Below are 40,547 nucleotides of genomic sequence, written 5' to 3'. Positions count from 1 at the left end.
TTCCGCATGGTCTTCATTCTGGCATTGATCAGCAACTGGGGTTACTTCAACGATTTTTTCTACAAGTGGCTGAACAATACTCCTGAAGATGTTGGTCGCGCTATCCTGACGGCCACCAAAACAGGAATTACCGAACCGACAAACGGTCTTTCCATGATTTGGCAAACCGCAAATCAGGCAGCTTCGGCCCTTGCTGAGCAGTCAGGCTATTTTACCATTTTGCCGTCGATGATCGGCTTTCTCATAATGGCCTGCGTGGCAATCTTTATCGCCGTTGCTCTCGCAATACTCGTTCTTGCGAAGGTGATGTTATGGGTACTGATCGGGACCGCACCTATCTTCATAGCCTGCATGTTGTTTGAACAATCGCGCAGTCTTGGGCAGGCGTGGTTCCAACAAGTTCTTCTATATGCACTGATTCCGTTATTCGTGTTTGTCGTCGCCGCCTTCCTTATCGCCGCAATGGATCCTGAACTGACGAAGGTATCCGCTGCCGCCACGGAGCGACGCCTTACCCTCAGTGATATTTCAGCCTTCCTCCTGCTTTGTTTCGCCGGGGCATTTGTCCTGTTGAACATCCAGGTCCTTGCTCAGGGCATTGCAGGAGGATTGGCCGTTGGTATCGGTGCCGCGGCTTCTCGGCTTGTTCGCGTGACCGGTGTCACCGCTCCAATGCAGATTGCGCGAGCTGGCTTCAAGGGGATCGGTGCGAGCTATCGCGGCGGAAGGTATCTTTACAATCGTTTCGGAGGCGGCGGTGGGGGTTCGATTTCCCCGACAAGTCAGGGCGCAAAAGAAGCAATGCAAAACCGAATAAGCAGCAACAGCCTGCCTCGCTAATGCTGCAGGTTAATAAGAGGTAAAGGGTTGGATCATGACCGATTCCAAAGAAGCTGCATTGAGAAGTTATTTTCAGGACGGTGATCGTTGGGAGAACGAAATCGTCCGGAAAGCAAAACGTTCAAAAGTCGTGGCATGGTTCGTAACCATCATTTTCGGGCTCGTCGCGCTTTTCGCGTTGCTGGCACTCGTTATGCTGGTTCCGTTAAAATCTTTCGAGCCTGTGATTGTCGTCGTAGACAAGGCTACGGGCTATATCGAAACCAAAAGCGGCCTCACAAAAGCACAAAATCTGACGGATTCACGCGCAATTACCCAAGCAAACGTCGTTCGGTATATCAGGACACGTGAAGGCTATGATCCTTACGCGATTGATGCAAACTTCGGCACGGCAGCACTGTTATCGACAGGTGATGCCGCTCGCGAATTACAGGAGCAATACAGCACTGCCAACCCGAAAAATCCGGCTAAGGTTTACGGCAAGAACAAGCGTGTACTTGTCGATGTGAAGTCTGTCACCTTCCCCAACAGTTCCACCGCTCTCGTCCGTTTTTCAACGACTGAAAAGTCCGATACCGATGCCATCACCAGACACTATATTGCTGTCGTTCGTTATCGCTATACGGACGAACCAGCCACCAATGAATGGCGGTTTGAAAACCCTCTCGGATTCCAGGTTTATAATTACAGGCGGGATCAGGAAACCGTCACGGAAGGGAGCAAGGGATGAAAAACCGCTTGCCTTTAGCGGCGGCGTTCTCGGCCGTCCTCCTTTCGCACGCGCACGCTGCCCAGACGCCTAGGGCTGGCTCGCTGGATTCACGTGTGACCAGTGTCGTCTATCAACCCAACAACGTCGTCAAAATCTCCGCGACGTATGGCATATCAACAATGATCATCTTCGATGAGGATGAAAAATTTGAGACCATTTCGCTTGGCGACACAGAGAGCTGGCAAGTTGCTCCAACCGAAAAAGGCAACATCCTCTTCGTGAAGCCGACGGCTAAAAATGTCGTCACGAACATGAACGTTGTCACGACCAAGCGCATCTATTTTCTGGAGCTGCACGACTACGCGCCCGATGCCGGCAAAAAGGTCTTTGGCGTGCGCTTCATCTATCCTGAAAAGGATCTGAATGCAGCGATGCGCAAAGAGGCCGAATATCGTGCTGCCAACCCGAATATCTCAAAAATCGATAAGGCTAACGTCAACATCGACTATTCCTTTACTGGAGATACGAAACTGAAGCCGTCGATGGTCTTCGATGACGGCAAGAAGACCTTCTTCAAATTCACTGGTCGGACACCTGCAATTTTCGCAGTAAACAGTGATTTCTCCGAGACGCTGCGAAACTTCCGCAAGGAAGGTGAATATCTGGTCGTGGATGGAACGGCAACACAATACACCCTCCGCGATGGTGATCAGTGGATCTGCATCTTCAACCTTAGAAAGCCGGATTTTGGCGCACCCGATCCTGACATCATGGGTCCCGCACCTGATCATCCGGCAACCAAGAGAAGAAGGAGCGGCAACTGATGAAACAGTCTCCCGAATTGGAAGCACTGGCGGCGGCTGATGACTCCGGTGTCAGCAATAAGAATGCAAAGCGGAATCAAACGGCTGCGATGGCCGTATTTCTGCTGGCCGGTGTAGCTATGGCTTATTTTGTTCTCAAACAGCCCTCGGAGAAGCCGCGCGATCTCGTGCGCGGTGACGAGGAGTTTAGCACGACGTCGTTCAGACCGCCGTCATTCGTGCGCGATCAGGATCAGCCCCCTGCCGCACCCGAGCCAAATATCATCAACATTCCACCGCCTCCACGGCCACCAGAGCCGGAGCAAGTCGACACCACGACATTTAATGTTCCTCCCCCTCCTCCCCCGACGGTCGCTGTGAACGAACCCGCTCAGGCATCCGCGCCGGAGATTGTTGAAGAATTTCCAGACCGGTTCAAATCGAAGCTGATTCAGATGGATCAAGCGCGATCTGGCGGAGCGAATGGCGGTCTTGGTGGCGATAGTGGCGAGGGAACACCGACTGTTGCTGGTGAAGACAGAAACAGCAAGTTTCTGGCGACGGCCTCGGCAATGGCGGACCGGAATGCCAAGGCTACGAAAATCAAGCGTATCGACGCGGTTGTGCCGGAAGGAACGATGATACCCGGTATTCTCGAAACCTCGATTGTAAGCGATCTGCCAGGCCAGGTTCGCGCCATCACGTCAGAGGACGTCTACAGTTTTGATGGTCGTCGCATTTTGATTCCGACCGGCACTCGACTCATAGGTGAATATCAAAGCGACGTAATGACAGGCCAGACCCGCGTTTTCGTTGTCTGGACCCGCTTACTGCGTGATGATGGTGTAAGCGTGCGCCTGAACTCCGTTGGAACTGACAGCTTGGGTCGTTCGGGTCTCACTGGCATCGTCGATAAAAAATGGCGTGAACGGTTCGGGGCTTCCATCATGTTGTCCGTGGTCGGCGCCGGCGCAAGCTATCTGACAGGTTTCGGCAGCGGTGAAGCCTTCGGTCGCAACAATGACGATGCAAAACGCGGAGAAGAACTAGCCCGCGAGACGATTGCCGACACTTTCTCTCAAATGGCAAATACCGCTCTGAGCGAGAACTTGCGCATCAAGCCGACTATTAGCGTCCATCAAGGCGAACGCATTTTCATATTTGTGCGTCAGGACCTCGATTTCTCAGTGATGTACGACGATCCCGTAACAGAGGCGATGAAGGAAATTCAACGTGAACGCAGGGGCAAATAGTGCGGCAACAACCACACAAAGCAGATATTACTTTCTTGATCGGGCACTTGAGCCTCTGCGGCCATTTCTCAACGATCCAAAGGTCGTTGAAATCTCGGTCAATAAACCAGGTCACGTCTATGTTGAGCGACTTGGTGCTGATCACATGGAATTCCACGAGGTTCATGCGCTTTCTGCAGCAGAGATTCAGAATATCGGTGAACGGGTCGCAGGCGCGACCGATCAGTTCGTCAGTAAATCCGCGCCCATCCTGAGCGCTGCGTTACCGACTGGCGAGCGGATTCAGGTCGTTCTTCCACCCGCTGCACCGGAGGGGGGATCGATATCGATCCGCAAGCAGGTCGTTAGCAATTTTAGCTTGGAGGAATACAGGGATAGCGGTTCACTGGACAAGGTTTCTGTTGCTGTAGGAGGACTGAGCGACATTGATCGTCAACTGATCGAGCATCTGAAGCAAAACAGAATTTTCGATTTCATCAACACAGCTATATCGCAACGTGTGTCCATCTTAATTAGCGGCGGGACGTCATCTGGAAAGACGACCTTTCTGAATGCTTGCCTGAAATCGGTTCATCCGAAGGAACGGATTATAACGCTGGAAGACACTCGCGAGCTTTTTCCCCCTCAGGAAAATCGCGTTCATCTGGTAGCTTCGAAAGGTGGGCAAGGCACGGCTGACATCACGATTCAGCACTTGCTTGAATCTTCATTGCGTATGCGTCCTGACCGATTGTTCGTTGGCGAGATCCGTGGTGCTGAAGCTTTTGCATTTCTTCGCGCCATCAACACCGGTCATCCAGGTTCTATGTCGACGGTTCATGCAGACACTCCGCAAGGAGCATACGAACAGCTCGCCATGATGATGCAACAAGCCGGGCTGTCGGGCGGATATTCGAAGCATGACCTCATGTCGTACATTCGTATGGTCATCCCCATCGTCATCCAATTGCGTCGAGACGGCGGAAAACGTGGCGTATCGGAGATATTTTTTGCACGAAATGAGGAGCCATGAGCAAGGGTTACAAAGCGGTCTATCTGATATTTTGTGCCGGCATAGCCTTCCTTGTCTGGACCTTGGCTTATGGGGTCGTACTCGGGGTAGTCTATAAAGACAGCCGAATTTTGAATATCACCATCACCGAAAATCCTTTTGCTCCGCTTCAGCAAGTCTGGGCCTACGCGTCCAACTCAACTCTGCAACGAGTTGCCATCGGTGCCTTGCTACCTGCCATCGCCGCCGCCATTTTTGCGGGCTATCTCGGTCTTAGACGCTACGAAAACCCCTTGGGGGATGCGGCTTTTCAGGACGTCATGGGCCTTCGTCGCGGCAAGTGGTTCCGTAAGACAGGGCACATATTCGGGCGGTTCGGCCGCAATGTGCTGCGAGCGGCAGACAGTCGCCATCATCTGATTATCGGTCCTACACGATCGGGTAAGGGAGCGGGCTATGTCATTCCAAACGCTCTCATGCATGAAGGTTCAATGATCGTATCCGACTTGAAGGGCGAAATTTTCAAGGCGACAGCCGGATATCGCAAGAAGAATGGCAGTCAGGTCTTCCTCTTCGCTCCCGGCTCGGAGAGGACAAATCGTTATAATCCTCTGGATTTTGTGCGACCCGAGCGCGGCAATCGCACAACGGATATTCAGAATATCGCCAGCATTCTGGTTCCCGAAAATGTTGGCTCTGAAAACTCAGTTTGGCAGGGCTTGGCTCAACAGGTCGTAGCCGGAATTATAAGCTATGTTCTGGAGAGCCCCTATTATCATGGACGGCGCAACCTCGGCGAAGTCGTTTCCTTCGTGAACAGTGGCGTTGATCTTCAGGCGCAGATCAAGTTCATCAAGGAAAAAGAGCCGAACCTTTCAAAATATACGGTCGAAAGCTTCAACGCGTTTCTGGCATTGTCTGAACGCGCCGCAGCATCCGCGCTCCTCGATATCCAAAACGCGCTCAGACCCTTTAGAAATGAACGTATCGTAGCCGCGACGGAAGTAACCGACATGGATATCGCCGCCATGAAACGGCGGCCTATCTCTATTTATCTGGCACCCAATATTACCGATATTACGATCTTGCGCCCACTTCTCACATTGTTCGTGCAACAGGTCATGAACATTCTGACACTGGAACACGATCCAAATTCGCTACCCGTCTATTTTTTGCTGGATGAATTTCGGCAGCTTAAAAAGATGGATGAGATTATGACGAAGCTTCCCTATGTGGCTGGTTATAATATTAAGCTTGCTATCATCATTCAGGATCTCAAGAATCTCGACGAGATTTATGGCGAGACTTCGCGTCACTCCCTTCTCGGCAACTGTGGTTATCAGCTGGTGCTAGGTGCCAACGACCAGGCGACAGCGGAATATGCATCCCGGGCACTCGGAAAAAGAACCATCCGCTACAAGTCGGAATCCCGTACCATCGAAATTCTCGGTTTACCTCGGCGCACAAAAGTTGAGCAAATCCGGGAACGCGATTTGATGATGCCGCAAGAAGTGCGGCAAATGCCAGAAAGCAAGATGATCTTGCTCGTCGAAGGTCAACGACCGATCTATGGCGACAAGCTGCGATTTTTCAACACCCAACCCTTCAAATCCGCTGAAGCTTATTCGCAATCGCGCGTTCCTGATGTGCCGACGATTGAATATTTGCCCCATAGGCCAGTACCAGCACTCACGAGCGAATACGCGCACGACGGGCAACGGGCCGCTGAGCAGACAATCAGCCCCCTGCCCTACAGTCCTCAGCCAGATGAGAAACCTCGGCCGAAAGCCAGCATAACCGCCTCCCCGTCGATTGCTGAATCTGGTGACGGGAACCAAGAAAATACCAGGACGGTAAATCTGAGCGTCAAATTGCCATCAACAGGCAAAGACAAGAAATCGGCAATCCCACCGGGTAATATCGATGATCGGATAGAAGAAGTCGAAGCGAAACTTAAACCGAGCGCAGAACGATTATTGAAGGCTGTCAATGAGAAAGTTGATGCTTCTGGAACATCCCCTCGAAAGCGGAAAAGTTATCTCGACATATTCAACGCTACAGTGCCAGACCCGGAAGATATTGGCCTGATGACCATTTCCAACTAGCCCGTGAACCCATAAACGCGAACGACTGAGATTAGGTGGGCAGCCGACTGGCGGCTTTGGGCAGCTTGTCTAAAAGCCGACCTCGCATATAGGGGGCATTGAAGCTTCTAACGGCCCGGCAAACGCGCTTGACTTGGTATCGCCCAACGAACATCATTACCAAATGGCCGAAAAGGACATCCACATTGTCACCCGCTTGGCCGGCATCTCATTGGCGGGATGCCGGGCATTGAGCGCGCGACCTAATTAAGCGACTTGCCAATACCGGCCTCGCCCTTTCGGACGAGGTGTTTTAGCATGGCTGGTGCCTCGTCCATTCATCTAACGGACAAAAAACATGGCACAGAACATTTACGACAATCCGACGTTTTTCGCTGGTTACAGCCAACTCCCTAGGCAGGTTCATGGCTTGGAAGGGGCGCCCGAGTGGGGCGCCATCCAGGCGATGTTGCCACCATTGAAGGGCAAGAGAGTGGCTGACCTCGGCTGCGGCTTTGGATGGGCCTCGCGCTGGATGCGCGAAAATGGCGCTGCCTCGGTAACAGGCTACGACCTGTCCGAGAACATGATCACCCGGGCCCGCGCGGACACATTCGACGACGCAATAGCCTATCGCATCGCCGACCTTGATACGCTCGAACTGCCAGCGGACAGTTTCGAGCTCATCTACAGCGCGCTCACCTTTCACTATGTCGAGGACTTCGACCGCCTCGTCAGCATGATGCATCGGGCACTGGTGCGGGGGGGGGCACTTGTGTTCACCATCGAACATCCCATTTTCATGGCTCCTTCGCAGTCTAACTGGATCGAAGACCAGCAGGGGCGGAAGACATGGCCGCTCAATCGCTATTTTATCGAGGGTGAGCGCCGAACCAACTGGTTCGCTGACGGCGTTCTCAAGTTCCACCGGACTGTCGGCACGACGCTAAACGCTCTCATTCGAGCAGGATTTCAGATCGATCGCGTCGAAGAGTTCGCTCCGACCAAGGATCAAATTGACGCGAATCCCGGCCTGGCGGAGGAATTGGAAAGACCCATGATGCTCCTAGTCGCGGCTCACAGGAACTAGTTTTGTGGCGGACCGCTGGGCGGTCCGCCACAACGTTCTGCTGACTGCCGTCATGCCAAGGCCGATGAGCAATAATGACTGGTTCGCCGCACAGCTGCGAGGCGATGTAGTGACCGCAACGGGGTCGTCTGTTGACTGACTGCTTTGATGCTTTCATATCGTGCCGGATTCTGATTCAGGGCTCAGCATGAGCCGATATGACCTGACAGACTTTGAATGCCGCGTAATCGAGCCGCTGCTACCCATCTGACGATCGCGCGGCGGGCTGACAACCAAGATACACGTCGTCGTTGACGCGCAAGGATTCCCGATCCGGATTGGTCTGCTCGCCGCCAACTTTCTCGCTATGGTGCAACGCGCCTCGCTCCTTGTTTATGAGTCTAATGGCCTAACTCTTACGAAAAAGCCGGGTCGCAAAAGCGCCCGGCTGATTTTTAATTCTCCTTGCCGTCAAAACGGCAAGAATCCTCCAAGGAAACTGATGGTATCAGTTATCCATGCGAAGGCGGGATTAAACCAACCTTGAATGACAGTAGCAACATACACGATTGCAACCAGTCCAAGCACGAGCCAAAACAAGATTGCAAAGAATTTTGCAAAAGCATCGTCGGCCTTCGGATCGGGAGGTGAATTATAGATGTAATCGTGTCGCATGGTCGTTTAACGCTCGTGTTCGTTGCGTTCCTTCTTTTGCTGCTGCTCTTGTTCTAGTTCCTGCAATCGCGGAACTTGTTGCTGAGGTGGATCGGTGCGCATGGTTTCTCCATCGCGACCAACGCCCTTCACTTCCATATTAACCTGATTGTCGAGCTGTTTGGAACCTTCAACTTTTCCATCTGTCCGATCCCGCTCTTCAAGCACGTTCGCTTCCCATGCCCGGCGATCGACCATTTGCTCGACACGCTGCTTCTGACCATCGACTTCCTGAATGACGGTTTTCAAAACGCGTTCCGTCCCAGTGGACCGCAAATGAATTTCATCGCCGATTTCAGCGCCGGCGCGATGCAACGCATCCGGTAATCCGACGCCCCATACCGTGCGATTGCCATTGGCCGTTTCAATAACGACAAATGGCGAAGGCTCATTTTTTTCATTATCCTGATAAGGCTTTTCGCCTTTCTCAACAAGGATGCCCTGCACACCCTCCTTATAGTCGACGGTCTTGGAGTGGGACGTTCCAGAATTATCTGCATTCTGTGGCTCTCTATCGACCTTGCTCGACTGATCCGATCCTGCAGATTGCTCCTGATCCCGGTGAGCCGCATCCAGCGCCCTGCCCTCGATCGGAACAATTTCATTGCGCAAGTAGGACTGCTCGCGACGCGCCAGATCTTGCCAATCCAGTTCCGTCGGCTGATAGCCCTTGACCGAAATACCGTGCGCCTGGCCCTCCAACCAAGTTTCACGGCGGAACTCCTTGCTCCCCGTTATTTCGATGCTCGTCCAGCCTCGATGCGCTGCTGTTTCGATCATCAACCGAACGCCCTGAGCATCGAAAGATTTAGCGCGCAGCTTCTCTCCATTGTCCTGGAATACTTCGCGCTCACCCTTTGAATCGGCAAAGACCCGCTGTGTCCCCCCCTGATCCTCACGAATATAATATCGGCTCGTGATTTCATCCGGGAATGAACGATCCATTTCGGCCTGATAGGATGCTGCAGCTGCTTTCTCCTCGTCATCCATGCTTGAACGAGGTTCGCTGGCATTATCTGCCGATGGCTGACCCTGCTCTGCTTCCACGACAACATGCGCTGGCTTGGCAATTTCGGAATCGGCATCGCGAGCGATCTGCATCGACGAGCTATCTTGCTCGCTTTCACGAGATGGGGTTTCAACGGTCAATCCACGCTGTTCAGTCAATTTCATATGCTCGCGCATTAGATTCACATGCTCGCGCGTATACTGCGCTACCTGATCCAGATCGGCTTTCTCTTCCGGTCCGAGATTGCGGCCAAGCCGGAACAATGCTGTTTCAACTTCTTTCTCATATGCCTCAAAATCGCTTCTCGACATTTCGCGCACTTTTTCACCCTCCAAAATGATGTTTTGCAACTTTACCAAATTGGTGCGGTAATGTGACCCGAAATCTGCATGAACGATGTTAGAAGTTTTGGCTTCCCATTGATGCAAACTTGTTGATACAACTACATCTCTTTGCTTCATGGCGTATGAGGCAATCTGATGATTGCCGCTTGCCATTGCGATTTTCTCCCAACTTTGTGTTACCTTTACGGTATATTCACGGCTTCGCACGCTCCGCGCCACGCTCCGCCGACCTGACCGCTTGGCATCATAACGCGACTGAGCCGCCGCACTCGTCCCCTCATGTTCCGTTCGTCCCTCGCGATTAACCGGCCGCACCTGATTGCGCGTGTAGGCAGGAGCATTTGCAAACTCGCGCCTGTCCGTCATTTCCATAGCGATTCCGTGCTGGCGCGCCTTTTCAGCCATAAGTTCGCGCCATTGGCGAAAAACCTGTGGCGAGGTTTCTACCCGATCACCGGCATCTGAACGCATAGCGATAATGGCATGGGCATGGATATGCGGTCGCTTTCCGCCCTGCCCCATCTCCTTCGGATCGCTGAACGGATCATGCATCGCAAATATGTAGCGGTGTCCTTCGAACTGAGCGGCCAGAAAATCCCGAATAGCGCCTACGAAAGCCTGAACATTGGTGCCAGCTTTGGCAGACATGATGACATGCATCACATCCCTGCCCTTGCGGCTATGCAACTCCCGACGCCACTGCTTTTGCACCAGATCGCCGGCGGAACGCGCATCGGAGATATCGCGCCCCTTATCATCGCGAACTTCTCCCTTATGATCCTCGACCAGATTTCGCAGCTTGGCAGCGCCATATTCCACGCCATTACCATACCCGGTAAAACGGAACCGCGCCCTCGCCAGCTCGGACACCGCGCTTTCGTTGTAACGTCTCTGAATAATGTCAGCCGCCTTCGGGTCGCCGGTCAACCGCTCCCCTTCCGCGCTACGCAACACTACAATTCCATCAACGTTTAGAGCCCCATGGAATGGCTGCGAGACAGCATATGCGAAGCTGCGATTACCAAAAGCGCTCGACAGACTGTTGCGCACGAGCTGGTGCAATGCATCTTCTGTTGCAAAACCTGAAGCCTCAATTGAAACTCGGAACGTACCTATATCCCTGCTCTCGGCTCGATTTTGAAACAATGGCTCCCATTCGCCACGCAATCGGGCAAGCTCCTCGCGACCATGAAGGCGCTCACCGTTTTCCTTTTCGACGCGTATTTCCCCGCTGCGTGATACGTAATTGACCATCGCGCCGAACCGCGCACCTCCACCGTACGACGCCATTTTTACCACGGACGGTTGACTGCCTGCTGCGACGGCGGCCAAACGCGCCTCCATCGGCCTCGCTGCCGCAATTGGCTTGCTTGCCGTGCTTCCAAAGAACTGGAAACTCTGTGCCCTTGAGGATCCCGTACGCATTTTGGGCACTGAAGCACCACCTGCTGCAGCGGCACCTCCTGCGATTTGCAGTTCGCGCAGCCTCCGTCGCATTTCTTCTTCCGCGCCGCTCGCAGCTCTCGAACCCAAAGAAAGCTCATGCAACAGCGCCGCGCGATGCTGCTCCCATTCACTCTCAAAGGCTCCGAGAAAAAACTCCATCGACTGCTATTCCTTGCTGCGATGCCTGTATCCGGATCGCTTCGTAACGCGCCGCAACTCGCTGAGGACGCCGACCTGCATCTTCTGCACATCCCCGACCACCATGCGGATTTCGCTATCAGATACCGATTTTCCACTATTCAGAGCTCGGGCTACCTGATTGAGATTGACACCAATCATACGCATGTCTTCTAGCATGAGAGACAAAAGCGCACGGTCTTCGTCATTAAAGACTGGCTTCACTCCTGCCGCTTGCAGGAATACAGCTTTAAAAAATGCACTCATCGTCATGTCAGCCGCCTTTGCGGCTACATCGATTGCATCATATTCGTCCGCCGAAACGCGGCTATGAATGGTTTGCGGCTTGGCTTTAACTGCCGCCCCACCATCGGTAATTCCGTCATCCATAAGCTTCAACAGCTCCAGCACAGAGTAGCAATAATCACTCGCGGACGTGTCTCGTGATCAACTGGATAAAATGTAGCACATTTTTCCGTATCCTGCCTAACCAAATTAATAGGAAATCATTAAAGATCGTCCAAATTGGTCTCGCTTCGCTCACCAGGGTTCACCTCCAGGCCGCTTTATTCGCCTTTGTGTACCCCTCGTACTCGCCGGCAAGGGACGCTACGCTCTTCGCCCTTGCCGGACTGCGCGCGAGCGGCACAGACGGCTCTTGCGCGGCTCCGGGGTTCATCATCAGCTAGAAAGGAACTAGGGAAATGAACCACACGACATGGTCGTGTGGTTCATTGGTGTGAACACACAGTGTGATCCATTGGTCATAGTGTGTTGTCACATCGTGTGAAAATAACGTAGTCTATTCCACACTCCATATGACTAACGATCACCACTCGATCCAAATGCGCGTTAGTCTGATATGGCCTGAACCGGACGTGGGTAAACGTTCATGCTCTCTTCGTTTGAAGGAGAATTCATGACAGCTCGATTTTCAGCAGTTAGTGGCAAAGGCGGCGCGGGGAAAACGACCACCGTCATTTTGACAGCAGGTGAATTCGCACTCCAAGGTCGACGAGTCCTTCTCATCGATGCAGATCCCCGCCAGAACCTGGCCGAGTGGTGGAAGCGCTGTGAAGCGAAGGGCAACTTACCTGAATCGATTTCTCTGACGACCGCACTTCGCCAGAGCTCAATCGAACAGGTTATGTCTTCACACGCGGAAAAGTACGACGCCGTGATTATCGATGCTCCCGGCGTCGATAGCGTGGTCATGGATACGATAATAGATCATTCTGATATCGTGATTACGCCCATTCAGCCTGCACAGGATGAAATAAAGGCAGCAGGCGAAGCCGCGGAAACCATTGCCACGCGAACAGATCACAACCAACGTGTAATTCCTCAGGCGGTTGTGCGAACACGCATCAACATCGTTAATCGCCACCTTGAAGAATATCGCATCATCCGTCCATTCGTAGAAAATTTAAGCCAACATGGTTACAATACGACGTTGCTCGAAACTGAGCTAATCGAGCGCAACTGTTACCGCGAGATCCGCAGCGGCTGGGGAACATTGCAAATGTTGGAATTAACGGATGCTATCTGTAAGGCCAGAACCGAAGTCAACGCGTTTGTTTCTGAGCTCGACTATTTAAGGGACCAGAATGTAATGGAGACGGTGAATGGCTAAAAGCAAGGTCACACTGTCAGACTTCCCTGTCGCATCCCGCAGACGCCCATCAGCAGAAGAGGAGAATGGCCCCAATGCTGCTGCGCTCCCAGCGGCGGAAAACGCACAAATGCAAACTACAGGGCCGTCAACGGAACTGGAAACGCGAAGAGCTCGTCCTAAATCACAATTCGTCACGCCAGAAGAAAGAAGGGCGAACGATACCCAACAGGCAAACCAGCGGGAAGATTCCCGAAATCGCTTACGTGAACTTCGTAGAAATCGTGAACGAGAAAGTAAGCATTTTGTAAATGTCTCACTTGATTACGACACCAAAAGGCGACTTGAAAAGGCAGCCCACGACAACGGACTTAAGATGTCGGTTATCCTTAGAGATGCCATCGACCAGTATCTAACAGAAAACGGATACTGACCGTGCTTGGTCGTAGCTTTCTTCTAGGCTTGGCCGTCGGGATCGGAGTCGGTCTATATTTAGCGCCTTATCTAGCTGCTAATGGCTTTGGCCACACGATTGAGCCAATCAACTCATTCGCTAACAGTCAAGTTAGCACGCCCGCCGTTTCAGTCGAATGGCCGACCAACCAGATTGCCAAAGAAGAACTCTTTCGCTTTTCCAACTGGAATTATGCCGCCTACGGCAAGGATTCCATCACTAATGTTATCCGCTGCATTCATATCAAACAGCAAACTATTGCTTGCGAACTGTCAGCTACACTCAGTTGGCTGAAGGACACAGCGTTGATCGAAGCAGTCTTTGAGGGAAAACCAGGGAACTGGCGAATGGCCGCGGCGAAAACACGTTAGTCAACATATTCTAGTTCATTTTTTTCCGTATGAGGTCGCCTTCTGCATCCGTGGGGCAGAAAAGTTTGGTGATGAATTCCGTTTCATCAATCTCTACAGTGCCAAACCAACGAGAATAATTCATAATATTCAATTAGGCGGCATGGAGTTTAAGGGGTTTTGACGGTGAATAATGAATCTGCTGATTTCGCAACAGAACATTCATTGGAGAAAACCAATGATCCGGAAATCGATAAGCCCATCTACAGACGTCGCGGCTTTGAGGGTATCAGCACGTTTGAAGAATTAGACCAACGACTTGCAAAATATCTAAGAGAAGCTCGTGAACGGGCTGGCCTTAAACAGGCAGATTTTGCGCCACTTATGGGGCTGTCTACACCGGTATATGGTCGTTACGAACGTGCATTCTCAAAACTGCACGTTACGCGCATGATACACATCTGCGAAGTATTGGGTTTCATGCCAATCGATATGCTCTTCGCAGCAGCACCTCATCTCTGGGGTGAAAACGAGCAAGAAGCCAAAGATCGTGTCGAACTAGCAAAACTTGTCAGCGATCTCCCACATAGTACGACACGCGATCTGCTGTCGTTGGTAAAAAAAATGGCGGAACTTCAGAATCAAGTTGACGCTAGCTCGAAGAGCTTGAACTTGGCTGAGAAATAGGTAGCCGCTCAAACGGCCTCAAGTGATCACCCGCTTGCAATCTCATGGAGATAATCGGCAACCGCCTGTGCTTTGGCAGCTGCGGTGATAATGGCGCGCTTGTCGGCCTTCAGAACGGCCAGCCAGTTTTCGATATAAGCGGCTGTGTTTTCGCGAGGATCATGGGCCACGCCTAGGTCAGCGCAAAGGAAAGCTGCGGACAGTTCGGCCACAAGTTCTTCGAGTGCGTAAGCGTTTGTGCCGAAGCGGCCAGCCAGATCGCGATCAAGACGATGCTTTGCGCCTGACCAATGACCAATTTCGTGCAGAAGCGACGAGTACAGGTGGACATCGCTTAAAAAACGCTCCCGGTCGGGCATGAGAATGTCGTCAGGTCCTGGACGATAGCAAGCCTTCGTGCCGCCGTAGTGAATGACGGCTCCGGTCTGGCGAACAAAGGTGTCGACGGTTTCATTGTGAGGCACGGGCGCCATCGGCATCGGTTCGGCTGGGCTGTAATAGTCGGTAGGCAGGTTCTCGATCTGCTCTACGTTGAATACCGTGTAGCCCTTGAGATAAGGGATAGAACGGTCGTCATCGGCGTCCTGATCCTTCGGGGTAAAGGTGCCGAATTTGACGACAAACGATCCACGTTCGCCCTTCCGGACTTGACCGCCGAGATCCTGCGCCTGACGATAGGTGATCCAGGTGGTTTGTTCGTAGCCGTTCATCTGCGACGCGATCCAGAGCATGAGAACATTGATGCCGCGATAGGCTTCGCCGCTGGATCGGCGGGGGATGATGGAGGTCCGGCGGGTATTTCCGTGCCACGGGCGCACCCAAGGCTTGGTGCCGGCTTCCAGCTGCTCGATGATGAGGTCGGTAATGCGCTGATAGGTGTCGATGACGTTGTTCATGGCCGTCTCCATTCGTTGGTTGACGGCAAAAAACGGAGATAGCCGAGACGAGCCCATGCACCTATTGGCCGCAACGGAAGTGGAGGACCGTGAAGCGGTTGCATTGGGGAGGGGCTATCGCAGCTTGTCCGTCAATAAGCCAACGGGTGAGGCGGCCAAAATGTCACCCACCGGAGCAAACGGACCAGATCTCTGCGCGGAAGATGTACCGCTTATCGTTCGCGGTCGTCGGAATCTCGCTCGGACTGCTTTTGGGACGACAGTTCTGTAAGCCGGGATGACGCGGTGCTTTTCTGCTCTGGTGACATTCGTTCGACGGCGGGACCATCCGCATTTCTGACCTGATCCGGACGCGACAGGCGGGAGAAGTCAGAACGAGCCGTGAATGTGATTTCGCTATTGTCATCGAGCAACCGCTCTGGAAGGTCGGCGCGATCGACTGCGACAATCCCGTGGTCGGTAACAACGCTGGCAACGCGGATATCGTGACCGAGAACCTGACCTGAAATCTGTTCGCCCGGCCTGGCGCTGCGCACGTTGTGCTCGAAAGCATTCTCACCGCGCATTTCCAGATCGACGAAAGCAGCTCTTATGGCTTCCTGCCGGTTTGAATCGATCGCGTCTTCAAAGACATGTTTCATAGCTGGACTGGAGGGGTCGTTGGTCGTCGCGATCGACGCTTCGATCATGCGCGGCTTGGTGATGACGGTGAAGTCAACATCATGACCATATTCGCGTCCGATGGATGTTAGCAGTGCCTCCTGCGCCCGTCCGTTTCCTTCTCGGAAGGGGTGCACATAATTCAACTCTGCCAAAACTTTACCGGCAATTTCGGCGAACTGCTCGACCGACGATCCACGCAATATTTCCGGATTCCTGATCGGTCTAAAGGCTTCGTCCAAGCCCATCTCGATGCGCGAGCCGTGAAGAAATGAGCTCCCACCTTTCGACAGATTGCCAATCGGCTCCACCCTCTGGCCATCGACAACAGGGCTTTCATTGCGCGTATGACCGGCCCATTCATAAACATCTTGGAAAATATGACCATGAATGGCCTTCAGATGTTGGGCGTCGAACGCGCCTTTCGGGCCGTCTCCTTCGGCAATTTCAGTCATCCGGAATGCTGTCACGCGATATTCTTCGACGCGCAGTTCCTTATGAGACCGGATTCCAAGTTTATTACGCAGCACGTCCCTGCGATCGGGATCGTCAGATGTGTTTGGATAGGTATAGGAGCCTTTGGGTTCCGTTTCAGCCATAGCGAAGACCAATAAAAAGCCGCCTACTCAAGGCAGGCGGCATCAAAGTAAAAGGATAAGCGTGAGCTATTGCGGTTTGCGGACAACACGCTCTCTGTATTCGTCGCGTGTGATATCGCCCGCGACGTAGGCCGCCGTCGCTGCTTCCAACAGTGGGTCGTGGACATAGCCCTGCCGCATGTTTGCAGCACGCGCCTGATCCGTAGCCTTTTTGCGCTTGGCAACAGCTTCTGGAGATCGATCCGGACGGGGGGCATGAAAGTTCATCTTCAAAACTCCTATTGTGACAACTCCTAGCACAAAATGCGCACAAAATCCAGAAAACAAAGGGATTTCCGCGACTTTCGGTATAGTGCGCCCGGCACTCAGCCGGGCGCTGTTGCGCTATCAATTACGCGGTTCCCATTCGAGAACGGCCTGAAGGCTTGGGTCGTCCTGCCCCCCGAAGCGACCCAGGTTGGCGTTGTAGTTCAGGCGGCGGATCGAGAGGTTCCGTTTGAAACCTTCGCCATCGGCCTTAGCCTTTCTCCAGATACCACCGACCTCAATATTGAAGCCACGCGGGGACTTGGCGAAAACGCGATGCGTAGGGGCGTCCGGATTGTCCGAATTGAAGGGCACGACCTCGATGTCGATGTCGTCAGTCAGGGTGGAGATGCGACCTTTGCCGGATGCGGTGTCGAGGTCTTCGCTATCGAACTGGATGAAGTTGGTGATTTCGTTGGCCATGGTATTCACTCCTCTATGTGGTTGCGATGATCGTTCCAAGGCACGGCGGTAAGCGGTGTTGCACCCTTGGGCCGGAGCGCAGCGAAGGAAGCCGAGGGCCGAAAAATTTGTCGCGCGAGGAGCCGCAGGCGGGGAAATTTTTCAGGCTTCCGGCTTTGCGGCAACCGCGTCGACGTGCGAACGAGCGTCAAAAGCAAACGAATTAGAGGTGTGCTCTATGCGCCAATATGGCAACTCGTCTCATGGGCACATGACCGTTGATACAATACCGATTGTGCAACGCATGATAGCCGGATACAGAGCATTTTCAACAGGTGTTGTGTAATCATGGACTATACGGATAGCCAAATTGGTTCTCCGCGCCGATTATTCGACCTCGCCAATTTAGCTATGCTGGAAGGCTTATCTGGAAGCATGGGTCCGTCGATATAGATGCGGGCTCTCTACGTCGGCCGCCCATATTCCAAGCAAACGTTCGCGCGCTTCGTTCTCGGAATACCCATATTTGGCAATGTCGATGCCGTGGTTTCGCGGCAAGTAGCGCAACATCGTCTCAGCCTGCCCCACGCGCACCATTGCAAGGCCGACATCCGTGTTCCCGAGAAAGCACTGACCGACGGAACGGTTATAGCGATCGACGTCAACGATCCGGCACGACACATGCTTGCCATCGATCATTTCGTGAAGATAGCTGCGCGCAACCAAACCGCACGGCCACGTCTTGCCGTTCAAAATGCCGCTCTGCTCCTTTTCGCAAGCGTCGATTGCGGCGATCCGCACGCGCTGTTGTCGTATGCTGATCGTATCGCCATCGATGACGCGGGCGGTTCCGGCAACGGAACCCGACCATTGTTCAGCGGCAGCTAGCCCGACAGTCAGCGGCAGGGCTATCGCGGCGGAGAAAATGCAACGAAAGATCACTGTATACCCTCCATTCCATGTCGGGCAGCAAGCCCGAAAACCGAGCGGGCAAGATGCAATTCGCCGGCAGCGGCGCGCTCTGTCATGGCCCGCAAATAGCCGCCCGGCGACTTCACTTGCCTCTCGTCGAACTTCTGCAGCGTGATTGCGATAGCAATCGCGGCGGCTTGTTCCCCCATCTGATCGACCGCACGGCGGCGTGCATCTTCGGAAATCCCGGCCATGCGGCAGATTTGCGGGGCGAGACGGGCCAAATCAGTCCAGGTGCGGGGGCGCGATATTCTATAGGTGTTCAGCGCCGGTATTGCCCGTAACAGATCCTGCAGGGCCACTAACGTTTGTGGCGGGTGGTGCGGTTGATTGACTAGGCTCGATTTGCCTCCCAGGCTTTTTTCGAAAGCCCTCTTACTGGCGAAGCCGGTCTTTAAGATACCGAGTTGTTCGGCATAAGCCGAACGCATTTCCTCTCTACTATCTTCAAGGGAATAGGGGTTTGTAATCTGTTTGTGCATGTCGTTTTCGGCATACGGGCATGTCGATTTTTCGTTTCTACCGGAAGACTGGTCACGGCGTGGCAACTGCATCACCCGCTCCACGATCCATTCAATCAAGCTTGTTGCGCGTCGCAGAACAGCGCTTGATGCCTTGCTCGCGATGCCTACTGCTTCGAGAACGCGCGCAAAACGCTTCTCGATAATGGCGCGCAGGCGCGCGGGCAGGTCCTCGACGGAGGCGAGTGCGAAACGCAAATTGCGAACGGCACCGCGATAGCGACGCAGGTTCGCATTGAGTGCGTTCTTTTCCGCCTTTGCCTGCCGGACCATGCCGTCAAGCTCCGCAAAGCGGGCAATCAGAACGCGCAGATCGATACCGCAAGCATCGGCAATACTGCCGTCCGCATTTCGGACCGGATAGCGCTTGTAGTTGCCGCTGTCCTGCATGGTGATGACACCGGCGTCAAACAGCCGAGACAACATTCGGCTGACGCGGCCCTCGGATCGGCCGACCTCGAAGGCAAGCGCTGCATTGGATTTGAACACGATCGGTCGTCCGCCCTTGTCATAGCTCTCGGCTGGAGCAGTATTGATCAGGGCCACAAGCAAGTGCGCTTCGATGCCATTGATGAGGCCAAGGCAAGGAAGAGACTGCGCAAGACCGTTGAGCTGGCCGCGTGTCACCGTTCCGATTTCCGCGGACTGAGCCAGCCGCCGAAACTCGGTTCGTTGTGGTGTCTGTTTGCGGCCAACCTGCCGCGCGGGTTGTTGGGTTTCCCCCATCTTCCTCGTCTCCTTAATGGGGACCAGGCAAAGCTTTCCCATTCGCCGAAAAGCGTTTTTGTTTGACTTTGGAAGTTGGGAGTGCGATTTATAAAGGACTGAATGTTTGTAATTTGCACCCCGCTTCCGGATTTTTTCGGGAGCGGTTTTTCTTTTATAACCCGGTCAGGATTCTCCTTGAGATGGTTATGAATTGCATCGGTGCCATGTTACCGATTTGGCTCTCTCCGACAACCCTAATTGTGCTACGTCATATGGACATTTTTGCTTTTATAGCGGATTTGTCGGGCGTTTATGTGAAATTATGGGGCGAATTAGTGGTTCTATGGCCGATGAAGTTCCTAGTGCCGTATCAGGATAATTACCAATACGGTAATACTCTTAAGCGGCAAGGTATCAATCTATCGCTGCGCGATTCGGGCCTCCGGCAACCCTACAGCGCGATATGAAAGCGCGGGTGCCTCCGGCCAACTACGTTCACTTCGCTCTCTTCGTGTCAATTTGCAGGAAGAAATGAACAGATCCAAACTCTGTTCCCCGGTCATTATTGACATGGACCATAACATGGACCATTTATACTGCTAAGTATGAGCGAAACCCAAAGGAACATGGACCATGCGCGTATCTGTCAGTGACGCGAAAGGACAGCTCACCGAACTGGTTAAGCGAGCGGAAGCCGGGGATGAAGTCATTTTGACCCGTCGCGGCCATGAGATCGCACGGCTTGTAGCCGTTGCGGCAGCGCCCGGCCCCAAGGGCCGACGCGCACTGATGGAAAAGGTGAGGGCAACGGCGGCGGCGAAAGCATTACCCGGGGCTAATGCTGCGCGTAGTCAGGACTTTCTTTATGACGACGATGGGATGCCCATATGATCGCCGTCGATACATCCGCGCTCATGGCGATCGTGCTCAATGAGCCCAAAGGCGAAGCTTGCATGACGGCAATCGAACAGTCTGATGAGCTATTGATTTCCGCAGGAACAGTTACTGAAGCCCTCATTGTTGCTGCGCGACGTAATGTCGGCGAAGAGGTTGACGCGTTGATTTCCGGGCTCGGCTTCGAAATCGTATCCGTGACAGCCGCTTCCGCACACCGGGTCGCCAACGCTTACGCCAGATGGGGCAAAGGCATTCACCCAGCTTCGCTCAACTATGGTGACTGCTTTTCCTATGAAGTTGCTCACGAGCATGGCTGTCCCGTGCTCTATGTAGGAGACGACTTCGTTCAGACAGACCTACGCTCGGTTCTATAATGGTTGACTTTGACCAAGGCGACAACCGGTTTACCGGCGATGCAGTGTTTCGAACCGCTATGGACCGTGCCGTCGTCAGACGGTAGCGGGTTGTAAAACAGTGAACAGCGCCCCACCGTCGCGATCCAGGTTCTGAATGCTCAGGAAAAGCAAGCCATCGGATTCAGGTACGGTAAGTTCCGTCTTTGTGGCGTTCATTGCTGCTGCAACGGCCTTTTTGTTTCCCCACACTTTTCCACGCCTGGTCACATCTGGACCGTAATCTGGCCTCGCGATGCTGAATTCAACGCTGCCAACCTCAACACCGTCACAGATCAGATTTCCGACTCCATGCAACAATGTAACAGCCATCACTACTCCCTGTGTCTTAATCAAAATCATCTGAAGTCTAGCGGCTTGTCAGTTATCGGAACCATCCTGCTTCGCTTTCAAACGCTCATTCAATAGAAGCTTGAGCCGGGCATTCTCCGCTTCCAGCGCTTCCAGTTCTTCGTCTGTCACCGGCCCATTTTCAATCTTGGGACCTGGCCTTTTCGCACGAGGCCGCTTCTGTGGTGATTTGGGAACGGGAGGTAGAGTAGTGGCTTCATCCGCTCGCTCCTCCTTCCTCTCAGGCTTCACAACCACTGACGGTTCTTCAGCCGCCGGCGGATCTTCGGTAGGCGATAACACCTCTCGAAGAGGTGCCTGTTCAACCTGCCTGGTTGCCTTGTCACTCACTTCATCGGGATCTTTGGTCGTAACTTTGATGGATTCGTGCGTTGGCAATATAGGATCAAGCTGCTCAGGGCTTGCGCTGGCTGCAGATCGAGCATCAGGCAATTCGTCCGGCAAAGTCGACTTCTTCCGCGATCGCCAGCTCTTCAACCCCGCAACAAGACGCTGCCCCAGTGACTTCATCGTGATCGACCTCCCTATCCGCAATTCCGAGATGCTGTCAGCTTAAGCCTGACAACACAATAGTTTTGGCGACGAAAGGCCCTCACACATGTCACCAGAATATGTGAACAGATCAGCTACCAGGCTAGCAGGGCAGTCTAAGTGCTGTTTATCTACTGCTGTTCCAATCGTCGGAGCATTATGAGCAACTGCCTGTTCTCCGTACCCAATCTGGCGGCCAATTCACGTTTCAGATTAGCGTTCTCGATTTCCAGAGCTGACAATTCAGCCTGAATATCCGGCTCGGCAATGACCTGATTTGCCGTTTCTCGTTTCCGCGGGACTGGTTTTTTCACAGGACGTCCAACAGACGGCTTTTTATCCCTGACAGCAGCGTTTCCCGCCGTGCTTGCCGTTTGCAGCTCTTCCATTGTAAGGGATGCTTCATCCGGGATCGAGGCGTCCATGTTGGAAAGTTGTGGCTCGCTCAGAGCCTCATCAACTTGCTCGATGACCGGCTCAGCCTGCGATATTGCTTTTATGGTCGTGGTCTCAGTATTGCGCTCGATCGGCTGGGATAGATCAGGCTGGACCTGAGCGTCCATGGGAGATTCCGGCACATCCGCTTCCACTTGCCGGGCAATCGACTTCAGATCCAGATTTCCCCACAAAGACGCCGAGCCCTTGCGGGCACGCTTGTTCTTATATTCAACAACAACGTTGCGGATTGGATTTTTCATCCGTGATTGGCTTCCCGAGAAAGTTTGAAGGTACGTTCCACGCGCGTCAAAGCGCTTTTACCAGTGGCTACATATTATGCGGCGGACTTTCAACACTCAACAGAATGTCCAACCTGATCGATATGCCCTGAAAGCAAGTCTATCTCATCTTGAACACATGAAGTACAGGGCCTTATTGTTACATCAACCATTGACCTATATGTTTGATGCCTAGATGAATTTCCAAACATCGATCTGGAGAAGCATACCATGGCAGACGAAACCATTGCAGCAGTAAACGAGACGCCAGTTGAGGTAAGAACCGCCGAGCCGGTGAGTACCACGAAGAAAACTCGTGCGCCTCGCAAAAAAGCAGAGCCCAAGCCTGTAAAGGCGGCTGCAGCACCTGCCGCTAAAACGACCAGGGTCGCGGCAAAATCAGCCCCCATTGAAGCTGAGCCACCCACCCGCACGATCAAGAAGTATACTCCCGAACAACGCGCTTCAATTCTTGCTGCCGTTGAAAGGGCGACCAAAGGCGGCAAGACCACACTGAAAGCCGCACTGCAGCAGTTGGAAGTCAGCGAACAGACTTATTACAACTGGAAAAATGCCGCTGGCAAAACAGCACTTGTCGCAGCAAAGGCAAAAACGAAAGCGGGGGCGAGCGACGATCTGAAGGCCCTGATTGCACTTGAAGCGGAAAACCTGAAGCTGCGCCAGGAACTTGCTGCAAAACTGCGTGCTGAGAACGAAGAACTGCGCAGACGTCTCGGACAGGCTTGAGACGAATTGCGATCATAGTATCTGCGAAAGCTCCATCAAAAGGGTGACTTCCTACAGGCCGGTCACCTGTTTGCCTTTCACTGAAGGAAATCCGGCTCCGTTGCTTTCTCTTTTGAGAAGTCATCCGACACGGCCGTGAGCTATGATTAAATTCGCATTTGACTTGGATTGATGCCGGCTGGAATTTATCAATCCCCTCACCTACGGCGGTATTGTAACTGCCCATACCCAGACGGAAGCGTCCCATGCTTTTAAACGACGCTCAGGCCCAGGCGCTCTACAAAGCGATACAAGCCCTGAATGAAGGTGGCGGCCAGCTACTTAACGCTTCCTTTGACGCATTTGCCCTCGGTGAGGCAATCATTGATGTTTGCACCCACACTGATGATCGCATCGAACTGCGATCTGTCAGCAATGTAACTGAAGTATACGACGACCTATCCGCTTTCGCATCTGCCTATCGTTTGCAAGCACTGTGATTGCAGAAGTGAAGAATGACATTGATTTTGATTTCCGTTTTCAATTTATGAAATCTTCGTTCGAACCGCTCGACGGAAACTTAACAGTAGACAATTGAAGAAAGCGCCTGCCTGTAGACCAAATCATCGCCCAATGACGGACTTTTTTGCTATTTCCAAGGCCCTCCGGGCATTGTTTTCAGCGGCCCCCTCGGTCGGCGCGACCGACTGGATTGTTAGCCGATCTCCGCCCTCTACGACAAAAATATTCACCCCCTTGAGGCCACCTACATTCGGAAGGCGGATAAGTCGTCCAATTGCTGGAGAGACATCAATTTTCTCGATCTTGAACCCGATCTTTTCGGAACCGACCTCCAACTCTTGGAGATAACCTTCGTCCGTTCTGTTTTCCTGTCCCTGCTCGTCGACATGGCGATCGATAGCGATCATCAAATGCTGGTCGTCATCTGTTCCGCAGCAGGACATCCGAAAGTTAGTCGGTTCTTCCGCATGATGCGCGGAGGCATCAAATATTGACCAGAACTCTTGCTTGATGGGCGTCAGCTCGTGGATTTTGAAACCGTCGGCCCGTACTTGGACATTAATTCCGGCAAGTGCAATAGCGATGATGATCGCAATGAACGTTCTATTCTTCATTCAGGGCACCATTACATTAACTTAAACACGACGTTTGCGGCCTCTCTACCAAATTCAAGGGAAATCTGTAGCCCGTGGTTCTCTCCTTCAGGATATAGTCGAACAATCCACTGGTGAGGGGTGCCCCTTCCCTGACAAGAAGGAACCACAGGCTACCAAAAGAACCTGTCGCGTATCATGCCGAGCGGTTTCGTTGTTAGCGTGAAACATTGGGGATTTCTGGAAAACAAGCGCCTGATCTGCATCAAATGTATAGTAAATCAGGCCGCTTTCAGTTCATGGATAGCTAAGAGTTGATCCTGAATGGCTACTGCCTCCGTTTTAAGGTCGTAACTTGACTGCATATTCATCCAGAATTCGGGCGTGGTCCGGAAGAACTTTGCAAGGCGCAGAGCCGTATCAGGTGTAACGGCGGTCTGTTCTGTCGCCAGACGCTCAATGCGAGTGCGAGGGACATTCAGATTCCTGGCAAGCGCACCTGCACTCATCCCAAGCGGGATGAGATACTCTTCCCGAAGAATTTCGCCGGGATGGACCGGGGGCAATATACTGGTCATGGCTTCTTCCTTCCAGTGGTAGTCAACAATTTCGATTTGTTCAGCGCCAGCATCGGTCCAAACGAAACAGATGCGCCACTGATCATTGATGTGGATCGAGCGCTGCCCTTTACGGTCTCCGTTCAGAGCCTCCAGCCTGTTACCGGGAGGAGAGCGAAGATCATCAAGAATTAAAGCACTATCGATCACGGTAATTTTGCGAACAGTTGTTCTTATCAAATCTGCCGGAAACCCCTTTGGCGCTTTGCTGCCTGCAACGGCTTTGGTTCTGGCGTCTTTGTAGGAACGGACCATGAGTTACCCCTGCGACTTGTATCATACCGTGATACAGTGCGGAGAGCGAGGCTTTATCTCGACATCCCCCTAAAATTTTGCTTTGATCTTTTGAGGGATTGGGGGATCCAAAATTGTCGAAGGCGATGAACTGGATATTTGGGGCAGTTGCCCTGTTCATTCTCACGAGACTTTTCGGGAATGACACGCCGACCCCAGTATCGCCACCAGACGCAGTTCAACCACAGACTACAGTCCAGGCAACCGAGCAGGCTCCGCAGCATTTAGGCTTCGTGCAGGCGACAACTCACCGACTGACAAACCAGCCACCGCCATCGGCTGACCAGCACCCTTTCATCGGAAAGGGGCTATATTCGACCACCAAGGTAAATATGAGATCCGAGCCGTCATTAACCGCACGGGTCATTACGGTTATCGATAGAGGTAGAAGAGTGCAGGTTATGAACTATCGTTCCGGATGGTTCAGCGTCACTTACGGCAATCGAACGGGATGGATTTCCGAGCTATACTTGGCCGAAAATCCACCGCCTGTAACGCAAAAGCTGGTTTCAGTCCCTCGAATAATGGAGCCGCCTGCTGCAACTCGATTGGCTCCGACGCGCCGATCAGGTCAACCTGTTCGGTCTCCATATATTGGCACGTGTGATTGCCCGTATGACGTTATGCGGAATGGCCGTTCGTGTGGGGGACGGAGCGCCTATAGCCGTCCAGGCGGACGTAGCCCCGTTTGCTACCGCTAACGAAATTGCCTTCCACTGGTTTCGGTTTGGCGCAAATGCGCCAACTCACGAGAGGTGGAGGTTAAAGCGAACGTGAACCAGTATCTCCATTGGTCGTGTGCCCAGACCTGCCAAAGGGAAACTAAACTGGATTAATCACCTCACTCATAAGTTGGCTATGTGGGTCTTGCGCAAACCAACTGGACGTTGATTTCTCGATCGCCAACCAAACTTGCCTCGCTCGCAAGAACGAGCGTCTTCACCGCATCCTTGTTGATTGGAATAATGCCTTGCTGCAGAAATTCTGGCACACCTTCCATATCGATGCTGCTCGAATAGGCTACCCGGGCCGAAAAGCATCCACAGTCACCGATAGGCTTGTGTATTTGAAAATGGGCTTTCACTGAGAGGACATTCGCTTTTACGACAGATTTCTCTCCTGTGACCGTCACGCACGCGGCCAGTTTGTTTTCAAAAGCGATGCCAGGAACATCCTCAGCGACAGCTATTCCGCAGAACCATGCTGATAGAACTACACCGTAGATTATTCTGGGCATGAACGGATCCTTGTTTAACGTTGTGGCAACTGTTTAAGACAGTTTAGAATGTTGGTTTTACAAACCGGAACCTCGAAGCGGGTCTCGGGTTCATCCAGCCAACGACGATATGCGCTGCGGATTTCCACGTCTTTGTAATTATAGGTTCTCGCTTTTTTGCTGATACGACTTGCTGGCAGTGCTTTGGGTATTACTGCCATATGGGAAACAAGTTCCTTGAACTGCCAGACTTTCCAGTCTCTTTGCCGTTCGATTACTCGTACGTGATAATAAGGATCATCACGGCGTTCAGGCCGAACCTTGTAAACATCGGCCCAACGCATAATGTTCGACGCAACGGACAAGATAATTGTTTCCTGATGCTGTTGGGCCGAAACCGGGGCAGCAATGAGAGCGCCAAGGACTGACAAACAAAGAACGGGTTTCAACGGTTTCGACATTCGCTTGCTCTTGTTCACATGGGCTTCAAAGGGAGAAAAAGCCAATGGGAGGCATACATCAAGAACATTTTCCCCTTGCGTTCTACTTTGCCTATTGGTCTGGCGTAGGCTCATAACTTGGCCGGAATCAGATTTCCGTTTGCTTTCATGCCTGAAAACAACAGCTGGCTGATTGAAAAGGCCCCTCCCCTCGCCTTCTGTGTCAGAGATCGCAGATATCCACCTGGCGAATTGATTGAGTTCAGTTTCTGCAGGATCCACGCAATGGCGGTCGAAGCAGTTTCCGCGCCCATGGAGACTATCGCTTCCCGATAGGCCGAGTGGCTGATCCCGAGGAACCCTGAGACTACTCGTGACGCATCATAGAGATCTCGCCATGAGGCAATCCCATTTGCACTATATTCGCGAATATCCGGGCATGTCCGAAGCACCTGATCGAGAGAGATTGAAGGAGAAACCTGGACCCGATCCTCTATTTCGAGGTTCCCAGCAACAGAGCTATCCGAAGAAGGCACTTTCAAATCAATCTTTTTACCGTTTTGAGAGTCAGAAAGGGATTCTGGCAGGGATTCATTATGCTGTCGCTCAAATTGGGCGGCGCTGCCGCTCATTTCCGGAACAGCTCCCTTTGCTTTCAATGTGATAGTCAATTCATCGCGAATGTCTTCAAGATCGGCCTTGATTGCTGAGAGTTGGGCAAGAGATGCGCGCCGCGGTATTGCGTCAACGATTTTGCGGAAGCGAACAAATACCGGTTCCAGCCTTTCACAGAGCTTTCCGGTTTCATTGGCCGCGTCGACAAAGATCGATGCGATGTCTCTTCGCATAACCGAAGCTTCATCTCGAAGACGTTTCAGGGTTTTCTGGTCAGCAAGAATTCTATCTGCAATCTCTGTGATCTCAGACGCACGTTCGAGCAACGGCGCGAAGGAAAAGCCGAAAGCAAGGTCGACCTGCCCTTCCCTGTCCTTATGAGCATAGCGTTTACGCGTCGGGCTATCCTTGCGGGCGATGATGCCGGCTTCGACCAGGGATGCCAGATGTCGGCGCAGTGTCGATTCCGGCATTCCATGGGCTCGGAGCGATAACTGACGATTGGACGGAAAAACGACGAGACCGTTCTTCTCGTTGATCTCATCTTTAGGGAGAAACGACAAAAGCGAGCTGAGCACCGCAAGACAACGATCATTGAGTTCGAACGCTGATTTGGCGAGGCAAAGCTGCTTATAGATCACCCACCGGTTTAACCCTCTCGCCTCCTTGCTCTTCAGTTCAGAATTTTGGGTAAACATTCTCATTCGTCCACGGATTGTGGACGTGACAGTCTCCAGAATTTGCATTTCCTCTCACCTTTCAAAAGGCAAAAGAAAACCACCCGCCAAAATGACGCTACGACTCTTGACACTGATTCGGGGAAATGCGATTCTCAGTCTGCTAGAACTTTGAGAGAGGCTTCCACGACGGTGACGTTTGGGGGCCTTTTTCTTTTGCTAAAGTCTCCTAATTGCGTTGCTTGGTTCCTTTATATTCGTCGTATAAGCGTTTCATATTGTCGGAAATCCACTCACCGAACGCCTTCCCTTCGGACTCCGAGAATTCGACGGCGTATACTTTAGACTTTGATTTGGCGACTACCCTTAGCTGAGAGTCATCCGAACTCCAGCCGTGTGCTATAGGGTTGGGTAGTACCTTGTTTGCCTGCTTGAGCGACGTAAAGATTGCGTCAAAGCGTTCGGTACTGTTTAGATTCAGGAAGGAATCAGACGTTAGAACGGTTTCGAGCGCATTAGGCTTATTGGCTAATAGGGTAGCCATTGAATCCCATTTTGGTCGCCCAATACCAGGAGCCGCACCAATGGCCTGTATAAGCTCTTCAGGTAACTTTCGAGCCAAAGCAATCATCTCGGATAAAACGCCTCTGGACGAAGTGCCAAAGGTGGCCATGATCACAGCTCTGGTAGTCCCTCGGTCTTCTAGACGTCGAGCAAACAGTGCTTTCTCAATAAACGTGAGATCTTTGCGTTCAAGGTTTTCGTTGCCTTGCGCTATTATCAACTCGTCGTCGGATAGGTCTCGAATGAAAGTTTTGACTTTTAGACCAAGTTGCTTGAGTGCAGCAACGCGTCGATGCCCGTACGCAAGTTGATAGCGGCCGGACTGATCGGGGTTCGGTCGTACGAGCACTGGGACGGCTTGGCCGTTCTCCTGGATGCTGGTCAGTAGAGCATCGAAATCGGAACCTGTATAATCATCAAGGCGGTCCTTCACAAAGGACGCGTCTATAAGATGTGCATCGAGCTCAACTATGGATTGGCCATCAGCTAGTGTCTTACGGAGCTCCTCTGCTTCATTAGAAAGACCGGTGATCGCATCATTCATACTTTGCAAAGCGCCCGAAGATATTTGCGGTCGCTTGGGCGTGTTCTCAGCTGAGAACTCATGGTTGGAAGTGATTGGCGTTAAGAAATCTCGCAAAGCATCACGGCGCTTGTTCATTTTCTACCCCACGCATCTCTGACGAGTTCTTCGAGTTCATGATTGACTGCATCGAGAGCTTCGATCGCGCGATCATATGTCTGCCGATGGAAGTTTTCTCTGCCGACTTCGTAAAGGGTCTGCTTGGTAATTCCTGCATCTGATATCGCGGCGGATTTGACCATGGAGTTCGTCAAGACTCTATCCCCAAACAGTCCTTTGAGAAGACCTGCGATTTGCGACTGGGAGCCGTCGTTTGGTTCGTAGCGTGTGAGCACATAGCGAAACCAATCATAGTTAGCATTTCCCCCAGCCCTTTCAACGACGTCAAAAAGGCCCGCGGTCATATGCAAGAACTGGCTCATAGATGCTACATCCAGCATTTGAGGGTGAATTGTAACAAGCACAGAAGTTGCCGCGCAGAGTGCTGACAGGGTCAGGTAGCCGAGCGAAGGTGGGCAATCGAGAACTACGATGTCATAGTCGTCTTCCACGCTTTTCAGCGCCGAGGCTACCCGTGTGAAAAACAATTTGTCACTAGATCGCGAAGATGAAGTCAAAGCTCGGGGGGTTTCGTGTTCGAATTCTTGTAATTCGAGATTACCCGGTACGATGTCGAGGCCGCTGAAATATGTAGTCCTAATGATGCTTTTCAGTGGTCGTTGAGCTTCATCATATCGAATTGCACCGTAAAGGGTCTCATTAGGCTCTAGGTCAAACTCCGGTTGTATCCCGAATAAAGCAGACAATGATGCTTGAGGATCAAGATCTGCCGCAAGGACGCGATAACCGCGAAGCGCAAAGTACTGTGCAAGATGTGCTGCCGTAGTGGTTTTGCCCGAGCCGCCTTTAAAGTTCGTAACGGCGATCACCTGAAGCCGATCATCATCTCGACGTCGTTGATCATAACTTTTTTTGTTCTTGCTAAGGTGATTCCGGATAGAGTGGATTTGCTCTAGTGAGTAGAGGCGCCTACCAGCTGCGTTCTTTTCAGCCTCACCGATAACGCCTTCGTTAACTAGCGTGCGAAGATAGACATCGCTGATTCCAATTAGCTTTGCGGCCTCTCCCGGAGCGAATTTACGCAGTTCTTTCTGTGCTGTCGGTGGAAATGCGCGGGCACGAAGATGTTGAAGCTGGGCGCTTAGCGTATCGGCATCCGCTTCAATAAGCCGAGTTAACGACTTTTCTGCGGTTTGCTTGATATTAGTGGCATTGGCGCTTTGGATCATTAAAATCGCTCAACTAAGATAATTGCAGGATTGAGCGTCAGAATGACTGTATCTATGTGAGTCGTCAACAACTTTAAGGTTAATGAAAAGTTAACGCCTTTGAATCCAAAAACTCAAGATACAATAATTAAATGGACTAGTTGGTTTTGAATCTCCCGAGCTGCCGCGAGGTCCGATGACTTTGGTTTAACAATAACAAGAAGCTGTTCTCAGCTGAGAACATGAGGCTCAGTTATTTGGCTCTTGGGGTAAGGCTTTTCGGCAGAGGCGAGCCCCTAGATGTATCCATTGACGGATAGTCAAGAACGTCAGGGGGCGATCGGTTGCCGCTTTTCAAATGAAGGCTGGGCTGCTGTGAAAAACCGCCCACAGAAGCCGGTCGTCGAATTCGGGTGGCAGTGATGGCAGAAATCGAGAGGCGTCTACTGAAATGGTTATCTGGTTGGTCAAGTCTGGGTCAGGAGTATCTGGGCCAATGCATCTGGCTCCAATTTAGCGACGTTGTGGCCGCAATCGAGAGAATAGGTTGACCATTCGGTTTCGTGGCTCAATCGTTGATAGAGGTCGAGGAATGGACTTCCGTCCCATCCATGTGCGCCAACGAAGACCTTACGAGGTGTGTCACGCCAGCGTTCGGTTAAAGTGATTGACTGGAGAAATGTCGCAATCGGTTGAGGGCGGCATCGTGGGTCCTGATTGGAAGGCGGGGCACAATTCAGCCCGTCACCTTTTGCACCTGCGATGAACATGTTTCGAAAACGCGGCGTTGTCAGCGACCAGACCGAGTCGCCGGTTTCTGGGACATAGGGGTCAACATAGACCAGTGAGCGGATGCGCGACGGAACGGCGTCCGCTACGCCGCTCACGATCATTCCTCCGTAGGATTGCCCCACAAGGATCAAGTCGTCACTATGCGACTTCACGACATCAACGACCTCGCTTACATGAGTTTCAAGATTGGCCGATGGGGCAGGTGCATCACCGAGTCCAGAAAGAGTTATTGGCAGGACTTTGTGCCCGTGCCCAACAAGGATATCTGCTACTTTCTGGTAGACCCACCCGCCCTGTCAGCCTCCAGCTATCAGAACAAACGTGGCCATAATATTCGTTCCTTTCGTTGGTGCGGCAACGCACTGAAGAATAGCCTGCTTTCGCTTGTTGTCATGCTGAAATGGCTGATTGCTTCGCGCCCAATCCCGTCGCGCTCCTGTACGGTCATCAAAGTCGGCTTTCGACCAAGTCGCTGTCCAGGGGCGCAATCGAAAGTGCGAAAAGCGGTCGTAGCTAAGCTTTGCTAATCAGAACCGTTCTCTGAACTTCTGAACTCAGCTCGGGGATCTGGATTTACAACTTCGTCTGATCGTAAGCGCGTCGATGCGCCTTGATGGCGTCCAGATTGTCGTGGACCCAGAAGTTGAAACCTTCCAAGGCACGCAAGGCTCCGCGGCCGATATCCGTCAGTTCATACTCAACACGTGGTGGCACTTCAGGAAAATAGTGACGCACAACAAAGCCGTCACGCTCGAGATTGCGCAGCGTGAGCGTCAGCATGCGCTGGGTGATTTCACCGACATCTTTCTTCAATTCTGAAAAACGTAGTCGATGATCCACAGTGAGAGAAAGACGCCAAAGAACCGGAACAGTCCATTTGTCACTTAGCAGGCTGCATATCCCGTTTGACGGAATGGGCGCAAATTGCCTGTTGTTCTCTGATCCGCGCGCTGGGCCGGCTTCGCACTCTTCTTTCAAAGGTATAATCCTTGTGCCTGACGCTGAAAAATGTGCCGTCTTCCGGCTGAACACTATTTGTATATATGGATGGCTCTTGTTTAACGCGAGGGTTTCAAGTGACCAATAGCAAGCACCCCATTCTCGTTTTCGGCGCCACCGGAAGACAGGGAGGATCTGTCGCCAAAGCCTTGTTGAAGGCAGGATGGCCCGTTCGCGCGCTCGTTCAGGATTCCAGCAAAGTGGCATCGCTGCAATTGCGGAATGCAGGCATCGAGCTTGTGCAGGGCTCATTTGAAGAAACCGATGTTATCCGCTCGACGATGAAAGGCGCCTATGGCGTCTTCAGCGTGTTACCAGCAAACCTGGCCGCCGAGGACGAAATTCGCCATGGTATATCGATTGCGGATATCGCTGCTGAAACCGGCATCAGCCATTTTGTTTATTCATCAGGTGCCAGCGTTGGGAATGAACTGACAGGCGTCCCGCGTTTTGACGCCAAACCTCGTATCGAAGCTCATATTCGACAACTCGACATGACTGCCACTATCATCCGGCCGATGATTTTCATGGAGATGCTTGTGCGTCCCGGTTTCGGTCTGGACAAAGGCCATTTGGTTTCCCTCATCCAGCTAGACCATTCCATTCAGTTAACCGCCGTGAAAGACATCGGCAGGTTCGTTGCTGCTGTGCTTGCCGACAAGCCCCGTTTTGGCGGCTCAACGCTTAAGATCGCAAGCGACCGTCTCACCGGGCGCGAGCTTGAGGTCGTCCTCAGTGAAGCAGCCGGTCGTCCGATAACCTATGAACGGTTTCCCGACGACGTACTCGCTGCAAACGCTGATCTCGCGCATATGGCAAAGAGCCTGGAAGACGGACCGCTTGCCGAGCAGGTCGATCTGACGCTCATGCACGAAATCAACCCCGACCTGCTGACTTTTGCGTCCTGGCTTGCTGGCGATGGGCGCAGTGCGCTCAATGCAGCCTTGCACATCTGAGTCTCGTAAAATCCAGGCGGCTGTCGACCTTCATGGCGGCCCCATATCGTCATGAATGACTTTCCCTGAAGCTGACGTTAAGATGGTCGGAGTTGTCGCAGATTTTGGGTGACAGCAAAAACCAAAACTTTGCACGGCCATCAAACACAGACCGAAAGGGAAAGATGCGGAAGGTAGTGATTATCGTCAGTGCCATTGTCTTGACGTATTCGATCTCTGCGAAGGCCGATCGGCTTGTTTGTTCTGAATCAAGACATCTGCGCTACATGAAAATGGTCGGCGAGGTTGGCGAGATGGGGATCGACCTTGACCCCGTGGGGCAGGATCGTGCGGCTTTCGAGAGGTTGACAGCCGCATATGAAACCCTCAATCCGAGGGGATCGAAGACCTCGCTTTTCGTCGCGCATGTTCCCACTGGTCAGATTTACAGTCAAACATGTGTGGAAGAGCGCTGTACGATGGAAGAAATGGCAATGCCAGAGCAAGCCTGTTTGATCGATCATATGAACCAATGTAGCTATATTGCGCTTCGCTTCCGAGGCGAAGAGTTCTGTCTACTCCGTTCGCCGCAAAACTAGCGTGTTGCGCTTAATCCCACCCCAAACGCGCTATTCTGGCTCGGAATAGCTAAGTTGTGTGGTTGCCTTTCGATCAGGCGCCTCTCTTCTCGATGACAGGAAACTTGCGGAGAATGGCGTCGCACGAACGAATAAGTCCGGGCAGGTAGGACTGATCGCCCTCCAGGACGAAACGATGATGTTGATTGACGGGATCAGCGGTAATTTCGATCACCGCTTCAACTTGCCCTAGCTTCTGCATCTTCAGAACAGCATTGATCTCGGGTTCTAAGCCCTTGAGTGTGGCTTCGCCAGTCAACGAGGCCGTCATTGCAGTGAGTTGATCGCGGAACTCCTTGATATCCACGGTCATCAGAACGGGGCCCTCACATTCGACACGTGCGCCGTTCGCCTCCATGCGAGCGCGGACCATCAGCCAGTTTCCATCCCAGAAGTCCGACACATCCGGGAACTCGCGTCCATCAATCCAAAGCGAGAAGCCGCTGAAGCGCAAATCGGGTTCATCTGTCATAGCCACAACAATGCCATGTCGTCCGTCCGTCTTCTACTGACCAATGTAAAAAGTCCCCGTTCCACGTGCCACCCTTAATCGTTGGATGGAGGGTTTGCACTTTAAAGCAATCGCGATGCCCGTCCGCTACGCCGTTTGGCATTGTTGTAATAATCGGATGCCTGCTGCACGGAGCGATGGCGGGATTGTTCCATGGCTTCCGGGAGCGGAATGCCACGATTGGCCGCTTCGGTCAGATAGCCGGAGCGCAACCCGTGCGCCGAAAACGCCTTCGGATCGAGACCGGCGCTCGCGGCTCGTCCTTTGACGATTGCATTGACGGTTTGGGCATCAATCGCCTGGCGTCCGACATTGTTCCATCGATCGACGGAGCGAAACAGGCTTCCGCTTTCGATCTTCGCCGCTGCAATCCATGCATGGAGCGCGTTGACGGGGCGACCGGTCAGATAGACGACCTCGTCTTGCTCGGCACTGGCCGTCTTGGTGCGCCCCAGGCGGATCGACAAAGAGGGCAGGGGGGTGCCGTCCTTTTCGATTACAGGCTCTTCCAGAGTGAGCTGTTCCATTGAAAGCCGTGCGACTTCGCTGCGCCTGCGGCCGCCAGAGGCAAAAGCGACCATCAGCATGGCCCGATCGCGCAGTGTGCGCAAATCGTTGCCAACACAGGTTCCCAGAAGTTTCGTCATGATGTCGCCGGTAATGGCCTGCGCACTCTTGCGGCTGCGCGGACGATTGGTGGCACGCACGGCAAGACGCAGAGCGGATTTGACGGACGGTGCCGAAAACGATCCTTCCAGCCCGCGCCAGCGGGTCAATGTCGACCAGTTGGACAGACGCCGCCGCACAGTTGCTGGCGCATGCGGTCCGGATGCGCGCAAAAAGCCCTGGCTGCGCAATTCCTCCTCCACGCTTGCCGGCATGCCGTGATCGGGATCGATCTCGCGTTGCTGGTGTCGCCACAGATGATGGGCGATGAATTTCAGGAGCAGGGCTTCGGGTGCCGGGAAGGGGAGGGGGCTACCGGTTGCGGCCAGCGACCAGGCTTCCAGATAGGCCAGATCCGAGGTCAGCGCACGCAACGTGTTTTCGCCCATGCCTTCCTTGACCAGATGGCGCAGTGTCTCGACATCCTCATCGGTCAAAATGCCGGCCAGCATGTCGCGCCGGTTCATCGGCAGGATCGAAGCGATGGCATCCAGTTGTTCGGCGCGCCTCAAAGTACTGTCCGATAAGACTTTCGATGCGTTTGTCATTCTGAATCCTAGCATGCAAGAAAATTCATTGGCCGGGAGTGCATGTCAACAAATCGGCATAATCTTGAACACGTGCCATCGTTTTCTTATCATAGGGCTGACCAGCAAAACATGGTGCGAACGGTTTTCGCAACTTCACAGCATCGCGATCCAGGGTGGAAAAGTCCTCCGTGAGGCCGATTGCATTCTTGACGAAGCTCTGAACCATTTTACCCATGCGGTTATCGTTGCTTCGATCTTCGGCGTTCCAAAGTGCGATCAGACCGTTATCCAGGCCAATACCGGCGAAGCAAAAGCGGTGGCCAATCGAAGTTGCGTTGGAACATGCTAGGTTGGCCTTCTCCAGAGAAAACTGAATTCCTGCGACAACATCGTACTTCGACTGGTTGGTGTCGGCCAAAAATGCATTACCGTAAATCGGAAGCGCACTAGGCCGCATGATTGCCAGGCGGTCAGGCAGACTTTGATAAAGCGGCGAAAAAGCGCTCTCGCAAATCGAACGTGACCACTGTCTGGTCAAGAGCGGACATATCTCGCGAGATTTCAGAAGTTCGCCCGTGGATCCATAAACGCCAATCCAAACCTGAAATCCGCCATTCCATGTACGATCAATGGCAACCTGCGGCAGGATAAAGCTTTCACCACCGATTACGATCCGCACATCCTCGGCCATGGCAACCGGATCGATATCGGGAACTTTTTCCGTGCATGCACCAAGCGGTAACATGACTGCGACAGTGCAAAGCCGCGTCCATGCGATGGCATTATGTTTGAGTGGCATCGTCGTTCCCCGGTCGATGACTTGCACCTGATCAACGAATTACCAGCTTCTCTGTCTTGTGCACAGAGCCGACTTTTACTGATTTGCGTCCTGAAATCAATCACCATCGATACTGTATAATTATCGATGGTGATAAACCCAGGAAATTACCGTCAATGTAACGAAAGTTAAGCGCCGTTTAGGTTGATAAAACAATGATAAGTTATTGTTTTTACTTGCTCTAAGAATCGCGATAAGCGAGAACCTGCTCAATTCGAAGGCACGCGCGCGGGCATGGCATGTCTGATTGCTCTCCCAGAGATTATCACGCTGCGCATTGCTGGAAATGGCGCTGTTGGTGTAAGCGGGGCAATTTCGGTGGCAGTGTCGAACGCGTAGGCAATCTCGGCAGACCCGATGCGCGCTGCTGCACTGATCTTGCGAGCGGTCAGCGTTCCTGGCGTTCCTAGTAATCAAATAGCCGACCGCTAAAGGGCCGCGGAGCTCTATAAGCCTCCAAATCCGAGGCGGCTAAAGGCATATTTAACCAGAAGTCGCTCATGTAGATCGCACCCAAAAGGTGTGCCCTCTGCACAACTCATACTCTACGGTGATAGATGCACAGGGTGATCAAATTGGCAGACTCTGAACTCAGTTGAAAAGGACCCTGCAGTGCCCTCGTCTCCAGATATTTCGCCCGAAGAATGGCAAGCGATTTTCAATGAACTGCGAGTTCTCACAATCCGGGCCGGTTACTCTGACTGGGATCGCCATGCGACTGCGGCGATGATGGACAATTTCGATCTCAGTATAAGAGATCGTGTGAAAATGTACTATTTCGATCTTTTGGGCCACCTAAAGCTTGGAACACGCTCTTTTCGGGAGGAGCTTGTCTATTCAATTGATAAGTTGGTGAATTCCACGGAACCAGAAAAGCGTCTTACTGTGGCTGTTGAGTCGAATGAGCGAGGACGCGAAGCCTTCGTTCCCTTTTTGGCTGGTCCCTCGACTGATCAATTGATCGAAGACCTAGAATGGTTTGGTGAGATATTAAGTGGTGACTATGACCCGACGCTGATTTTTCCGGACGAGTACGGTGACGATAACGATAACGATGACGACAACAACAATGATGGCGGGATGAACCCATGAAGGCACCGACGAGAACACCAGTTTCAGTAGCTGTCATCCGCCGGCTGCAAAAGGCCTTCCAAAATCACCTGAGCGTCAATGCCACAACAGCTGGCCAATTGCTTTCAGGGGCAAGTATGGCCGATAAGGCTTACGAGCTACGATGTCTGGTTGCGCTATTGAATGAACTCAAACGGGCTGATCCCAGGATTTCGTTTACGTTGCAAAGTGGCACGGAAATCCGGTTCAGATCGAAGGGAGGGCCTATTGATCGGCGGCGATGGCCCTGTGTTATCATGCACCGAGGCAGCCATCCAATCGCTGAAATTTGGACTAATACAGAATTTGAGACCCTGAGCGCCACCAACCAGAACCACACTCTCACTATCCCGACATATGGGGACACTCACGAGCTCGATCTGATATTGACGAGGCCCAACATTTCGGACGGATACCCCAAAACTCGGGACTTATTGATTGGAGTCGAGGCCAAGCACCGCCCTTACAACAAATCTTTGCTTAAAGAGCTTCTTGGAGTACGTCGAGAAATGGCACTACGGTCTCGCCTCACTCGACATCATCTAACCTGGTGGCACTCGGCGATGCTACCGTGCAGCCCCCCTTCAATTCTGATAGCTTACTGTGGCTACGCAAGCATATCGGACTACGATGGTCCATCGGGATACTTCGGCGTGAGAATGGACCACCTCCCGCTTTGACCTCCATCGACAAGGGGATGGCAGCCTGCCGATGATGATGGTCCCGAACCTTACGTTAGGTTGTCAGCAGCTCGAAGTTTTCCGTCAGGCCTTATGTAGCGGTACAACGTCTGACGGGATACACCGAGTTCCGCACATAGATCGGCAACGACGGTCTCCCCTTGCCCCATAACGGCCTGCGCCAACCTTATCTTCGTGGGCGTCATCTTCGGCTTTCGGCCACCCACGCGCCCACGGGCGCGAGCGGAGGCAAGACCAGCGATCGTCCGCTCTCGGATCAACTCACGTTCGAATTCTGCGGGAGACGCGAAAATGCCAAACATCAACTTGCCCTGTGCGGTGGTGGTGTCGATTGGCGTCTGCCCTGATAGCACCCTCAATCCGAAACCGCGTTTCGACATGTCATCTACAGTGTTGACCAAATGCCGAAGATCACGACCCAGACGATCCAGCTTCCAGACTACCAGCGTGTCGCCGGATCGCAGGGCCTTGAGGCATCCTTGGAGACCCCGGCGGCCGTCTTTTTGCAGGTCTAGTACCTGGCTGCCGTCTGACTTCGAAACACGGACGTAACCGACCAACTCCCCATGCCCAACCTTCCCATCTGTGACAAAAACGACCGTTTCTGAGACAAATGGTGACTTTGGCTATTGTCGGCTGCAAGCTGTAACTTTTGGCGTTACTTATTCAATGTATGGAAAACCTGTTGTCAATGGTGTTGGCCACAGGCCGACAATCCTCAGCTACGCAGGCAGAAGTTTCGCCAGGTCTGCTCCCGCGAAGTCTGTCCTGGTGAACTCTATCCGATCAGGATAACAATCACAGCCAACCACCTTCACAGAACCGGGTGTCCTGCTATGCATCCAAACCAGGGTTGCGGTACAAAGGCTCTCGGACACCTGAGCCTCGTGGAAGGCGTGTCGGTCAACTCGGTAGTGTTGACCGGTTACTAGCGTCTCGGCTTTCACGGGGCGGACTCCAACTCGAGTTGAAGTCTTGACGAGAAAGTTTGACGTCGATTTTTCGTACCTATCGCCGCCGTACCCGACTTCGTAGAGAGGTAACCCGTCACTTCCCGCCGAAGCAACATCATAGGTGATGTTAGTCAGTTGGCCGGACAGTATTCGGCTATCAACGTGCCGATCATGGGTATGAATTAAAGCAGGCATGCCTCGAATTGGCCTTTTCCCCTTCGGCCAGAAATGGAACCTCCAATCGCCAGCTTCCGTTCGGTCAACCGGAACAACGAAAAATCCATGAGGATGCACCAAGCAAACCGGATTTGTGCTGCATAACCAGTTCTTGAGTGCAGCCATCAGGTGCTCGGTTGGTACGGTATGCACATACTCCAGCGTGAGAGGAAAAGTGAGTTCAGCGCGCATATGGAGACCTGGAGCCACGTGATCTTTCTGCTTGTTGTTCAAGGGTGGAGATCACGTCGAGTTCACCGAACATATCTTCAAGGGGCTGCGGTCCTGACGAAAGAACCACCGGATCAGCAAACTGCCTTATCCAACTGAATTCGGTCAAGAATGCTGCGTGGTCGCTGTCAGAACGCGGATAGCGGAAGGCCATATCCTTGGGGTCTTCACGCGTCACTATGATCTCCTGCGACGATCCTTCGATCCGAAACGTGGAAAGGCGATCGCTCAGAAACAATGAGATATTCAAGAAGCTTTTATATTCTGAGGAGGCTGCGGCGAGATCGAGGATCGTCGCCATTACTTCCTTCCGAACGTAGCTGGTGTCCCAAAGTATGCGGTCAAATGAGGCAGTGCGCCGGTAATTTGCATATTCTTCACAGACTTTGTCGTCCCGAAAATCCAAAAGGATCACTTCGACATTGACGGCACGCCGCCTTCGGACCGCGTTATCTCGCAATATCGGGAGTATCTCCGCTCTGAAATGGCGGCCGGTACGGACAAAGATTTTATAGTCCGTCGCTTCAGATGCAATGCTGCGAAGCGCGCCACCAATATCCTGAGGGATCAGCCTGGTCCGTGCCTCCGCATGCTCGGTGTCTACGAAAAAATATGAAAGGTAGAGAGCAGATACGACTGCGAAAACGGCGCTCGCAACAACCGAAACCAAAAGGCTGTTGAGCGTGTTCCAACCCCTCGTGTCAGGTGCGAAATAGTATATCGCCCATATAACGACGACGGAAACCACTATAATGAGTGCCGATGTCAATAAGAACACTCGGCGCTGATGGGATG

Annotated in this window: 43 protein-coding genes and 4 pseudogenes; 20 read left to right on the top strand and 27 right to left on the bottom strand. The window is 52.6% G+C overall.

Annotated elements, in window-relative coordinates; genetic code table 11:
- From CQZ93_RS26300 to CQZ93_RS27370, 8 genes and pseudogenes are all read left to right on the top strand, one after another.
- The coding region (locus CQZ93_RS26300) for a TrbL/VirB6 family protein (RefSeq protein ID WP_105545538.1) at positions 1-840 on the top strand (840 nt) is incomplete at its 5' end.
- 34 nt (positions 841-874) lie between these two features.
- Positions 875-1,570 (top strand): VirB8 family type IV secretion system protein, encoded by a 696-nt coding sequence (locus CQZ93_RS26295; protein ID WP_105545515.1) that lies wholly within the window; start codon positions 875-877, stop codon positions 1,568-1,570.
- On the top strand, positions 1,567-2,376 hold the full coding sequence (locus CQZ93_RS26290; RefSeq protein WP_105545514.1) for a TrbG/VirB9 family P-type conjugative transfer protein: 810 nt from the start codon (positions 1,567-1,569) through the stop codon (positions 2,374-2,376). Before CQZ93_RS26295 ends, CQZ93_RS26290 begins: the two co-directional genes overlap by 4 nt.
- Complete coding sequence (gene virB10 / locus CQZ93_RS26285; RefSeq protein WP_105545513.1) at positions 2,376-3,608, top strand: type IV secretion system protein VirB10; 1,233 nt, start codon at positions 2,376-2,378, stop codon at positions 3,606-3,608. Before CQZ93_RS26290 ends, virB10 begins: the two co-directional genes overlap by 1 nt.
- Positions 3,589-4,620, top strand: a complete 1,032-nt coding sequence (gene virB11, locus CQZ93_RS26280) for a P-type DNA transfer ATPase VirB11 (RefSeq protein ID WP_105545512.1) — start codon at positions 3,589-3,591, stop codon at positions 4,618-4,620. Before virB10 ends, virB11 begins: the two co-directional genes overlap by 20 nt.
- The gene (locus tag CQZ93_RS26275) at positions 4,617-6,704 is read left to right on the top strand and encodes a type IV secretory system conjugative DNA transfer family protein (RefSeq protein ID WP_105545511.1); all 2,088 of its coding nucleotides are present in this window, start codon (positions 4,617-4,619) and stop codon (positions 6,702-6,704) included. Before virB11 ends, CQZ93_RS26275 begins: the two co-directional genes overlap by 4 nt.
- Positions 6,705-7,041: 337 nt before the next feature.
- On the top strand, positions 7,042-7,773 hold the full coding sequence (locus tag CQZ93_RS26270) for a class I SAM-dependent methyltransferase (RefSeq protein ID WP_105545510.1): 732 nt from the start codon (positions 7,042-7,044) through the stop codon (positions 7,771-7,773).
- 253 nt (positions 7,774-8,026) lie between these two features.
- A pseudogene (locus tag CQZ93_RS27370) lies at positions 8,027-8,104 on the top strand (IS5/IS1182 family transposase); the annotation flags it as partial.
- 329 nt (positions 8,105-8,433) lie between these two features.
- On the opposite strand, the gene CQZ93_RS27465 reads toward CQZ93_RS27370, so the two are convergent.
- The 3 genes and pseudogenes from CQZ93_RS27465 to CQZ93_RS26260 all read right to left on the bottom strand — a co-directional run bounded on the left by CQZ93_RS27465 (position 8,434) and on the right by CQZ93_RS26260 (position 11,832).
- Positions 8,434-9,972, bottom strand: a complete 1,539-nt coding sequence (locus CQZ93_RS27465; RefSeq protein ID WP_422616119.1) for an LPD7 domain-containing protein — start codon at positions 9,970-9,972, stop codon at positions 8,434-8,436.
- A 282-nt stretch (positions 9,973-10,254) separates the two neighbouring features.
- A pseudogene (locus CQZ93_RS27460) lies at positions 10,255-11,073 on the bottom strand (LPD7 domain-containing protein); the annotation flags it as partial.
- 357 nt (positions 11,074-11,430) lie between these two features.
- Positions 11,431-11,832, bottom strand: a complete 402-nt coding sequence (locus tag CQZ93_RS26260) for a plasmid mobilization protein (protein WP_286154321.1) — start codon at positions 11,830-11,832, stop codon at positions 11,431-11,433.
- A gap of 529 nt (positions 11,833-12,361) precedes the next feature.
- Between CQZ93_RS26260 and CQZ93_RS26255 the strand changes: the two genes are divergently transcribed.
- The 4 genes from CQZ93_RS26255 (at position 12,362) to CQZ93_RS26240 (ending at position 14,545) form a co-directional block, all read left to right on the top strand.
- A complete protein-coding gene (locus CQZ93_RS26255) occupies positions 12,362-13,075 on the top strand; it encodes a ParA family protein (protein WP_105545508.1) in 714 nt (237 codons plus the stop codon).
- Positions 13,068-13,487, top strand: coding sequence for a ribbon-helix-helix protein, CopG family (locus CQZ93_RS26250; protein WP_105545507.1), 420 nt, complete (start codon positions 13,068-13,070; stop codon positions 13,485-13,487). The genes CQZ93_RS26255 and CQZ93_RS26250 overlap by 8 nt, the downstream gene beginning before the upstream one ends.
- A gap of 2 nt (positions 13,488-13,489) precedes the next feature.
- Positions 13,490-13,879, top strand: a complete 390-nt coding sequence (locus CQZ93_RS26245; protein ID WP_105545506.1) for a hypothetical protein — start codon at positions 13,490-13,492, stop codon at positions 13,877-13,879.
- A 165-nt stretch (positions 13,880-14,044) separates the two neighbouring features.
- Entirely contained in the window at positions 14,045-14,545 is a 501-nt protein-coding gene (locus tag CQZ93_RS26240) for a helix-turn-helix domain-containing protein (protein WP_105545537.1), read from the top strand.
- A 26-nt stretch (positions 14,546-14,571) separates the two neighbouring features.
- Here the strand turns inward: CQZ93_RS26240 and CQZ93_RS26235 are convergent, their stop codons facing one another.
- The 6 genes from CQZ93_RS26235 to repC (CQZ93_RS26210) form a co-directional block, all read right to left on the bottom strand.
- Positions 14,572-15,441 carry an ArdC family protein gene (locus tag CQZ93_RS26235; RefSeq protein ID WP_105545505.1) on the bottom strand — a complete coding sequence of 290 codons (870 nt, stop codon included), beginning with the start codon at positions 15,439-15,441 and terminating at the stop codon, positions 14,572-14,574.
- A 212-nt stretch (positions 15,442-15,653) separates the two neighbouring features.
- Positions 15,654-16,700 (bottom strand): Fic/DOC family protein, encoded by a 1,047-nt coding sequence (locus CQZ93_RS26230; RefSeq protein WP_105545504.1) that lies wholly within the window; start codon positions 16,698-16,700, stop codon positions 15,654-15,656.
- 66 nt (positions 16,701-16,766) lie between these two features.
- Complete coding sequence (locus tag CQZ93_RS26225) at positions 16,767-16,967, bottom strand: antitoxin VbhA family protein (protein WP_105529505.1); 201 nt, start codon at positions 16,965-16,967, stop codon at positions 16,767-16,769.
- Positions 16,968-17,087: 120 nt separating this feature from the next.
- Positions 17,088-17,429 (bottom strand): DUF736 family protein, encoded by a 342-nt coding sequence (locus CQZ93_RS26220; protein WP_105545503.1) that lies wholly within the window; start codon positions 17,427-17,429, stop codon positions 17,088-17,090.
- Positions 17,430-17,831: 402 nt separating this feature from the next.
- Complete coding sequence (locus CQZ93_RS26215) at positions 17,832-18,350, bottom strand: thermonuclease family protein (protein ID WP_105545502.1); 519 nt, start codon at positions 18,348-18,350, stop codon at positions 17,832-17,834.
- The gene (gene repC / locus CQZ93_RS26210; RefSeq protein WP_105545501.1) at positions 18,347-19,627 is read right to left on the bottom strand and encodes a plasmid replication protein RepC; all 1,281 of its coding nucleotides are present in this window, start codon (positions 19,625-19,627) and stop codon (positions 18,347-18,349) included. Before repC (CQZ93_RS26210) ends, CQZ93_RS26215 begins: the two co-directional genes overlap by 4 nt.
- 615 nt (positions 19,628-20,242) lie before the next feature.
- Between repC (CQZ93_RS26210) and CQZ93_RS26200 the strand changes: the two genes are divergently transcribed.
- A complete protein-coding gene (locus CQZ93_RS26200) occupies positions 20,243-20,500 on the top strand; it encodes a type II toxin-antitoxin system Phd/YefM family antitoxin (RefSeq protein WP_105529501.1) in 258 nt (85 codons plus the stop codon).
- Positions 20,497-20,880 (top strand): type II toxin-antitoxin system VapC family toxin, encoded by a 384-nt coding sequence (locus CQZ93_RS26195; RefSeq protein WP_105545499.1) that lies wholly within the window; start codon positions 20,497-20,499, stop codon positions 20,878-20,880. Before CQZ93_RS26200 ends, CQZ93_RS26195 begins: the two co-directional genes overlap by 4 nt.
- Before the next feature lie 75 nt (positions 20,881-20,955).
- Here CQZ93_RS26195 and CQZ93_RS26190 read toward each other — a convergent pair whose 3' ends face one another.
- The 3 genes from CQZ93_RS26190 to CQZ93_RS26180 form a co-directional block, all read right to left on the bottom strand.
- Complete coding sequence (locus CQZ93_RS26190; protein ID WP_286154320.1) at positions 20,956-21,231, bottom strand: hypothetical protein; 276 nt, start codon at positions 21,229-21,231, stop codon at positions 20,956-20,958.
- Positions 21,232-21,279: 48 nt separating this feature from the next.
- Positions 21,280-21,714 (bottom strand): hypothetical protein, encoded by a 435-nt coding sequence (locus CQZ93_RS26185; RefSeq protein ID WP_286154319.1) that lies wholly within the window; start codon positions 21,712-21,714, stop codon positions 21,280-21,282.
- A gap of 218 nt (positions 21,715-21,932) precedes the next feature.
- Positions 21,933-22,499, bottom strand: a complete 567-nt coding sequence (locus tag CQZ93_RS26180; RefSeq protein WP_105545496.1) for a hypothetical protein — start codon at positions 22,497-22,499, stop codon at positions 21,933-21,935.
- 249 nt (positions 22,500-22,748) lie between these two features.
- On the opposite strand from CQZ93_RS26180, the gene CQZ93_RS26175 reads away from it, so the two are divergent.
- Both CQZ93_RS26175 and CQZ93_RS26170 read left to right on the top strand, forming a co-directional pair.
- Positions 22,749-23,264: a transposase gene (locus CQZ93_RS26175; RefSeq protein WP_105545495.1), complete on the top strand. Its 516-nt coding sequence runs from the start codon at positions 22,749-22,751 to the stop codon at positions 23,262-23,264.
- A 245-nt stretch (positions 23,265-23,509) separates the two neighbouring features.
- On the top strand, positions 23,510-23,743 hold the full coding sequence (locus CQZ93_RS26170) for a hypothetical protein (protein WP_235994231.1): 234 nt from the start codon (positions 23,510-23,512) through the stop codon (positions 23,741-23,743).
- A gap of 123 nt (positions 23,744-23,866) precedes the next feature.
- On the opposite strand, the gene CQZ93_RS26165 is transcribed toward CQZ93_RS26170, so the two are convergent.
- From CQZ93_RS26165 to CQZ93_RS27210, 3 genes and pseudogenes are all read right to left on the bottom strand, one after another.
- Positions 23,867-24,379, bottom strand: coding sequence for a hypothetical protein (locus CQZ93_RS26165; RefSeq protein ID WP_105545494.1), 513 nt, complete (start codon positions 24,377-24,379; stop codon positions 23,867-23,869).
- 260 nt (positions 24,380-24,639) lie between these two features.
- Positions 24,640-24,936 (bottom strand): HigA family addiction module antitoxin, encoded by a 297-nt coding sequence (locus CQZ93_RS27215; RefSeq protein WP_235994242.1) that lies wholly within the window; start codon positions 24,934-24,936, stop codon positions 24,640-24,642.
- Positions 24,937-24,963: 27 nt separating this feature from the next.
- Positions 24,964-25,230, bottom strand: a pseudogene (locus CQZ93_RS27210) (type II toxin-antitoxin system RelE/ParE family toxin); the annotation flags it as partial.
- A 125-nt stretch (positions 25,231-25,355) separates the two neighbouring features.
- Here CQZ93_RS27210 and CQZ93_RS27365 point away from each other — a divergent pair.
- Positions 25,356-25,970 (top strand): SH3 domain-containing protein, encoded by a 615-nt coding sequence (locus tag CQZ93_RS27365; protein WP_339561783.1) that lies wholly within the window; start codon positions 25,356-25,358, stop codon positions 25,968-25,970.
- A 155-nt stretch (positions 25,971-26,125) separates the two neighbouring features.
- Here the strand turns inward: CQZ93_RS27365 and CQZ93_RS26150 are convergent, their stop codons facing one another.
- The 7 genes and pseudogenes from CQZ93_RS26150 to CQZ93_RS26120 form a co-directional block, all read right to left on the bottom strand.
- Positions 26,126-26,506, bottom strand: coding sequence for a DUF2195 family protein (locus CQZ93_RS26150; RefSeq protein ID WP_105545492.1), 381 nt, complete (start codon positions 26,504-26,506; stop codon positions 26,126-26,128).
- A gap of 14 nt (positions 26,507-26,520) precedes the next feature.
- The gene (locus CQZ93_RS26145) at positions 26,521-26,946 is read right to left on the bottom strand and encodes a DUF5086 family protein (RefSeq protein ID WP_105545535.1); all 426 of its coding nucleotides are present in this window, start codon (positions 26,944-26,946) and stop codon (positions 26,521-26,523) included.
- Between the two features lie 110 nt (positions 26,947-27,056).
- On the bottom strand, positions 27,057-28,286 hold the full coding sequence (gene repC, locus CQZ93_RS26140) for a plasmid replication protein RepC (protein ID WP_105545491.1): 1,230 nt from the start codon (positions 28,284-28,286) through the stop codon (positions 27,057-27,059).
- Between the two features lie 160 nt (positions 28,287-28,446).
- Complete coding sequence (gene repB / locus CQZ93_RS26135; RefSeq protein ID WP_105545490.1) at positions 28,447-29,442, bottom strand: plasmid partitioning protein RepB; 996 nt, start codon at positions 29,440-29,442, stop codon at positions 28,447-28,449.
- Positions 29,439-30,653, bottom strand: coding sequence for a plasmid partitioning protein RepA (gene repA / locus CQZ93_RS26130; RefSeq protein WP_105545489.1), 1,215 nt, complete (start codon positions 30,651-30,653; stop codon positions 29,439-29,441). Before repA ends, repB begins: the two co-directional genes overlap by 4 nt.
- Before the next feature lie 446 nt (positions 30,654-31,099).
- Positions 31,100-31,699, bottom strand: a pseudogene (locus CQZ93_RS26125) (alpha/beta fold hydrolase); the annotation flags it as partial.
- A gap of 298 nt (positions 31,700-31,997) precedes the next feature.
- Positions 31,998-32,456, bottom strand: coding sequence for a winged helix-turn-helix transcriptional regulator (locus tag CQZ93_RS26120; protein WP_286154318.1), 459 nt, complete (start codon positions 32,454-32,456; stop codon positions 31,998-32,000).
- A gap of 44 nt (positions 32,457-32,500) precedes the next feature.
- On the opposite strand from CQZ93_RS26120, the gene CQZ93_RS26115 reads away from it, so the two are divergent.
- On the top strand, positions 32,501-33,379 hold the full coding sequence (locus CQZ93_RS26115; protein ID WP_105545487.1) for an NmrA/HSCARG family protein: 879 nt from the start codon (positions 32,501-32,503) through the stop codon (positions 33,377-33,379).
- Positions 33,380-33,471: 92 nt separating this feature from the next.
- The gene (locus tag CQZ93_RS26110; RefSeq protein WP_146114508.1) at positions 33,472-33,957 is read left to right on the top strand and encodes a hypothetical protein; all 486 of its coding nucleotides are present in this window, start codon (positions 33,472-33,474) and stop codon (positions 33,955-33,957) included.
- Between the two features lie 73 nt (positions 33,958-34,030).
- Here CQZ93_RS26110 and CQZ93_RS26105 read toward each other — a convergent pair whose 3' ends face one another.
- The 3 genes from CQZ93_RS26105 to CQZ93_RS26095 form a co-directional block, all read right to left on the bottom strand.
- Positions 34,031-34,468, bottom strand: a complete 438-nt coding sequence (locus tag CQZ93_RS26105) for a WapI family immunity protein (protein WP_105545486.1) — start codon at positions 34,466-34,468, stop codon at positions 34,031-34,033.
- Between the two features lie 101 nt (positions 34,469-34,569).
- A complete protein-coding gene (locus tag CQZ93_RS26100) occupies positions 34,570-35,721 on the bottom strand; it encodes a site-specific integrase (protein WP_105545485.1) in 1,152 nt (383 codons plus the stop codon).
- A gap of 25 nt (positions 35,722-35,746) precedes the next feature.
- Positions 35,747-36,394, bottom strand: a complete 648-nt coding sequence (locus CQZ93_RS26095; protein WP_146114507.1) for a hypothetical protein — start codon at positions 36,392-36,394, stop codon at positions 35,747-35,749.
- Positions 36,395-37,153: 759 nt separating this feature from the next.
- Between CQZ93_RS26095 and CQZ93_RS26090 the strand changes: the two genes are divergently transcribed.
- A complete protein-coding gene (locus CQZ93_RS26090; protein WP_105545483.1) occupies positions 37,154-37,633 on the top strand; it encodes a hypothetical protein in 480 nt (159 codons plus the stop codon).
- Between the two features lie 748 nt (positions 37,634-38,381).
- Here CQZ93_RS26090 and CQZ93_RS26080 read toward each other — a convergent pair.
- Both CQZ93_RS26080 and CQZ93_RS26070 read right to left on the bottom strand, forming a co-directional pair.
- The gene (locus tag CQZ93_RS26080) at positions 38,382-38,912 is read right to left on the bottom strand and encodes a recombinase family protein (protein ID WP_105545482.1); all 531 of its coding nucleotides are present in this window, start codon (positions 38,910-38,912) and stop codon (positions 38,382-38,384) included.
- A gap of 790 nt (positions 38,913-39,702) precedes the next feature.
- On the bottom strand, positions 39,703-40,521 hold the full coding sequence (locus CQZ93_RS26070) for a hypothetical protein (RefSeq protein ID WP_146114506.1): 819 nt from the start codon (positions 40,519-40,521) through the stop codon (positions 39,703-39,705).
- Between the last annotated feature and the right edge of the window lie 26 nt (positions 40,522-40,547).

It is taken from the genome of Ochrobactrum vermis (assembly GCF_002975205.1).
GTDB lineage: Bacteria > Pseudomonadota > Alphaproteobacteria > Rhizobiales > Rhizobiaceae > Brucella > Brucella vermis.
This window is presented reverse-complemented; position numbering and strand designations above follow the sequence as displayed.

Bases quoted from the DNA above. Each gene is read 5' to 3' on its own strand.
- CQZ93_RS26175 (WP_105545495.1), top strand. From the start codon at position 22,749: ATGGCAGACGAAACCATTGCAGCAGTAAACGAGACGCCAGTTGAGGTA.
- virB10 (WP_105545513.1), top strand. From the start codon at position 2,376: ATGAAACAGTCTCCCGAATTGGAAGCACTGGCGGCGGCTGATGACTCC.
- CQZ93_RS26250 (WP_105545507.1), top strand. From the start codon at position 13,068: ATGGCTAAAAGCAAGGTCACACTGTCAGACTTCCCTGTCGCATCCCGC.
- CQZ93_RS26105 (WP_105545486.1), bottom strand. From the start codon at position 34,468: ATGACAGATGAACCCGATTTGCGCTTCAGCGGCTTCTCGCTTTGGATT.
- CQZ93_RS26200 (WP_105529501.1), top strand. From the start codon at position 20,243: ATGCGCGTATCTGTCAGTGACGCGAAAGGACAGCTCACCGAACTGGTT.
- CQZ93_RS26145 (WP_105545535.1), bottom strand. From the start codon at position 26,946: ATGTCGAAACCGTTGAAACCCGTTCTTTGTTTGTCAGTCCTTGGCGCT.
- CQZ93_RS26195 (WP_105545499.1), top strand. From the start codon at position 20,497: ATGATCGCCGTCGATACATCCGCGCTCATGGCGATCGTGCTCAATGAG.
- CQZ93_RS26270 (WP_105545510.1), top strand. From the start codon at position 7,042: ATGGCACAGAACATTTACGACAATCCGACGTTTTTCGCTGGTTACAGC.
- CQZ93_RS26150 (WP_105545492.1), bottom strand. From the start codon at position 26,506: ATGCCCAGAATAATCTACGGTGTAGTTCTATCAGCATGGTTCTGCGGA.
- CQZ93_RS26235 (WP_105545505.1), bottom strand. From the start codon at position 15,441: ATGAACAACGTCATCGACACCTATCAGCGCATTACCGACCTCATCATC.
- repB (WP_105545490.1), bottom strand. From the start codon at position 29,442: ATGAACAAGCGCCGTGATGCTTTGCGAGATTTCTTAACGCCAATCACT.
- repC (WP_105545501.1), bottom strand. From the start codon at position 19,627: ATGGGGGAAACCCAACAACCCGCGCGGCAGGTTGGCCGCAAACAGACA.
- CQZ93_RS26260 (WP_286154321.1), bottom strand. From the start codon at position 11,832: ATGGATGACGGAATTACCGATGGTGGGGCGGCAGTTAAAGCCAAGCCG.
- repA (WP_105545489.1), bottom strand. From the start codon at position 30,653: ATGATCCAAAGCGCCAATGCCACTAATATCAAGCAAACCGCAGAAAAG.
- CQZ93_RS27465 (WP_422616119.1), bottom strand. From the start codon at position 9,972: ATGGCAAGCGGCAATCATCAGATTGCCTCATACGCCATGAAGCAAAGA.
- CQZ93_RS27365 (WP_339561783.1), top strand. From the start codon at position 25,356: ATGAACTGGATATTTGGGGCAGTTGCCCTGTTCATTCTCACGAGACTT.
- repC (WP_105545491.1), bottom strand. From the start codon at position 28,286: ATGCAAATTCTGGAGACTGTCACGTCCACAATCCGTGGACGAATGAGA.
- CQZ93_RS26100 (WP_105545485.1), bottom strand. From the start codon at position 35,721: ATGACAAACGCATCGAAAGTCTTATCGGACAGTACTTTGAGGCGCGCC.
- CQZ93_RS26225 (WP_105529505.1), bottom strand. From the start codon at position 16,967: ATGAACTTTCATGCCCCCCGTCCGGATCGATCTCCAGAAGCTGTTGCC.
- CQZ93_RS26220 (WP_105545503.1), bottom strand. From the start codon at position 17,429: ATGGCCAACGAAATCACCAACTTCATCCAGTTCGATAGCGAAGACCTC.
- CQZ93_RS26190 (WP_286154320.1), bottom strand. From the start codon at position 21,231: ATGGCTGTTACATTGTTGCATGGAGTCGGAAATCTGATCTGTGACGGT.
- CQZ93_RS26165 (WP_105545494.1), bottom strand. From the start codon at position 24,379: ATGAAGAATAGAACGTTCATTGCGATCATCATCGCTATTGCACTTGCC.
- CQZ93_RS26295 (WP_105545515.1), top strand. From the start codon at position 875: ATGACCGATTCCAAAGAAGCTGCATTGAGAAGTTATTTTCAGGACGGT.
- CQZ93_RS26290 (WP_105545514.1), top strand. From the start codon at position 1,567: ATGAAAAACCGCTTGCCTTTAGCGGCGGCGTTCTCGGCCGTCCTCCTT.
- CQZ93_RS26170 (WP_235994231.1), top strand. From the start codon at position 23,510: ATGCTTTTAAACGACGCTCAGGCCCAGGCGCTCTACAAAGCGATACAA.
- CQZ93_RS26180 (WP_105545496.1), bottom strand. From the start codon at position 22,499: ATGAAAAATCCAATCCGCAACGTTGTTGTTGAATATAAGAACAAGCGT.
- CQZ93_RS26255 (WP_105545508.1), top strand. From the start codon at position 12,362: ATGACAGCTCGATTTTCAGCAGTTAGTGGCAAAGGCGGCGCGGGGAAA.
- CQZ93_RS27215 (WP_235994242.1), bottom strand. From the start codon at position 24,936: ATGACCAGTATATTGCCCCCGGTCCATCCCGGCGAAATTCTTCGGGAA.
- CQZ93_RS26230 (WP_105545504.1), bottom strand. From the start codon at position 16,700: ATGGCTGAAACGGAACCCAAAGGCTCCTATACCTATCCAAACACATCT.
- CQZ93_RS26275 (WP_105545511.1), top strand. From the start codon at position 4,617: ATGAGCAAGGGTTACAAAGCGGTCTATCTGATATTTTGTGCCGGCATA.
- CQZ93_RS26095 (WP_146114507.1), bottom strand. From the start codon at position 36,394: ATGGCCGAGGATGTGCGGATCGTAATCGGTGGTGAAAGCTTTATCCTG.